At 39.5% G+C, this 57,671-nt stretch carries 53 protein-coding genes; 46 read left to right on the top strand and 7 right to left on the bottom strand.

Annotated features, from left to right (window positions below):
* The first annotated feature begins 80 nt into the window (after nucleotides 1-80).
* The 4 genes from PBAT_RS22210 to PBAT_RS22195 all read left to right on the top strand — a co-directional run bounded on the left by PBAT_RS22210 (nucleotide 81) and on the right by PBAT_RS22195 (nucleotide 2,317).
* Nucleotides 81-284, top strand: coding sequence for a DUF896 domain-containing protein (locus PBAT_RS22210; protein WP_068652896.1), 204 nt, complete (start codon nucleotides 81-83; stop codon nucleotides 282-284).
* Nucleotides 285-311: 27 nt separating this feature from the next.
* A complete protein-coding gene (locus PBAT_RS22205; RefSeq protein WP_068652859.1) occupies nucleotides 312-851 on the top strand; it encodes a hypothetical protein in 540 nt (179 codons plus the stop codon).
* A 24-nt stretch (nucleotides 852-875) separates the two neighbouring features.
* A complete protein-coding gene (locus PBAT_RS22200) occupies nucleotides 876-1,670 on the top strand; it encodes an HAD family hydrolase (protein WP_068652858.1) in 795 nt (264 codons plus the stop codon).
* 227 nt (nucleotides 1,671-1,897) lie between these two features.
* Nucleotides 1,898-2,317: a FixH family protein gene (locus PBAT_RS22195; RefSeq protein ID WP_068652857.1), complete on the top strand. Its 420-nt coding sequence runs from the start codon at nucleotides 1,898-1,900 to the stop codon at nucleotides 2,315-2,317.
* 91 nt (nucleotides 2,318-2,408) lie between these two features.
* Here PBAT_RS22195 and PBAT_RS22190 read toward each other — a convergent pair whose 3' ends face one another.
* Nucleotides 2,409-2,951 carry a cupin domain-containing protein gene (locus PBAT_RS22190; RefSeq protein WP_068652856.1) on the bottom strand — a complete coding sequence of 181 codons (543 nt, stop codon included), beginning with the start codon at nucleotides 2,949-2,951 and terminating at the stop codon, nucleotides 2,409-2,411.
* A 224-nt stretch (nucleotides 2,952-3,175) separates the two neighbouring features.
* On the opposite strand from PBAT_RS22190, the gene metH reads away from it, so the two are divergent.
* The 27 genes from metH to PBAT_RS22055 all read left to right on the top strand — a co-directional run bounded on the left by metH (nucleotide 3,176) and on the right by PBAT_RS22055 (nucleotide 34,460).
* Nucleotides 3,176-6,568: a methionine synthase gene (gene metH, locus PBAT_RS22185; RefSeq protein ID WP_420848819.1), complete on the top strand. Its 3,393-nt coding sequence runs from the start codon at nucleotides 3,176-3,178 to the stop codon at nucleotides 6,566-6,568.
* Between the two features lie 107 nt (nucleotides 6,569-6,675).
* Nucleotides 6,676-7,605, top strand: a complete 930-nt coding sequence (gene rnz / locus PBAT_RS22180) for a ribonuclease Z (protein WP_068652854.1) — start codon at nucleotides 6,676-6,678, stop codon at nucleotides 7,603-7,605.
* Between the two features lie 371 nt (nucleotides 7,606-7,976).
* Nucleotides 7,977-8,765: a TIGR01457 family HAD-type hydrolase gene (locus PBAT_RS22175; RefSeq protein WP_068652853.1), complete on the top strand. Its 789-nt coding sequence runs from the start codon at nucleotides 7,977-7,979 to the stop codon at nucleotides 8,763-8,765.
* A 19-nt stretch (nucleotides 8,766-8,784) separates the two neighbouring features.
* Nucleotides 8,785-9,651 carry an Fpg/Nei family DNA glycosylase gene (locus PBAT_RS22170; RefSeq protein WP_338060051.1) on the top strand — a complete coding sequence of 289 codons (867 nt, stop codon included), beginning with the start codon at nucleotides 8,785-8,787 and terminating at the stop codon, nucleotides 9,649-9,651.
* A complete protein-coding gene (locus tag PBAT_RS22165) occupies nucleotides 9,641-10,495 on the top strand; it encodes a deoxyribonuclease IV (RefSeq protein WP_068652851.1) in 855 nt (284 codons plus the stop codon). The genes PBAT_RS22170 and PBAT_RS22165 overlap by 11 nt, the downstream gene beginning before the upstream one ends.
* 50 nt (nucleotides 10,496-10,545) lie before the next feature.
* Nucleotides 10,546-10,893, top strand: coding sequence for a cyclic-phosphate processing receiver domain-containing protein (locus PBAT_RS22160; protein ID WP_068652850.1), 348 nt, complete (start codon nucleotides 10,546-10,548; stop codon nucleotides 10,891-10,893).
* Nucleotides 10,890-11,207 (top strand): thioredoxin family protein, encoded by a 318-nt coding sequence (locus PBAT_RS22155; protein ID WP_068652849.1) that lies wholly within the window; start codon nucleotides 10,890-10,892, stop codon nucleotides 11,205-11,207. Before PBAT_RS22160 ends, PBAT_RS22155 begins: the two co-directional genes overlap by 4 nt.
* Nucleotides 11,208-11,981 carry an ABC transporter ATP-binding protein gene (locus PBAT_RS22150; protein ID WP_068652848.1) on the top strand — a complete coding sequence of 258 codons (774 nt, stop codon included), beginning with the start codon at nucleotides 11,208-11,210 and terminating at the stop codon, nucleotides 11,979-11,981.
* A 6-nt stretch (nucleotides 11,982-11,987) separates the two neighbouring features.
* Entirely contained in the window at nucleotides 11,988-13,058 is a 1,071-nt protein-coding gene (locus tag PBAT_RS22145) for an SAM-dependent methyltransferase (RefSeq protein ID WP_246168261.1), read from the top strand.
* A gap of 30 nt (nucleotides 13,059-13,088) precedes the next feature.
* On the top strand, nucleotides 13,089-13,556 hold the full coding sequence (locus PBAT_RS22140) for a DinB family protein (RefSeq protein WP_068652847.1): 468 nt from the start codon (nucleotides 13,089-13,091) through the stop codon (nucleotides 13,554-13,556).
* A gap of 156 nt (nucleotides 13,557-13,712) precedes the next feature.
* A complete protein-coding gene (locus PBAT_RS22135) occupies nucleotides 13,713-15,194 on the top strand; it encodes a serine/threonine-protein kinase (RefSeq protein ID WP_188016958.1) in 1,482 nt (493 codons plus the stop codon).
* A 30-nt stretch (nucleotides 15,195-15,224) separates the two neighbouring features.
* The gene (locus tag PBAT_RS22130; RefSeq protein WP_068652845.1) at nucleotides 15,225-15,941 is read left to right on the top strand and encodes a hypothetical protein; all 717 of its coding nucleotides are present in this window, start codon (nucleotides 15,225-15,227) and stop codon (nucleotides 15,939-15,941) included.
* Nucleotides 15,938-16,786 carry a CpaE/TadZ family protein gene (locus PBAT_RS22125; RefSeq protein WP_068652844.1) on the top strand — a complete coding sequence of 283 codons (849 nt, stop codon included), beginning with the start codon at nucleotides 15,938-15,940 and terminating at the stop codon, nucleotides 16,784-16,786. Before PBAT_RS22130 ends, PBAT_RS22125 begins: the two co-directional genes overlap by 4 nt.
* Before the next feature lie 143 nt (nucleotides 16,787-16,929).
* Nucleotides 16,930-17,967: an SAF domain-containing protein gene (locus PBAT_RS22120; protein WP_157091347.1), complete on the top strand. Its 1,038-nt coding sequence runs from the start codon at nucleotides 16,930-16,932 to the stop codon at nucleotides 17,965-17,967.
* 16 nt (nucleotides 17,968-17,983) lie between these two features.
* A complete protein-coding gene (locus PBAT_RS22115; protein ID WP_068652842.1) occupies nucleotides 17,984-18,700 on the top strand; it encodes a hypothetical protein in 717 nt (238 codons plus the stop codon).
* A complete protein-coding gene (locus PBAT_RS22110; protein ID WP_068652841.1) occupies nucleotides 18,688-19,521 on the top strand; it encodes a hypothetical protein in 834 nt (277 codons plus the stop codon). The genes PBAT_RS22115 and PBAT_RS22110 overlap by 13 nt, the downstream gene beginning before the upstream one ends.
* A gap of 2 nt (nucleotides 19,522-19,523) precedes the next feature.
* Nucleotides 19,524-21,413, top strand: coding sequence for a P-loop NTPase family protein (locus PBAT_RS22105; RefSeq protein WP_068652840.1), 1,890 nt, complete (start codon nucleotides 19,524-19,526; stop codon nucleotides 21,411-21,413).
* Nucleotides 21,414-21,418: 5 nt separating this feature from the next.
* Nucleotides 21,419-23,506, top strand: a complete 2,088-nt coding sequence (locus PBAT_RS22100; RefSeq protein ID WP_068652839.1) for a hypothetical protein — start codon at nucleotides 21,419-21,421, stop codon at nucleotides 23,504-23,506.
* Nucleotides 23,507-23,553: 47 nt separating this feature from the next.
* A complete protein-coding gene (locus tag PBAT_RS22095) occupies nucleotides 23,554-24,036 on the top strand; it encodes an ABC transporter permease (RefSeq protein WP_068652838.1) in 483 nt (160 codons plus the stop codon).
* Between the two features lie 62 nt (nucleotides 24,037-24,098).
* The gene (locus tag PBAT_RS22090) at nucleotides 24,099-24,494 is read left to right on the top strand and encodes a hypothetical protein (RefSeq protein ID WP_068652837.1); all 396 of its coding nucleotides are present in this window, start codon (nucleotides 24,099-24,101) and stop codon (nucleotides 24,492-24,494) included.
* Nucleotides 24,495-24,509: 15 nt separating this feature from the next.
* The gene (locus PBAT_RS22085; protein WP_068652836.1) at nucleotides 24,510-25,061 is read left to right on the top strand and encodes a hypothetical protein; all 552 of its coding nucleotides are present in this window, start codon (nucleotides 24,510-24,512) and stop codon (nucleotides 25,059-25,061) included.
* The gene (locus tag PBAT_RS22080) at nucleotides 25,045-26,037 is read left to right on the top strand and encodes a hypothetical protein (RefSeq protein ID WP_068652835.1); all 993 of its coding nucleotides are present in this window, start codon (nucleotides 25,045-25,047) and stop codon (nucleotides 26,035-26,037) included. Before PBAT_RS22085 ends, PBAT_RS22080 begins: the two co-directional genes overlap by 17 nt.
* Before the next feature lie 71 nt (nucleotides 26,038-26,108).
* Complete coding sequence (locus PBAT_RS22075; protein WP_068652834.1) at nucleotides 26,109-27,374, top strand: S-layer homology domain-containing protein; 1,266 nt, start codon at nucleotides 26,109-26,111, stop codon at nucleotides 27,372-27,374.
* 50 nt (nucleotides 27,375-27,424) lie between these two features.
* Nucleotides 27,425-30,808, top strand: a complete 3,384-nt coding sequence (locus PBAT_RS22070; RefSeq protein WP_248912454.1) for a DUF5704 domain-containing protein — start codon at nucleotides 27,425-27,427, stop codon at nucleotides 30,806-30,808.
* Between the two features lie 211 nt (nucleotides 30,809-31,019).
* Complete coding sequence (locus tag PBAT_RS22065) at nucleotides 31,020-32,579, top strand: ABC-F family ATP-binding cassette domain-containing protein (RefSeq protein WP_068652833.1); 1,560 nt, start codon at nucleotides 31,020-31,022, stop codon at nucleotides 32,577-32,579.
* A gap of 20 nt (nucleotides 32,580-32,599) precedes the next feature.
* Nucleotides 32,600-33,661 (top strand): MoeB/ThiF family adenylyltransferase, encoded by a 1,062-nt coding sequence (locus tag PBAT_RS22060; RefSeq protein ID WP_068652832.1) that lies wholly within the window; start codon nucleotides 32,600-32,602, stop codon nucleotides 33,659-33,661.
* A gap of 112 nt (nucleotides 33,662-33,773) precedes the next feature.
* Nucleotides 33,774-34,460, top strand: coding sequence for a response regulator transcription factor (locus PBAT_RS22055; RefSeq protein WP_068652831.1), 687 nt, complete (start codon nucleotides 33,774-33,776; stop codon nucleotides 34,458-34,460).
* Nucleotides 34,461-34,538: 78 nt separating this feature from the next.
* Here PBAT_RS22055 and PBAT_RS22050 read toward each other — a convergent pair whose 3' ends face one another.
* Nucleotides 34,539-35,048 carry a C40 family peptidase gene (locus tag PBAT_RS22050; protein ID WP_068652830.1) on the bottom strand — a complete coding sequence of 170 codons (510 nt, stop codon included), beginning with the start codon at nucleotides 35,046-35,048 and terminating at the stop codon, nucleotides 34,539-34,541.
* A 268-nt stretch (nucleotides 35,049-35,316) separates the two neighbouring features.
* A complete protein-coding gene (locus PBAT_RS22045) occupies nucleotides 35,317-35,958 on the bottom strand; it encodes a thiamine diphosphokinase (protein WP_068652829.1) in 642 nt (213 codons plus the stop codon).
* A gap of 171 nt (nucleotides 35,959-36,129) precedes the next feature.
* Between PBAT_RS22045 and PBAT_RS22040 the strand changes: the two genes are divergently transcribed.
* Both PBAT_RS22040 and PBAT_RS22035 read left to right on the top strand, forming a co-directional pair.
* Nucleotides 36,130-36,756, top strand: a complete 627-nt coding sequence (locus PBAT_RS22040; protein WP_068652893.1) for a trimeric intracellular cation channel family protein — start codon at nucleotides 36,130-36,132, stop codon at nucleotides 36,754-36,756.
* Nucleotides 36,757-36,800: 44 nt separating this feature from the next.
* Entirely contained in the window at nucleotides 36,801-37,265 is a 465-nt protein-coding gene (locus tag PBAT_RS22035; RefSeq protein WP_068652828.1) for a low molecular weight protein-tyrosine-phosphatase, read from the top strand.
* A 137-nt stretch (nucleotides 37,266-37,402) separates the two neighbouring features.
* Here the strand turns inward: PBAT_RS22035 and PBAT_RS22030 are convergent, their stop codons facing one another.
* Nucleotides 37,403-38,134: an alpha/beta hydrolase gene (locus PBAT_RS22030; protein ID WP_068652827.1), complete on the bottom strand. Its 732-nt coding sequence runs from the start codon at nucleotides 38,132-38,134 to the stop codon at nucleotides 37,403-37,405.
* Nucleotides 38,135-38,390: 256 nt separating this feature from the next.
* Between PBAT_RS22030 and pdhA the strand changes: the two genes are divergently transcribed.
* The 7 genes from pdhA to PBAT_RS21995 all read left to right on the top strand — a co-directional run bounded on the left by pdhA (nucleotide 38,391) and on the right by PBAT_RS21995 (nucleotide 47,207).
* A complete protein-coding gene (gene pdhA, locus PBAT_RS22025) occupies nucleotides 38,391-39,458 on the top strand; it encodes a pyruvate dehydrogenase (acetyl-transferring) E1 component subunit alpha (RefSeq protein WP_068585574.1) in 1,068 nt (355 codons plus the stop codon).
* A gap of 62 nt (nucleotides 39,459-39,520) precedes the next feature.
* Nucleotides 39,521-40,498, top strand: a complete 978-nt coding sequence (locus PBAT_RS22020; protein ID WP_068585571.1) for an alpha-ketoacid dehydrogenase subunit beta — start codon at nucleotides 39,521-39,523, stop codon at nucleotides 40,496-40,498.
* 33 nt (nucleotides 40,499-40,531) lie between these two features.
* A complete protein-coding gene (locus tag PBAT_RS22015; RefSeq protein WP_068652826.1) occupies nucleotides 40,532-41,854 on the top strand; it encodes a dihydrolipoamide acetyltransferase family protein in 1,323 nt (440 codons plus the stop codon).
* 2 nt (nucleotides 41,855-41,856) lie between these two features.
* Nucleotides 41,857-43,278, top strand: a complete 1,422-nt coding sequence (lpdA, locus tag PBAT_RS22010) for a dihydrolipoyl dehydrogenase (RefSeq protein WP_068652825.1) — start codon at nucleotides 41,857-41,859, stop codon at nucleotides 43,276-43,278.
* A gap of 948 nt (nucleotides 43,279-44,226) precedes the next feature.
* Nucleotides 44,227-45,021 carry a thymidylate synthase gene (gene thyA / locus PBAT_RS22005; RefSeq protein WP_068652824.1) on the top strand — a complete coding sequence of 265 codons (795 nt, stop codon included), beginning with the start codon at nucleotides 44,227-44,229 and terminating at the stop codon, nucleotides 45,019-45,021.
* A gap of 25 nt (nucleotides 45,022-45,046) precedes the next feature.
* Entirely contained in the window at nucleotides 45,047-45,538 is a 492-nt protein-coding gene (locus PBAT_RS22000) for a dihydrofolate reductase (RefSeq protein WP_068652823.1), read from the top strand.
* A 181-nt stretch (nucleotides 45,539-45,719) separates the two neighbouring features.
* Complete coding sequence (locus PBAT_RS21995; protein ID WP_068652822.1) at nucleotides 45,720-47,207, top strand: glutamate synthase subunit beta; 1,488 nt, start codon at nucleotides 45,720-45,722, stop codon at nucleotides 47,205-47,207.
* 161 nt (nucleotides 47,208-47,368) lie between these two features.
* Here the strand turns inward: PBAT_RS21995 and PBAT_RS21990 are convergent, their stop codons facing one another.
* Nucleotides 47,369-47,635 (bottom strand): AbrB/MazE/SpoVT family DNA-binding domain-containing protein, encoded by a 267-nt coding sequence (locus tag PBAT_RS21990; protein WP_068585555.1) that lies wholly within the window; start codon nucleotides 47,633-47,635, stop codon nucleotides 47,369-47,371.
* 428 nt (nucleotides 47,636-48,063) lie between these two features.
* Between PBAT_RS21990 and PBAT_RS21985 the strand changes: the two genes are divergently transcribed.
* A complete protein-coding gene (locus PBAT_RS21985) occupies nucleotides 48,064-50,361 on the top strand; it encodes a type IA DNA topoisomerase (protein WP_068652821.1) in 2,298 nt (765 codons plus the stop codon).
* Nucleotides 50,362-50,423: 62 nt separating this feature from the next.
* On the opposite strand, the gene PBAT_RS21980 is transcribed toward PBAT_RS21985, so the two are convergent.
* The gene (locus tag PBAT_RS21980) at nucleotides 50,424-51,185 is read right to left on the bottom strand and encodes an HAD family hydrolase (RefSeq protein WP_149466353.1); all 762 of its coding nucleotides are present in this window, start codon (nucleotides 51,183-51,185) and stop codon (nucleotides 50,424-50,426) included.
* A gap of 13 nt (nucleotides 51,186-51,198) precedes the next feature.
* A complete protein-coding gene (locus tag PBAT_RS21975) occupies nucleotides 51,199-52,119 on the bottom strand; it encodes a helix-turn-helix domain-containing protein (RefSeq protein ID WP_068652892.1) in 921 nt (306 codons plus the stop codon).
* 120 nt (nucleotides 52,120-52,239) lie between these two features.
* On the opposite strand from PBAT_RS21975, the gene PBAT_RS21970 reads away from it, so the two are divergent.
* From PBAT_RS21970 to PBAT_RS21950, 5 genes are all read left to right on the top strand, one after another.
* Nucleotides 52,240-53,412 carry an MFS transporter gene (locus PBAT_RS21970; protein WP_068652891.1) on the top strand — a complete coding sequence of 391 codons (1,173 nt, stop codon included), beginning with the start codon at nucleotides 52,240-52,242 and terminating at the stop codon, nucleotides 53,410-53,412.
* Nucleotides 53,413-53,486: 74 nt separating this feature from the next.
* The gene (locus PBAT_RS21965) at nucleotides 53,487-54,212 is read left to right on the top strand and encodes a phosphonate ABC transporter ATP-binding protein (protein WP_068652819.1); all 726 of its coding nucleotides are present in this window, start codon (nucleotides 53,487-53,489) and stop codon (nucleotides 54,210-54,212) included.
* Between the two features lie 36 nt (nucleotides 54,213-54,248).
* Nucleotides 54,249-55,553, top strand: coding sequence for a hypothetical protein (locus PBAT_RS21960; RefSeq protein WP_246168259.1), 1,305 nt, complete (start codon nucleotides 54,249-54,251; stop codon nucleotides 55,551-55,553).
* The gene (locus tag PBAT_RS21955) at nucleotides 55,546-56,244 is read left to right on the top strand and encodes a response regulator transcription factor (protein WP_068652818.1); all 699 of its coding nucleotides are present in this window, start codon (nucleotides 55,546-55,548) and stop codon (nucleotides 56,242-56,244) included. Before PBAT_RS21960 ends, PBAT_RS21955 begins: the two co-directional genes overlap by 8 nt.
* The gene (locus tag PBAT_RS21950; RefSeq protein ID WP_068652817.1) at nucleotides 56,241-57,638 is read left to right on the top strand and encodes a sensor histidine kinase; all 1,398 of its coding nucleotides are present in this window, start codon (nucleotides 56,241-56,243) and stop codon (nucleotides 57,636-57,638) included. Before PBAT_RS21955 ends, PBAT_RS21950 begins: the two co-directional genes overlap by 4 nt.
* The last annotated feature ends 33 nt before the right edge of the window (nucleotides 57,639-57,671 follow it).

Below are 57,671 nucleotides of genomic sequence, written 5' to 3'. Positions count from 1 at the left end.
GCTTGGTGAGGAGGAATCCTTGACAAGCTCTTTTTATCATGGCAAAGTTAGTACTGTTAGTCATGATTGGAGGAAAGTTTATGGATATAGACAACGTGATATTACGCATTAACGAACTTGCCCAAAAGAAGAAAACAGTAGGTTTAAATGAAGATGAATTGCAAGAACGTGCGAGTCTTCGTGAACACTACCTTAAGAACATTCGTAGCAATTTCAAGCAACAGTTGGATTCGATAGAGTTCACAGATGAAGAACCGAGTTCTGATCAAGAAAGCAATAAGTAAACCTACATTATAAAGGGGGACAACGGCATGGCTCGTTCGTGGGAGAGAATGGTTCAGAAAAATAAAAACCAGCTCAATAAGCAACGTAAGAAACAAGGTAAATCAAGCATTTCCAGTATGTCAAATGTTGGATCTGTGGTAAGTGGAGATACATTTAAAGGTCGTAAAATAGCTCTTCCTGTTGTGTTAGTCTTGTTAGCGTGTTTATATGGATTCCTTGGTATTGCTTCAAGCAATGTTCCTGGCAATGAGAGCTTAAATACACCAACGATGACATGGTTTATCATGGGAGCATACATCTTACTTGGGGTTATTATTTATTTGAGACGTCCCTACTTACTAGTAGGTAAAGATACTTTACAGACGACAAGGTTAAATAGAGTGCGTGATGTGTCAGCTTCAAAAGTTACAAACATTAAAGTTGCTAAAGGCTCTGTTGTGATCGAGCAGAGTGGTAAGGGTGGTAACTGGGTATTTACGCGTCTTATTAACCGCTATGATATTCAGGCTATGGGAATGCGTTTGGAAGAATTTGCTAAAGCAAACAATATACCTTTCGAAAAGTAATGGGTGAGGGAGAGAATTAGAGAGATGTCGATAAATGCTGTTATGTTTGATTTAGATGACACCCTATTATGGGATGATCGTAGTGTCGAGGAATCTTTTGAAGCAACTTGTAAGAGAGCTGCCGAAGTTACTGGAATAGATTCTATTCAATTAGAAGCTGCCGTTAGAAGTGAAGCTAGAACCTTATATGAGTCATATGAGACCTATCCTTTCACTACTATGATTGGCATTAACCCATTTGAAGGACTTTGGGGGAACTTTACTGCAGGGGAACAATCTGAATTTCGTCAGCTAGAACAGATTGTTCCTTTATATCGTAAAGAATCTTGGAGACTGGGCCTTTTGAAAATGGGTATTGATGACGCTCAGTTGGGTGCGGAACTTGCTGATCAATTCGGTACGGAAAGACGTTCACGTCCACATGTATATGAGGAAACTTTTAAAGTACTTGAAGAGTTACGTGGTAAGGTGAAGTTACTATTACTAACGAATGGATGTCCAGCATTACAGCAAGAGAAGTTGGATGGTGTTCCAGAATTAGCTCCGTATTTCGATGAAATTATCATTTCTGGTAAATTCGGTAAAGGTAAACCGGACGTTTCTATTTTTAATCATGCACTTTCTAAATTAGGTGTTACTAACGATCAAGCGCTCATGGTTGGTGATAAATTAACGACGGATATCCGTGGGGGTCTTGCTGCAGGAATTCAGACAGTATGGATAAATAGAACCAACAAACCTGCGGACCCTGAAATTGTTCCTAACTTCGAAATAGAGCATCTATCACAACTTCACAAGATCATTGCTCAATTCTCTTAATAATTATTTCACCATACATACGATTTGTACTATTCGTTTGTATAACTAGCCTTTTTCTCTGTTTCGATAGAGTGAGAGGTTTTTTGTTGATATGATAAATGTCACAATATTGTGTATAAATCAATCGTTCTTATGGAGTTTGAGCTTTATAATAGTATTGATAAGTAGAACGAGTACATAATGGCATGATTTGATAGTCAAAAAGTGATTAGAAGGTGGTTGATTTCATGAGAAGAATGATCGCGGGTACAAGTTTATTGTTGATCCTTTTATCAGGTGTTGTAGGGTGTAATAGCGCAAGTAAAGACCATGCAGGGATGGATATGGTAAACGATGGTTCATTATCTCCGGTTATCGTAGAATTAAGTATTCAACCCGACCCAGTGAGAGTGAAAGAGAATGTGAAGATTGAAGTTCTGGTGACACAGAATAACAAGGAAGTGACGGATGCAGACAAAGTGAGCATTGAAATCGTACCTTCAGCCGCCAACGGGAAACATGTAGAGCTACCTGCAAAGCATGTGGGGGATGGGATATATGTTCTGGAGACAAGCTTCGATCAAGCGGATAAATATAGTGTTACTTCTCATGTAACAGTTGGGGCTATGCATACGATGCCAAAGAAAGAAATAACCGTTACGGATTGAGCAGACCTAACATAACATCAAAAAAAAGACAACCTCACTTTTCCATAAGGGAAAAAGGATGGGGTTGTCTTTTAAAATATGAAATATATGATTATGCTTTTTTAAAGTCAGGATCATTGACAGGTGATGACACCCAGCCATTCTCTTCGATAAACAGGCGGACAGCGATAATCTGACGGTTATCCATTAATGTAAAGAAATGATTCGTATTCTCGGGTACAGAGATAACATCTCCAGCGGATAATTCAACATCGAAATAGCCAACATCCCCTGAACCTTTGATAACGAAGATTCCTTTACCAGACACAATGGCACGAATTTCATCTTCGGTATGGGTATGGACTTCTTCAAATTTGTTTAGAAGTTCACTTAGATTCGGAGTTGAATCGGAAAGTGTGATGACATCCCATATTTTATATCCACGACGTGCAGCCAAATCTTGTATTTCCGTATCATAAATCTTAAGGATCGTACTTTTCTGTTCATCCGTTAAAATGAAATTGTTTTGTAATTCTTCTAGTAACTTAGCCGGTTCCCAACTTTCATAAACAACATCTTGACTCTCCAAGAAAGTACGGACGTTTTCTTCTCCGGTGATGCGTTCGTTCGTGTTTCTAATAACAATTTCAGCCATTTGTAACCCTTCTTTCCCACTTGGTTTAATTAGAATTATAATACAGGATTATTTCTTTGTCGATGGTTGATTTAGCGAAATGCTACTCCTATCAAGAGAAATTGCACCGAAGTTGCTTCTCTATTGTAACGTATTCTGTTAAAATAATATTTAACGTTTTGCAGGGGGGATATAAGTTGAATATACAGAGCCTAGAAGAATCATTAAAAGAACGAATATTCATCATGGATGGTGCTATGGGGACAATGATTCAGCAAGAGGATCTTTCGCCAGCAGATTTTGGTGGAGAAGAGTTGGATGGTTGTAATGAAATGTTAGTTCTGACCCGTCCAGATGTGATTGAACGGATCCATGAAGAATATCTGGCTGCAGGTGCAGATATGATTGAGACCAATACATTCGGTGCAACTTCAGTTGTACTTGCTGATTATGATATACCTGAAATGGCTCGGGAAATCAACTTAAAAGCTGCTGAAATTGCACGCCGAGCTGCAGATAAATATAGTACGGATAGTAAACCTCGTTATGTTGTTGGTGCAATGGGACCTACGACGAAGACCTTGTCTGTGACAGGTGGGGTTACCTTTAAAGAATTAATTGTATCTTATGAGGAACAAGCCCTTGCTTTGATCGAGGGTGGTGTCGACATGTTGTTGTTAGAGACAAGTCAAGACACGTTGAATGTGAAGGCAGGAAGTATTGGTATTCGTCAAGCTTTTGAAACAAGCGGTGTGACATTACCGATCATGATCTCCGGTACAATAGAACCGATGGGTACAACCTTAGCTGGGCAGAACATTGAGTCCTTCTATTTATCCCTAGAACATCTTAATCCAATCTCAATCGGACTTAACTGCGCTACTGGACCTGAGTTTATGCGAGATCATATTCGATCTCTTGCTGCAATGGCCAAAACAGCTGTAAGTTGTTATCCAAATGCTGGACTACCGGATGAGAACGGGCATTATCATGAGTCACCGGAATCACTTGCTTTTAAGATCGCTGACTTTGCTTCAAATGGCTGGTTGAATATTGCAGGAGGATGCTGTGGAACGACACCAGAGCATATCCGAGTAATGGCAGAGACGTTATCTAAATACGAAGCTCGTCGTGTGTACGGGGAACATCCTCCAGCAATCTCAGGTATTGATGCAGTCTTCGTTGAAGAGGATAATCGCCCAATCATGATCGGAGAGCGTACGAACATTTCGGGTTCTCGGAAATTCAAACGCCTAATTAAGGAAGAGAAATTTGATGAGGCTTCTGAAATTGCACGTTCTCAAGTTAAGGGTGGAGCTCAAATTATAGATATTAACCTTCAGGACACGGATATTGATGAGGAATTCGCTGTGAATCATTTCCTTCCAATGGTAGCTAAGAAGATCAAAGCGCCGTTGATGATTGATTCTACATATGATCATATTATCGAATTAGGTCTTCAGTATTCGCAAGGGAAAGCAATAATTAACTCTATTAACCTTGAAGATGGTGAATCAAAGTTCGAATCCGTTGTTCCTCTGATACATCGATATGGAGCAGCAGTCGTGTGTATCTTGATTGATGAGCGTGGACAAGCGGTCACACGTGAAGCTAAGCTCGAAGTGGCGACGCGTTCGTATGATCTTCTTGTGAATAAGTATGGTTTACATCCATCGGATATCATATTTGACCCAAATATGTTCCCAGTAGGTTCTGGTGATCCACAGTATATCGGTTCGGCTGTTGAGACGATTGAAGGGATTAAGTTAATTAAGGAGAAATTCCCTCAGGCTAAAACCATTCTTGGGCTAAGTAATATCTCCTTTGGTTTACCTGATGCGGGCCGTGAAGTATTAAATTCAGTATATTTGTACGAATGTACAAAAGCTGGGCTAGATTATGCTATCGTGAATACGGAAAAGCTAGAAAGATACGCTTCGATATCGCAAGAAGAACGTCGCCTTGCAGAAGATCTTATTTATCATACAAATGATAAGACGCTTGCTGATTTTGTAGCAGCTTTCAGAGAAAAGAAAATCGTTAAAAAGGAAGAGATCTCTAATCTTACATTAGAAGAACGTCTTGCTTCTTATGTTGTAGAAGGAACGAAAGAAGGACTACTTCCTGATTTGGAAGAAGGATTAAAGAAATACTCTGCGCTAGAATTGATTAATGGCGCTCTAATGACTGGCATGGCGGAAGTAGGTAGACTTTTCAACAATAATGAACTTATTGTAGCTGAAGTATTGCAAAGTGCTGAAGTCATGAAAGCATCCGTCACGTATCTTGAGGATTTCATGGAGAAGGATGAGAGCAGCGTAAAAGGAAAGGTCATTTTAGCGACAGTAAAAGGTGATGTTCATGATATTGGAAAGAACTTAGTCGAGATTATTCTTTCTAATAATGGTTACCAGATCATAAACTTGGGTATAAAAGTACCACCTGATAAGATTATAGAAGCTTATCGAAATGAGAAAGCCGATATTATCGGGTTATCAGGATTACTTGTGAAATCGGCTCAGCAAATGATTGTTACGGCCCAGGATTTAAAGATTGCAGACATTGATGTTCCAATTATGGTAGGTGGAGCTGCACTTACTCGTAAGTTTACCAAAACACGTATTAAACCCGAGTATGATGGTATGGTCGTCTATGCGAAGGATGCTATGGATGGTCTAGATATTGCAAACAAACTAATGGACCCAGAGCTACGAGAAGTGATGATAGCAGATATGCTTGTTGAACAAGAGGCCATCTTAGCTGCTAGCCTTGAGACCGTTCCATTACCAGTGTTAACTCGTGCAGTAAAGTCTACGATTGCAACGGACAATCCTGTGCTTATTCCACCAGATACAGAACGTCACGTTCTTCGTAATTATCCTATTTCTCATATTATTCCTTATGTGAATATGCAGATGTTATTGGGTCACCATCTTGGGTTGCGTGGATCGGTGGAAACATTATTAGCTGAAGGAAATGCGAAAGCAGTGGAACTGAAGGCGAGTGTTGATACTATATTAGATGAGGCAAGAGAGAATGCAATTATTCAGGCTCATGCGATATATCGCTTCTTCCCAGCGCAATCTCAAGGTAACGATATTATTATCTACGATCCAGAAGATCATTCGAAAGTGTTACACACGTTCAATTTCCCTCGTCAGAGAGTTGAGCCGCATCTTTGTCTATCGGATTTCTTGAAATCTGTAGAGAGTGGAATCATGGATTATGTAGGATTCCTTATCGTTACGGCAGGACACGGTGTTCAACAACTGTCTACAACTTGGAAGGGTAACGGAGACTATCTTCGTTCGCATGTATTGCAGGCAGTTGCATTAGAGACAGCGGAAGGATTAGCTGAACGTATCCATCATATGATGCGGGATTCGTGGGGCTTCCCAGATCCAGCGGATATGACAATGAAGAAACGTCATGGTGCTCGTTATCAAGGAATCAGAGTATCGTTTGGTTATCCAGCTTGTCCAGATTTAGAAGATCAAGGACCGTTATTTAAGCTTTTACAACCGGAAGACGTTGGCATTGAGTTAACGGAAGGCTTCATGATGGAACCAGAGGCTTCTGTATCCGCGATGGTATTTAGCCATCCACAAGCCCAATATTTCAATGTTGAGAAAGCATAAAGCAACGTTATATATGAAGTAAATACCACTTGGACATATCAGCATAAGATCCTCCGATATTTCGGGGGATCTTATGCTTGGTTGTTGAAAGGAGAAAGTATAGAAGCATGGAATTATTGTTTCTTGGTACGAATGCAGGTGTTCCAACGCTGCAACGAAATGTGACCTCTATCGCACTGCGTTTATTCGAAGAAAGACGCAGCTTCTGGTTATTTGACTGTGGTGAGGCTACCCAACATCAGATCCTTCGTTCACCATTAAAGCTCAGTAAACTGGAGAAAATATTTATAACACATTTACATGGAGATCATCTATTTGGTCTTCCTGGATTACTTGCTAGTCGTAATAATCAAGGTGGGACTTCGCCCTTAACGGTATATGGACCTCATGGGATTAAAGAATTCTTAGACACGACCATGAAACTAAGTCAATCACGTGTGGACTATGTATTAGAGGTAGTGGAGCATGAGGGTGGAATTATTTTTGAAGATAAGGGATTTGTTGTTGAATCTAGATTATTGGAGCATCGAATAGACAGCTATGGTTATCGTGTGACGGAAAAGGATCGTACAGGGAGTCTGAATCAGACACTCCTAGAATCGCATGGGATCAGACCAGGTCCAATGTATGGTAAGCTTAAGTCTGGTGAGAGTATTGAATTAGAGAATGGGACAGTGTTACGACCAGAAGATGTGTTGGGACAGCCGAAGAAGGGAAGAATTGTAACCATTCTAGGAGATACCCGCCCGTGTCCTGCTGTTGTAATCTTAGCACAAGGTGCAGATATGCTTATTCATGAAGCTACATTTCTCCATGAGATGGTAGAGACTGCTCACGAGTATTATCATAGTACAGCAGTTCAAGCCGCTAACGCTGCTAAAGAGGCAGAAGCGAAACAATTGGTTTTGACGCATTTCAGTTCAAGATATAAGGACATGGAACAACTTGGACAGCTTCTTGAAGAAGCTAAAGAGATTTTCCCGAATACCATGTTAGCAGAAGAATTTCACATTCTTCCAATTGAACGTATACAATGAGATAATTGATGTGTATTACATTGGAAATAACCATCAATTATTTTCCGGGCAAGCGCATGTTTAGACACAGGGTTCCATAAAAATGCTAGGGATTTCAGTTATAGTTCGATAATATATGACGAATGATGAGTGGAAATGATGCGATATGAGGTGTTATATGCCTTAGGTGTCACAAAATAATGATTTGTTAAGTATCGTTAGTATTATTTATTGAAACATTTCCCACTATCTGAAGTGATAGTGGAAGGTGTAACATTTCGGAGTATATGGGTTCAATAGAGCATTATGTAACATAATTAATGCTTCACATCATTAATTTAATGGATAGTTACAAATTAATGGGTCTTACATTGAAAGGATGTTTCTTAGAAATGAAGAAGTCTAAAGGTCTATTAATTGATCTAGATGGTACGTTGTATCATGGGAAACATATGATTTCAGGAGCAGACACACTTATAAATACGTTGAAAGAATTGCATATTCCGTATTTATTCGTAACTAATAACTCATCTCGAACAGCAGAAGATGTAGCAGATGTATTAAATGGTATGGGCATTAAAGCTGCTCCTCGCGATGTTTGTACATCTTCACAAGCAGCGGCAAAGTATATTGCTAGCGAATCACCAGGAGCAAGAGTGGCAGTCCTAGGTGAACATGGGCTACGTCATGCGTTATCAGAAGCTGGGTTACAAGAAGTAGATCATGCTCCACAATATGTGGTGCAAGGGATTGACCGAACTTTTACATATCATTCATTATCTGCAGCGATTGGTTGGATTTGTGAAGGTGCACAATTCATTCTAACTAACCCTGATTTACTTCTTCCTTCTGATGATGGACAAATACCAGGTGCAGGTACAATCGCTGCTGCAATCGAAGCAGGATCTGGCGTGAAACCTATTGTCATTGGAAAACCTTCCAGTCATTTAATGACCTATGCAACGGATAAATTAGGTATGGAGGCAACAGACGTGATTGTCATTGGTGACAATATGCGTACTGATATTGCTGCTGGTGCTGCAGCTGGTTGTGAAACGGTCCTAGTTCTTACTGGAATCACTACAGAAAATAACTTGCAACAGCATATCCAGTCTACTGGCGTGGAACCAGATGTTATTTGCAAGGACTTACATGAGCTTCTTAATTTCCTAACGGCTTAAAATAAATGTAAGCTATTCAATGAATGGCGTCATAATTATACACATGAAAGATGAAAGGGTTGAAGAACACATGCCTGAAATGCCCGAAATGGAAAATTACAGACGAATCATTTCTGATCAGATCTTGGATGTTCCCATCACGAATGTTATCGTAAATAGGGAGAAGTCCATTAATATCGAGCAGGATATTTTCATCTCTGAATTATTGAATACAAGGGTTATTTTTATAGAACGTCGTGGTAAATATTTGAACTTTCATTTAAACAACGGACGTAGATTGTTAGTGCATCTTATGCTTGGTGGTCTCTTATATGTTGGTAAGAAAGAGGATCTTCCTCAGCGGAATACGCAAGTAGAAATTACATTTGGAGGAACGACGCTTTACTTTATGGGTCTTCGGTTAGGCTACGTTCATCTATTGTCTGCCAAGGAAGTAGAACAAGTACTGGGTCAACTTGGTCCGGAAGTGACGGATCGAAGAATGAATAGTGAGCGGTTCCTAAATATTGTGAATGGTCGTCGTGGTGCTTTGAAAACGTTACTTGTGAATCAACATGTCATTGCCGGAATTGGGAATCGTTACGCTGATGAGATTGCCTTTGAAGCGGGATTATTACCAACGGCTAAGATTCAGGATCTAGGGCTAGAAGCTATCGAGCGATTATACAATAGTATGAAATCAGTTCTAAGAAAAGCTGTCGATGCTGGTGGTTATATTGATACACCCGTGATGAAAGATGATTCTCATACAGGTGGCTATAAATTAGCATTTAAAGTATATGACCGTGAAGGTGAAGTTTGCTCTCAATGTGGTGGTATTGTAGTTAAAACGGAGTTGAATAGTAAAAAATCGTTCTATTGCCCTACATGTCAGCATGATCGATAACCTGAAGATCGGGAGTCATATCAGTATTCGAGGTGGCTATGCTAAAGCAGCACGTCGCGCGATTGATATGGGGGCTCGATCTTTTCAATATTTCCCTAAGAACCCACGTAGTTTGCATATTAAAGACTTTGATGGTAAAGACGCAGAAAGATGCAAGATCTTATGCGTAGAGGCCGGAATTGTAAGTATTGCGCATACGCCTTATCCAGTCAATCTAGCTGTAGATCAGAGCCAAGAACAGTCATTGTACGATCTAACAGTGAGGTCAATACAGAATGATCTATGTATTGCAGAAGCCTGTGGTTCACTGGGGGTGGTGGTTCATTTTGGTCACTATAAAGGAAAAGACCCGTTACAAGGTTATAAAAATATATTAAAATGTCTTAATGAGGTACTCTCTTCGTGGGAAGGACAGACAAAGATATTAATTGAGAATCAAGCGGGACATGGCCACAGTATGGGCACTACGCTTGAGGAAATGGTTAATATACGTAAGTTATCCCATTATCCTGATAAAATTGGCTTCTGTTTCGATACATGTCATGCATTTACGGCAGGATTATGGGATACTTCTCATACGGATTCGTTATTCGAAAAAGGTGAGGTATTGGATTATTGGAGTAATCTCATAGCTGTTCATCTTAACGATTCCCGCTTTCCTTACGGTTCTGGGCAAGATCGCCATGCACGCGTGGGAGAAGGTTTCATTGGGGAGAAGCCTATTCAAAAGCTATTGAAGTACAAAGGTATTGTGAATGCGGCAATTGTGATGGAGACGGAAGTAGGGAACGATGGAACACATCATGAGGACATCTCCAAAGTTCTCCGCTGGACTTCGCCATAAAGAGAACATGTAGAGAGAGAGAGTGTCAAACCATAGAAGGGATGATGACTATGATTCATTTGTACTTAGATGATTACCGTCGGTGTCCTACAGGATTTGCCTTAGCTCGTAATGGTGAGGAATGTTTGATGATGCTTCGTGAAAGTGACGTTGATATCTTATCACTTGATTACGAACTTGGATTCGATAGTGACATGTGTGGTAGAGATGTAGTGATGGCTATCATTAGAGAAGGATTATATCCACGCGAGGTTTATCTACATACGTCAAGTATGTCAGGAAAGCAGGAGATGTACCAGTTGTTGTATGAGCATAAACCTGCGGATATGATTCTCCACAACGGGCCAATGAGTGATGAGATGTTACATCGTATTGCGAAGGCTGCTGATGTATCATGAGGCTTCTGAATGAGTTAGAATTACGCTCTGAAATGGATCATAAGGGTAAACCTATGGCTGTATTTCTGTACACACCACTATGTGGAACCTGTAAAGTTGCTCGACGGATGTTGGAAGTGGCGGAACATTTACTTCCCTCAGAAATACTGTCTGTGGCTGATGTTAATATGATGCCTGAAATAGCTCAAGAGTACCAGATTAAAAGTGTACCTGCTCTGCTGCTTATGGATGCAGATCGCAGCTATCCAGCAAGGATTCGCTATCGTATGGGTTCTGTGGAAGAGTTATTAGAAGCGATAAGGAGTGTGACATGAATGATATCGATGCAAAATATTACGCTACAAAGAGAGAATGATATTATACTGAATGATGTATCTCTTGAGATTAAAAGTGGTGAGAACTGGGCTATCCTAGGTAGGAACGGTTCTGGAAAGACAACATTGTTAGAAATGATGACAGGATATCTGTTTCCTAGTCGTGGTCGAGTTGAAGTAATGGGCAATGTGTATGGGCAGTGTGATATTCGTGAAATTCGCAAAAGTATTGGATATATCAGTCCTTCCTTATTAGATAGATTTGCTATGACGGATCCCGTGTGGGAAGTTGTAGCTACGGGTGCGTATGCGTATTTGCGTTTCTATGAGACTATTCCTTCTGAAGTGAAAGAGGATGCATATCGTCTACTTGAAGAAATGAATATGGCTCGATTAGCGGAACATACATTAGGTACCTTATCTCAAGGGGAACGTAAAAAAGTGTTGCTTGCTCGTTGTTTAATGGGGAATCCTAAGCTTCTCATCATGGACGAGCCTTGTGCTGGTCTTGATCTGTTTGAACGTGAAAAAATGCTAATTGAAGTAGATCGTTTGCGACAACGCGATATAACGGTCGTCTATGTTACTCATCATGTGGAAGAAATCGTTCCACTTTTTACCCATGTTGCTCTTATTAAAGATGGTCGCTTAGCTGGTGCAGGACCGAAAGAACAAGTTCTAAATAAAGATATGATTATGCGTACCTATGACATTCCAGTTGAACTGGAATGGGACGGCGGACGTCCCTGGATCAAGGTAACTTCTGGAGGTTAATCCAACTTGGATGATAACAATGTAAATATAAATGAAGAGGTAGAACAACAAGAGCAACGTCAGTCACGGTTTATAGTTACAGCAAATCATGGATTTGCTCCTTTCGCACAAGAGGAACTACGTCGCTTATTCGGTAGTGTCAAAAGTACCGTACTTATCTCGGGCGAAGTATTTTTGGTGAGCGTTGCATATACATGGAATGAAGTCGCAAGCATGATAGCGAATCAAGCTCCTATTTTCGTACGTCATATTCAGCCCGTGGATATCGAGATTGGTGCTGATCAATTAGATGTTGGTGTAAGTGAATTGAAGGCTTATTTACTTCGTCAAGAAGAACTACAAGGTGCATGTGTTTCACTTCAAGTTCGTAAATCAGAACATAGTTTGAGTGAGCAGAGTGCAGGTGCACTTAGGGAACGTTTACTCGTAGAATTGGAAGGATTACACTCGGAGTTCACGGTGCAAGATGCTAAATGGACGCTGTCTGTATTTGTTTCATCGGATCATATTTATGCTGGTGTATCGCGTCCTCAAGATAACATCTCTGACTGGAATGGTGGAGCTGTTCGTTTTCAAAAAGAACAAGGGCAGATTTCTCGCGCCAAATTCAAATTGCTAGAGGCAGAGAGATCCTTCGGTATTGATTTCTCAGCATTTCGTCATGCACTTGATATTGGGGCAGCACCTGGAGGTTGGACATCATTCTTACTTGAGCGTGGCATACACGTGACGGCGGTTGATCCAGCGAAGATGCACGAGTCATTAGTGAATAACTCGCAATTAAAGATTATGCGAAAGAATGCCTCAGAAGTGAAGTTCCGTGACAATCAATTTGATCTGTTAGTATGTGATATGAGTTGGAGCCCGAAACAAATGGTTAAGCTCGTTAAAGATCTACTCTATTGTCTATCCCCAGGGGGCACAGCCATTGTTACCGTGAAGCTAATGCATAAGAAGCCAATGGCGTTAATCAAGGAAGTGATTGCTTCATTCGAAGAGGATCAGATGCAATTACAATATGCTAAACAGCTATTTCATAATCGCGATGAAATAACACTTCATATGATTAAATATTAATGGATTGAATTACATGAGGGGGTTTATCTTTTGCAACAATATATAGTTTCGTTTATTGCTGACGCGGAAGTGTTTGCGCAATTCGTACGTAGTATTCCGGTTGAAGAATTAAATTATAAACCTACGTTTACGTCATGGAGTATAAAAGAAATTATCGTCCATGTGGTTGATACTGAAATGATATTACAACACAGGATTAAAGCAATTCTGGCAGAAGATAACCCCGTCATACAAGCTTTCGACCAGAACCTATGGACAAGTGAATTACAATATTCTTTAAGGGATATTGAAGATCAAGTTGCGTTGTTTGTGTTGTTGAGGAAAGTATTCGCTCCAACACTTCAGAGTATTCGTGATGTAGATGGAGAACGAGCGGGAACACATTCCACCGATGGAACTATACTACTTAAAGATATTATTAAAAAGATGTCAACGCATCTGCAAGGGCATATTGGACAAATCGAGAGGAATCGTGCTACATTTGCACTTCGAAAATAATCCTTTACAAGTATCTTTGAAATGATTTATAATAATACCAAAATTAACCAATAGAAACAAACAGGGAAAGTATCCCGAAGAGTTCGAAGAATACGGTTTAGACCGGTTCTTTACTTTTCAGGGTACTTTCTTTTTTTTGTGTGAAATGGAGGTTGAATGATGAATCGACGCTTCTTACTTCTAAAAGGAACGATTATTGGGGGAAGGTACTTGATCCAACATGTTATTGGATCTGGAGGTATGAGCCATGTTTATTTGGCTGATGATCTGAAGTTACCTGGAAAGCAGTGGGCATTGAAACAGTGTTTTTCTTTTCCACAGCAATTTACTAACATCGAGGATGAAGCTGAATTATTGATAACTTTGAGTCATCCAAGACTTCCGAGGATTGTGGATTTTTTCCCACCGGATGTCAAAGGAAATGCCTACTTGGTCATGGACTATATCCAAGGTGTGACACTGGAGAAATATTTGAGTAGTAGAAGTGGAATAGTGAAGAATGATTTCATAATACAGCTAGCCGAACAAGTACTTGATGTACTTGATTATCTTCACAGACATGACCCTCCCATTGTATTTCGTGACCTCAAGCCATCAAATATTATGCTGACGTCACAATTAGATTTACGACTAATTGATTTTGGAATCGCTCGAAATTTTAAGCAAGAACAGAATCAGGATACAGTAAAGCTTGGGACAGTCGGGTTTGCAGCTCCAGAACAGTATGGTAGTGGTCAAAGTGATGCAAGATCTGACTTGTATGGATTAGGGGCATTGCTCTTATTTCTCGCAACAGGTGGGTTAGCTAGCGAATGGTCAGAGGGAGTTGATTCTGTCGTTCGTAATGATTTCCCAAAAGGAATGATACCGATAATTCGTAAATGTTTACACCAATCCCCTGCAGATCGTTATCAATCGGCAAATGAAGTTATGGTTGCGTTGATGAATCATAGACAAGGATCTCTTAGTCATTCATCTCTAAGTACAGTAACTGGGCATATTGGGAATCGGGTGATTGCAGTTATGGGCGTGAGTTCAGGTGCGGGGACTACGCATACAGCGATTTGCACAGCTCATTATTTGGCTAGAAATTTCAGAAAAGTGGCCATCGTTGAGATGAATATGGAAGCGAAAGCATTTAGTAGAATTCAGCAAATCGTCGAAGGGGAGAATGATTTAGTTCAACAACGTGATCGACGTTTCTCCGTAGAAGGCGTTGATTATTATCGACAGACGGCAAGAGCCAATGTGATTGAATTGCTTGGAGGTAGCTACGATTGTGTTGTTATGGATTTGGGATCATACCAGGAGAATGATCGACTGGAAGAGTTTCTGCGTGCGGATGTACCGATTCTTGTGGGTTGGGGTTCGGAGTGGCGGATGCAGGAAATGGTGGATGTTATCAATAGTCTAACGAGACATCCTCAGAATAAATGGGTGTATTGTCTTCCGCTTGCGCCTTCGGATGCTATACATCGTCTTCGTAAACAACTCAATATAGCTAAAGTTTATAGTGTACCCATGCATACCGATCCTTTCGATCAATGTGAAGAGATGGATAAATTAATGGGTCAACTATTTCAAGGAATTGTCCCGGAAATGGTGAAGCGGAGAAGATTTCGATTCGGAATTAGATAGCTTAATGAGCAGAAAGGGGAACTCAATCTATTGAAAATATGGATGTTTGCCGGTATGTGCGATAAAAGTGATATTTTATTCTACCTGTGCAAGCTTCTATCAACTGCCAATAAGAAAGTACTTTTAGTGGATGGTACAGACACGCATAAATATCAACGATACATGGGACAGTTGGAACGACCATTAGCAGCAATCACTAAATTTATGAAATTTGATGTGGCTAGTGGGTTTACTTCACAAATGGAGTTGGAGAACCATTTACGAAATGACGGGGCAGGGCTAGACAGTTATGACATTGTTATTTACGACATTGAGAACGTAATATTCTGTTCAACGGATACATGGAATGTAGCTGCAGCGTGCACTTGGAATATGAACTATGGTATTTGGTCATTTCAAAAAGGCTCAGAATGGATGAATGAATGGATATTACATGATCCCTTATTGACCGATCTTCTTTTTCAGAGAATCTATTTACGAACAGTAGACTGTTTATTGGATCATATCTTTATGGATAGTTGTAGGGATAGATGGCCAGTACAGTTAACAAATGAGTACATCGTTATTCCTTGGGATGAGGTAGATACCGGGTTAAAGCTTGCAACTGAACATTTAAGACATTTGCGAATGAAACCTCTATCAAGACGTTACAAAAGAGTGATTTGTAGATTAATAGAACAGTTAACGCCATTAGATCATAGACAAATTAAGCAAGCACTACTACAAGTTGAGAGGGGAAACATATGAGCACAGTTGCATTTTGGAGTCCATTACTAGGAGGGAGCGGAAGTACGGTTCATGCTGCTTCTGTCGCATCTATGATTGGAATGGAATATCGAGTACGTATGTTACTGGGACATGGTGGGGCAGCAGGGGAAAGAGTAGAGGAAGCATTTCAGACAGGAAAGGTAGCGTTAGATCATTCGTTCATATCTATGAGTGATTGCGGTATGGATGCTTTGGAGCGATTATGCCTGAATAGACGTCTTAATAAAGAAAATATCCGTGATTATACGGTACCCTTGCTCCCTGAAAGGCTCGACTTTATTACTGGTAATGCCAAAAAAGAGGGTACGCTTCCTGGGTACAGACCTACGTTACTACCATCGATCCTCTCATGTGCAAATGAATATTATGAGCTCGTACTTATGGATGCAGGATGTGGGTATGAAGATTTGGATTCTAAGGGGGATGGTGCTCTTCTTAATAACGCAGATCTTGTTGTCGTGAGTCTAACACAGAATATTCAAGCTATAGAAGCATTTTTCTCAGGTGGACAACTACCTGCCGCACTTCAACATAAGCCTTACATCATTGTTGTTGGTAGATACGATCATCATTCCCACTGCACGCTACAAAATATGAAGCGTAGATTCGGATTCAAAGGGTCCATACATGGTATTCCGTATTCAACAGACTTATTAGATGCATGGAATATGAAAGCTTTATTACCGTTTATACATAGAAGTCGGCACTTGAATAGTCAACACTCTGCAGCTCCATTCTATGAAAGTATTCGGTCAGTAGCTAGGGAGATTATGGAGCAGCTTAACTTGAGTAATTCGGTTAAAAAAATAGAGAAGGGCGCTTAAATGACGAGCAGGAAACTAATTCCAAGCGCCTATTCTATAAGGTAATGAACTACGTTAGAAGTTTAAGGGAGTGAGAAACATTGTCAAAGATTAGACAGAAAACAAAAAACTTGATTCTTGCAAGTCTATCTGGAGCTCTCATTATGGGGACATTATCAGCAGGTGGGATTACATATTTAATTAAACAACAAGCCAAAGAAGAGAAAACAATCCGATTGGCTTATCAGTCACAAATTGATGAGGCAGAAAAACGCTTTAAAGATCAAAATGCTGCAAAAAAAAGAGTGATAGTCACTTCAAAGGAAATGAAGGCGGGTGAAAGTTTAACGGAGACGGATTTAAAGGTGATAGAACTACCTGAAAAAGATGTTCCAGACAATATGAACGATGGTATAGAAGATTTTATAGGAAAAGTCCTAAAGATAGATGCTAGCATTAATACGCCATTAATTAATTCTATGCTTTTTGAGGAAGGAGTTACTCCACAAGATCTAAGAATTCAAGAGTATAATGTGCTTCAGCTACCAACCCAACTTAAAAAGGGACAATTTGTGGATGTTCGAATCATGTTTCCAACGGGACAAGACTACACAATCTTATCGAAGAAAAAAGTAAAGGATCTACTTGGTACTACGGTATGGCATGAAGTCAATGAATTCGAAATTTTAGCCATGCAAAGTGCGATTGTGGATGCTTATATCCATGGTGCCAAACTGTATGAAATAACCTATGTTGATCCGTTTATGCAGGATAAATCCATTCCGAACTATCCAATAAATCTTAATGTCATCGATCTAATACAATTAGACCCAAATATTCTCGAAAAAGCTAAAATTTCAATGGATACTTGGGGAAGAACAAGAATAGAAAAGGCGATGTCAGAGATGGATGGGCTAGATATCACAAAAGTTCAAAATGGTAGTATGATGCTGCAACAACAGGTATTAAATGATCAAACGGTACAACAACAAAAGAATCAAGGAATAACGAATGATCAATATATACCACAAACAGATCCTGATATCAGCGGAAGCACTTCAGACACTAGTCCACAAAATGGAGCAACAATGGAACAATTATCGACTACAAATCACTCTATACCACAAGAATCCATTGTTCAACCTGTTCATGCTAGAGAGAAAGAAAACGAAGTGTTTGAACAGCCATTAGTTAATCCATAGAGAAGGGGGGATAGCATTGAATAATACATTGTTTTTTGGGTCGTGTGATATAAGTGATTTGCTTCAGTATACGTGCAAAATATTATCGACGACGGGTAACCGAGTACTGCTTGTTGACAATACATTAGAACAGTTTATCTATTATGGTTCCCAAATCCATCATGGTGAATTGAAGCTAACTGAGAACGATGGATTTGAAATAACAAATGGATTCCTTAAGCTATCAGATCTTGAGGGATTTCTCACAACGAATGAAAAATATGATCAAGTAATAATTCATTGTAATGACCCACAATTCCTATCCAAATCAGATTTACATAAGTTCAATAAAAAGTATGTAGCAGTAAACAATGAACGTATTGTCCTTGAAAAGACAGTTAAGTTCTTGAATGAACTCTTTAGTAGCAAGGGAATAGATGATGGACCCATCCAACTAACAAAACTAGTTGTGAATCAGGTTTCATGCGATATAGCTGAAGACTATTTAGAATCTGTTCTGGGTAAATTCCCCATCGCATGGGCTGACGAATCTTTCGAAATGATGTTTGACGAAAATGACTTCGTTTCAAAAATTAACAATCAGCATAGTGGGCAGAGCGATATTAATCACTTGTCACGACTATTCAAAAAAACGCTAATAAAGTTGTCTGAGGACATATCAGGTTTAGATAATAAAGAAATAAAGTCAGCTTTTAAACAAGCAAAAAGGAGGAAGATCGTATGGGGCAAATAGCTTTTTGGTCACCGGTTGGAGGGCAGGCTGGAAGTACAGCTAATATCAGTGCAGTTGCAACTGTTATTTCAATGGAATATATGACCAAAACATTAATGAGTCATACACACTGGGATAAACCAACATTGGAATCTACATTTATAAGAAACAAAGATATCGGTGAAGGCGAGATGAATTATGCTACTGCGGGTATGGATGCATTGGAACGATTAGTACGAAGTCAGAAATTAACACCAGAATTAGTTCGTGATTTCACAACTCCGATTCTAGCAAACCGTCTCGATCTAATGACAGGAACGACTAAATCAGATACTGAACTTTTTGGATCTATCTCAGAAGTCGTAAATAGTATTTTCGATGCAGCGAAGCAATTTTATGACGTATCGCTTATCGATGTGAACAATGGATTTGACAATTCATTTACAAATACCGTTATATACAACTCAGATTTGATCGTTGTGAATTTGAATCAAAACCAATCTGTATTAGAACAATTCTTTAATGGATGTGAATGCAATGGATTGTTGAAGGATAAGGAATACGTGATCGTCTTAGGACAATATGATCGAAATTCTAAATATAACATAGGGCATATCAAGAGAACATTTAAATGTGATAACCCGATGTATACGATACCTCACAATACAGGATATATGGATGCTATTAATGATAGATCAGTCTTAGAATTCTTTCTCAAAAATAAAAACATTCGACCCGTGAATGTTAATTATCATTTTATGAATGACGTTAGAAAATGTGCAAAGGGAATTCTTGATGCTTCAGGAATAGATACAAAGATTTATAGCGAACGGGGGGCTTAAGTATGTTGCCGAGTCAGTGGATCAATACATCCCTGATAGTCGTAATGGTCTTCGTGATCGGAGTTATCATGTTCTTTAAACTTACCGAGAAGAGAGAATCGCGTAAACACCCTCATGAACTGGATAAGAAATTTACGATTCCAGCATTGGTTGAGTTCGTAAAAAGAGCACTAAATGAAATAACAACACCTAACGTGGATATATTGGGTCTCTTGTCTGAAGAAGAATACAATCGACACATAAGTCAAAGATTACAACTGAAAAAGGCGTTAAAAGGTTCTACTTTTGGTGACCGAAATGATAAAAACTATGTCAAAAGCACAATTTTTGATCTTCTTTATAAAAACTATGGATTAAACAGTGAGAATATCAATCAGGTTATTCCATTCAATAACTCTGAACAATTAACATCCCAAGATAAATTTGAAATCATCATACATAAATACAAGAAGAACTTTGGTATGGATGCATTATCAAAAATGATTGATAACAACAATCTCGCTGAATTAAAAGAAATGATCGATGATAGTCAATCGGAATCTTATATCATAACGGTCGCTGAAATGGATGAAGTTTATAACAAGGAACAGAAGAGCTTATCCTTCGAAGATATGCTAAACATTGTTGTACAAAGAATTTATCAAGAATTTAAGGGGTTCAGCGTGATAGATGATATCCGTGATATGCGCATAGATGGTGTGTCGGGTGGGGTATCTGGTATACCTATCGATCAGATTGATCCAGACAATGATCTGATGATGAGTTCAAGTCAAGCTAAGATGAAGTCCATACCTTTAGGTCACGACAGTGTTTGGATATTTTATAAAGGTAAGACCATTCATTTAGCCTTTCTCTCTTTCAATACCGAAGCTGAGTTAAAGAGAGTCTGCCAAAATATCTATCGGTATAACAATCCTGGACAATTGTCAGATGCAAATGGCTTTAAAGTCAACGATATGAAAGATGGTTCTCGTGTTGTCGTGGTAAGACCCAGTTTTTCAGAATCTTGGGCTTTTTTTGTTAGAAAATTTGATACGGGATCTGCTCATCTAGAAGAATTGATATCGGAGAAAGACACGAACCGTGTTTTAGTCATGACACTCCTAATCTATTTGATAAAGGGTTGTAGAATTATCGGACTTACGGGTGCACAAGGTACTGGGAAAACGACACTTTTAATGGCATTAGTCAGATACATTCATGCATCCTATACGATTCGAGTACAAGAAATGACGTTTGAATTACGTTTGAGGAAAATATATCACAATCGAAACATCTTATCCTTCCGTGAAACGGATACGATTACAGGCCAAGCGGGACTTGATCTTCAGAAAAAGACAGATGGTGTAGTTAACCTACTTGGTGAAATTGCTACTGACGTTGTAGCGGCTTGGATGATCCAAATGGCCCAAGTTGCAAGCTTATTCACATTGTTTACACATCATGCTAAGACGACTAAAAGTCTAATAGAATCCATTAGAAACTCGTTGCTGAAGACTGGAATGTTTACAAATGAAAAAATTGCGGAACAGCAGGTCATTAGTATATTGAATTTCGATGTTCATATGAAGAAGGATCAGGATGGCAAGAGATATATCGAGAGAGTTACTGAGATTGTCCCTCTTGATCTTAATGTTGATTACCCAACTGACTATCGCGATGTTTCTGATCCACAAGCGAAGATGGAATTATTTATGAACACAACGACTGAATATTTCAGAAGACAAACGGACCGGAAATTATACGAGGTTCAGAATATCATCGAATATCAGGATGGTGGATATGTGGCAGTGAATCGTATTTCTAGTCGAAATCAGGAAGAAATGCTGGAATTCATGTCACCACGGGAAAGGCAAGAGTTTATCGAGTTCACAGAAAATCACTGGAGGTGAATGAGATGGATTTAAGAACAATAGGAATTGCTGTCCTTTTGGGTTCCATATCTTTAACTATCTTCTTTTACATCTGGCTGAAACTGTTAACTAGAAGGGCCGAAAGAGACGGTACACAAGAGGTTATACGTTCATACGAATTATTAGCGGGTACCAATCAGCAGAAATGGAAGAGAAGATTTTCTCAATTCTTTCAAGATTCCTATGTATTTCTCCTAAGGGTTCCTGTCATTCGGGGGTATGTTCTTAGAATAAGAAAAAGACTACAAGCTATTCATGCTTATGATGAGCATATGATGCGACGTGAGACTATTAAAATTGTTTTTTCTTCGATTAGTATTGTGTGCTCCGTCGTTCTTATTTTTATATTTGTAAATCAAGATTTTACGTTCATATTTATGGTTCTGCTTGCAGCGTTGGTTGTGAATGGAATGTTGATTGATACATTTGTATATCGCGTTGAGGACCGTTTGCTTATTCAACTTGCTTGTTTGTTAAAAGATGTACGCCACAATTATCATCAGCACGGGATGATCGAAGAATCGATATATGATTCTGCCGAGACTTCATCTAATGAAGCTGCACTTCATGCCAGAAAAATACATGAAGTCCTAACATCCAATAACCCAGAAGAGAAGCTTGAATTATATTATGAATCTGCTCCCAATCGTTATCTAAAAGGTTTTGCTGGAATGTCTTACTTAGTGCAAGAGTTTGGAGACAAGATCGTTAAAGAAGGTTCGTTATATTTAAATAATTTAAACAAGCTCACCGAAGAGATTAATTTGGAAATATTAAAACGCAGGAAATTAAACTATCTCTTTAAGGGGTTAACAGCCATTGCGGTAATCCCAATTCTATTTACACTACCGATAGAAAGTTGGGCAAGTAATCAGTTTCCTTTAATGGCAGCATTTTATTCAAGTAAGATGGGGTTTTTAACTAAATTAATTATTTTTGGAGTGGTTCTTGGCTCGTATGTACTTCTCAAAAAAATGCAAGATCAACAGGAGGGGACATATGTTACAAAGGTTAGAAAAAATCCTTGGGAAAAGCGAATTTTTAAAATTCCAGGAGTAGCGTGGCTCGTTGATCGTCTAACTCCACCACGTAGGACAAGTGAACACTTTAAGATAAGTAGATTATTAAAAGAGGCAAATGCAGCTTTTTCAATCGAATGGCACTATCTTCATAAGTTTTTATTATGTTTTATTTTATCTATTGGGATGTTGATTGCCTTCTCAACGATGCACTATATTACGATACACAATGTGATGACAGCTCCTACGAATAACACCAACTTGTTTGGGAAAATGTCTGCTGAAGAATTGCAGAATGCAAATCAGCTAACGGATTTTGACACGCTCATCATGAAGCAAGTGAAAGGTGTGAAAACTGAGCTACTGCAAGACAATGTCGTGACGTTGGTCAAACAAGATGAAACAGTATCTTTTAACGAAACGTTACTTAACGCTACAACTATTCGGATACTTTCAAAAATACAAAAAGTTAACTCTGAATACCTGAAATGGTGGGAATTTCTGATTAGCATCATGTTAGGGTGGGTTGGATATCAAATGCCATACTGGTTGTTGCTATTCCAGAAGAAAATGCGTGCTATGGATATGCAGAATGAAACAGATCAATTTCTTACGATCGTTGCAATGCTTTGTGAAATAGATCGTATGTCAGTCGAAGTCATTCTTGAATGGATGGAGAGATTCTCTAATATTTTTAAAGACCCATTGCATAAGTGTGTCCAGAATTTTGAAAGTGGAGCAGAAGAGGCTCTGGAACAGGTCAAACTAGATGCACCTTTTACACCACTTGTTCGAATAATTGAGAGACTTCAATTATCAATTGCTAGAATCCCAATTAAGCAAGCATTTGACGATCTTGAAACAGAACGAAAGTTCTATTTTGAGCAAAGAAAGCAATCTTATGAAGAAATGATTGAAGCGAAAGCAGGATGGGGAAAAATGATAGGTTTTGCACCCATGTATGCCGTTATTTTTCTGTATTTAGTTATTCCATTAATTTATATGAGTTTCACACAAATTGGCGTGTACTACGAACAAATCAACAAACTTTAAATTCGGTAATAAAAAAATTACCCATATACATTAGGAGGAGAAATGAAATGAATAATGCATCCACAGCTTTAAAAGTATCGGCAGGTATCTTTTTAACGATCGCACTGATCACAATTGTAGTCGTACTGTTTATCTCAGCTCAGGAGGCAACCAAATCAGCTCAAAACAATTTCGCAGATATCCAAACGGAAATGTCGCAAGCATCTTTCACTGTATATGACAATACGACGGTATCCGGTAGCCAAGTTCTAAATGCTCTGCGAAAGTTCCAAGACAAAGGACAATTCGGTGTTGAAGTTAAAACAGGAAAGAATACAACGGGTTCTTGGTATTTCAAAAATATTAACACGGTTGTACCCGCAGGAACTTCTGGCTACGGATCTGTGACTAATGTAGTACCAGGGGGCACTATCGCTTATGCCAGTAATGAATCTGAAATGGATTATGTAAATCCATCAGGTAAGTTTGAAGCAAATGTTATTAAAGACAACAGTAATGTCATTCGAGGGATTACCTTTAAACAGAAATAATTGAACTCTTCAATACATAAGGAGATGTGTTATTCGCGTCTCCTTTCTGACAAGAAAAGAAGGTGACTGTTATTGCAATTGAAAACAATAGTTCTGAAGCCATAGGTCTTAGCTTAGCTGTCTCTATGTTTGTTGTTTCTCTGACACTATCAGTATATCTGTTTTCAACGACAGGAGATACGATACAGCGAACCTACGAAATGAATACGCGATCTGACAATAATATATATTCAACGCTCAAGGTACCTTCGGATTACGTTGTAAGCGGAGCAGAAGTAAGACAGACTCTTTACACAATGATAGAAATTGGAGTGGATATTGAAGTGAACGGAGTGATGTATTCGAAGTCGTTAGATCCAAGGACACTGAATGTTTCTTCTATTGATCTTTCTAAGAAATATATACCTACATATGTAAGAGACTATAAAGGTGCACTAAGCATGTTACGTTTTAACTAAAGGGGATGATAAGTTTTGCCGAATTCGGTTGCAACAGTGTTCGCTGTGATCATTGCAATTGTCCTTATCTTAATATTTCCTGTCTCAAGTGCACTGAACAAACAAGATGATATATCCGAAGTGGTAGTTCTAAATGCTGTATCTCATTTCGTAGATTCTGTTCGAGATAAAGGATACATAACACCTACCATGTACAAGGGGTTCGTAGATCAAATGGCTTTAACAGGGAATACCTATGATATTCAGATGGTACATCGACACAAAAGATATGATCCTATTTACAATAATGATGGTATTTTTCAAGATGGATACCATGTCAATTATGAGGAATTTTTTAATGCTCAAATAAACGGAAAAATTTTTCCGAGAAATTCAAGTGAAACCGTAGATTCACCCAACAGAATTTATAAATTTGCAGTGGGTGACTTTTTCGATGTTACTGTTAAAAATACAAACCGAACGATGGGGACATTGATGAATGACTTCCTTACTGGAGGAATAAACAACCCTAATGCAACAATTGTAATTCCGTATGGAGGCATGGTCCTCAATGAAGACTATAACTAAACTAGCCATTTTTTCTGTTATGATCCTTTTACCTTACTTTGTTTTCAATAATATTAATCTTGAAGTCCAACGAGAAACGCTTATTACAGAAATTAGATATAACAAGGCAATAGATACAGCGACACAAGATGCTGCCAAAGCGCTCTTAACTAATAGTAGTCAAAGAGATGAAACGCAATATGAAAGACTAAAAAAGGTCAAAATCAATAGAGAGGAAGCAGTACAAACCTTTCTACAAACGATGTATTTGAATTTTGGTGTTTATAATGATCCAGATGGACAAGGTGTTCTTAAAACCTACATTCCAGCGTTAGTTATTGTTGGATATGATGGATACTATATGTATTCATGGGATGAATATACGAATGCGGCGGGTGAGATGGAACTCAAACATGTATGGAGTCCTAAAAAACCATACGCTTATGCTGATAATAATGGTAACACATTTGCTTTTACCCTCGATGAATATGTAACGGTTAACAAAAATGGTGATCAACAGTGGTTGGAAGGGTTTCGAGGTGAAATAACATCAGAAGCATCCATCCCCTTATTACATGATTCCAAGACATTTGATCAAGTGCGGAGGACTTCAATTGTTCATGCCATTCAGCAAGACCTGCAATTTCAAATCAATAAATATAATAATTACTCGAAGCGTTACGGCGTAGCATATACCTTTACATTACCACTCATTAGCCAAGAGGAATGGAACAATACGATCAATGATGTTGGTATTTTGGCATTCGTACAGGGAATTCCAATGGGACAGAAGTATTATAACAACTACGCTTTGGGAGGAAGTCGAATCGTGAAGAAACCAATATATAACGGGATGATTGCGAATGGACACAAATACTATTATTCTCGAAATGCCTGCGTGTCATCCTTTACAACGGAGGAGGTGTTCACAACTGAAAGAGACGCAGCAGCTAATGGATATATTCCTTTGGACTGTACAGTAGGAAATAGGAATTAAATCTTAATAATTGTACAATTAAATGTGGAAAAAGATTACAATTAAGTTAATTACTAAAGGGGGTACGAAAGATGAAAAAGAAAACATTTATTGCAGTATTGGTAACAACCATAGCATTAGCGAGTCAATTCAGTACGTGGGACAAGCCGGCAGTTGCGAATGCGGAATTGTCGGAAGATATGAATAAGGGTGTAAGTACCATGATTAGTAGTGTTAAACTAACCGATATTACGACACATTGGGCAAAAGGAGCAATCGACAAAGCCGTAGAACGTGGGTTTGCGAAAGGATATCCGGATGGCACTTTTAAGCCGAATTCCAATGTAACGCGAGCGGAGTTCATTAAGATGACGGTAGAAGCATTGAAAATATCTGTTGATTCGACGACTACAGGTGGTACTTGGTATGACGCCTATGTAAATGCAGCTAAGAACGCAAATCTATATGTTGAGTCTGATTTTAATTCAGGTAACCTAAATTCTCAGATGACGAGAAAAGAGATGGCAAGACTGTCTGCAAGAGCAATAGGGGAAAAGACGACAGATGATACGAAATGGATGTATTTAGCTACGAAGAAGGGATTAATTTCGGGACTTGGAGCGGGTAAGCTTGGAGAATCTGACAATACGACTCGAGCCCAGTCCGTTACGATCATTGATCGCATATTAACAGTGAATGCAGGTGGATCGCTTCCAGTAGATAAGTATGCAGTAGCAAGTGCAGAAGTGGTATGGCATGGTACAAATATATTTACTGTGATGCCTGAAGTATTTACTTCTAATGATCCAACTAAAAAAGATCAAGATGCTGAACTTTGGAAGAAAGAAAACATGATTATTAATTCAAAAGATGGCGAATATTCCGGAGAAATAGAATATGTTATCGCGATTGATTTAGCAGATCCTAATGATCCTAACCTGAAATTGGTTCCACCAATCTCTAGTTTGAAATGGCAAAATAATATTAGTTCGAGTTCATTAACAGAAGGAATTCCAGTTTCTAAGTGGAGAGATAGTTATTTAATTTATTATAAATCAAGAGTAGTCTTTAGCAAAAACTCTGAGCATTATGCTCCTATTTCTATAAGAAATAACGTTCCCTTATCTATTTCGGGTACTGATGGTGATGTTTATGCATATTTAGAGGGAGCATTAAATAAAATCGCCCCGGTATTTAAGGATAAACCTATGGATCAAACAATCTTTTTATTCCCTAAAAAGGGATGGACTCAAAATCGGCCGCTTACTATTGCGATTAATACACCAGGGTACTCAAATACCTTTTATAAAACACAACAATTATTAACCATTTCAGGTCCGTTTATTAAATCATATTAAAGGTGGTGTGAATTTTGAAAGATAGAATGAAACTCATACCACTTATTTCAATGTTTTCACTATTATTTTCGTTACTAATTTCATTATTTCCTATATATGCAGATGTAGCAGCTGAGAGTCTCTTCAAAACGGATAAAATTGAATATGCTCCTGCTGAATCCTCTTTGAAGAGAGACTATCAGTCGGTCTTCTATAAGGAGAAAAATATTAGCACAAAACCTTTTAATATAGATGCTGGTGCAGGAAAAATCATTACTAAAATCTTGTTGTACAAAGGTGGCAAAGAATTTAAAGAGATTAAAGTGAATGCTAGGAAGTATATCGAATCTTTAGAAATTAGCGGCGAAGGCATCGCAGTCAAGTCTATTGGAAATATGCCTTATGGAAGTTGGATTGCTTGGTCAAGAAGTATAGCTGGTAAGCATTGGATTCCCGGAACGAGTGTGCAGAAATGGGGTATTGAAGGAGAAGCAACAACAGGCAGTGAAGTTTTTGATGGGATCACAAAAGACAAATGGCCAGGGAAGAAAGTTTGGATAGAAGTTGATTACGATCGAAATCAGCAGTACAAAAGTGTTGGAGCAGTTGACTATGGTGCATTTGAAACCACGTATATTGACGACGATGAAGAAACAACTCTAAAGGAAGCGAATAAGTTACAAGTTGGGGTAAATGTAATCAAAGATATGGATAAAGATATTACATCAATAGATGGACCGATCGGTAAAACTGACATATCTACTGCTATCATTGGCTTTTCTGTACCTAATTTAAATAAAGGTAGTATTAGATTTACTCAAATCTATGATCACGAAGGAACAAGAGTTCCATTAGGCGGTAACGGCTCTGCTGCAATGATGTATTATTTCGCTACCTATACATTTGATATCAAATCATTTACCTATCGTTATCCAAATGAATATGAAGTGTACACGAAGGATGACGATGGCACTCTTCCAGAGGAGCCTAACCCTCCTGTTGAAGGAGGAGGAACTGGCGGATGCACAGTCGCCAGCATTGGTTCCCCATCTCAGGGTTCTACTCCCCAAGCGTCGGTCATGGACCCATCTGCTACGGGGGCAATCAAAGCAGATGATGGGAGTAATAGCCCTTATAACTTCGATGTAGGTAAAGGAATACCTACGTCAGATAATTTATACGCTAATACGCTAGCTTTTAACTATCTGTACCAACATACATTTGGACAGATGAATGGAAAAGTCAATTATGAATGTAACGTCGATGTTGATTATGTTCTGAAGTGGAAAGAAAAACAGCCTCCGACAACAGGACCTGATGGCAAACCCGTTATAGTAGCTGACAAAGATATGTCCGAGACTGAGTCGAAAACATATTCTTTCACATTCACCAAAGATTATACATACTGGGAAATCAAAAATTTAGAACTGTACGGTATTGACAAATCTGTCATGAGGAACTATGCCTTACCCGGAGGGGAGGTAATTCTTAACCCTTCAGGATACACGCCTCCAACAATGGCATCATCACATAGTGATACAGTTGAAGATCATGTTAAACCCCAAGAGGGCGCATCAATAACGTATACACCACCGGCGGTAGTGGGAGGAACTACTAAGCCTTCTCCCCCGGATGATACGAGTCGACTGAAGGGTATGGCTGAAACTGGAACGAAAGATCCGCTTGTCAAGAACGACAAAGTTGATTTTAATGGTCAAAAAATTATGGATGATTCAGAAGTGAGTAAGACAGGACCCACGCCAACAAAGATTCCAAATCCTACGACGATAGGTAATACTGTTTTATATCAAAATGCTCTTTTGATCTCTAGTGCATTACTGAACAAGCTGAATACTACGAGCACCGGAACAATCTACTATACATTGCTTCCTCAAAATATTGGAGGAGGTTCCGATAAACAGTATCCGATTAATGCCATCAATACAGTGACTGTACATACACCCACCGTGATCTATGCGAACGCTTCGGATGATGCAGCTCATAATCAAAAGACAGTTCCAAATTATAGCCGTAGGGCATTTATACTAGACCGTAATTTCAAAGTCTATATGCCTACTACTGGTCAACACCGCAATATTTCAGGTTATGGTGACAGGGACTATGCAAAATATATTAAGGCTAAGCAAGTTCGCTTTGAATTTGATGTCTATACTGCGGATAAATCCATATTTTATCCCAAGGATACTTGGATTACCATCCCTGTATCAGAGTTTGAGAAGACATTTTTCTTACCTGTCTGGGTTAATGAGGGAGATTATATTGTTTATTTCAGATCCTTTGCTGAAAATGCTCCTGCATCCGGATTCACAACCGAATCGGAAGCAAACCTTAACTTAGATAACCATGTTGCAACTGATACCGTGCCTGTAGAAGTTATTGGTAGATTATATGACTTTCGTATTACGGATATTGCTGATCCTAATTGGGAAACGGTATTTCGGACAGCAAAAGGTAGTAGTCCTTCAAATGGTACCTCATATTCAGTAGGGACAAAAGGAATTGATGGAGCGGCTAACGGAAAAATTGCACCGTATGTACTACCAATCCTTAGAGGAAGTCATCCTGTTGCAAGTTTCAAGTCGATGACTGTTAAAACAGGTTATCACTTCAAATTCGATCTAAAGACGAAAGGAAACATGTTCGAGGATAAGGATGCTATTCGAGTGACACCGACTTTTTACTTCCAAGATAACCAAGCATCTACACCTGCTAAACGTGTTGAAGTTGACCTTTACTACCATTCGGACACTAAAAAGTTCGTAAAGATCGGTTCTTCATCTGCTGTGGAACGCCGAAATATAATCCTGAATCAGCGCTTACGTAATGTACCTGTTACAGATATTTTGAATACTGCGGGATCGCTTTACGATATGAAGACAGGGTGGACCATGACACGGCCACAGTACTTAACGGCATATCAAAAAAGGTCAACGGAACAAACCTATGTAGGAGGGTATGATATTCAATTGCTTCCTTCACCTTTACGTACGTTCATTAACACATTTGATAGGCCGGTAAATGCAAGTGCCAGTCCAGCTAGAACGAATGCATCGATTCAACAATGGTACGGTGAATATAGCTTGCCAGCTGCCGTCTATGTCGTTGCTAAAGGTACAGATTTAGCTGTATATGGAAAAACAAATAAACTCGATGAAAAGTCACCGATCTTTTTACGTAATGGTTATATTTCACTCAACTTTAATCTTGAAACGATTCGAAATGCCGATTTGAACAAACCGCATCTGCAATATATCAAAGGCCCGCTCAATAACCAATGGTGGAACATGGAAGGCTATGACGGTTCTGATGACGCGCGCGACCGAATGATTACGGATCCGTATGGTGTTCAATACCTTCTTAAAGATGGCGATGTCGTATTCTATGATGCTAACAAGTCATCGTATGATGATTACGCTCCTAACGGGACGCACTAGTTAGCCAGCTGATTATTGTTTCAGTTATTTCCGTGTATTCCCTTTGGCCCTGTATTCTATATGAATATGGGGTCTTTACATTTCTTAATTTTAAAAATAAAGACAGTTCAACTTACAGCGAGCATCCTATTTATGTTACAATATAATCTTGATGATATTTTTAATGTAAATAAAAGTGATTTTTATAATAGATAGGGGTTAAAGAGTAAAGATGAGTTTATTAACAGTAGAAGGTCTCTCCCATAATTTCGGGGGACGTACGTTGTTTAGAGATGTTACTTTTCGTTTGTTAGAAGGGGAACGTGTAGGTTTTGTTGGAGCCAATGGGGTTGGTAAATCCACATTGATGAATATTCTTACGGGTACACTCCTTAAGGATGAAGGGAAAGTAGAATGGACGCCACGCGTTCGTTTTGGTTATTTGGATCAGCATACGAAGTTAACACCTGGCAAAACGATTCGTGATGTTCTCAAGGATGCTTTCTTGCCGCTTCTGGTACTTGAGCAGGAAATGAATGAGATTACGAACAAGATGGGTGAAGCAACACCAGAAGAATTAGAAATTCTCCTAGAGCAAATGGGTGACATTCAAGAGCAGTTAGATATTGGGGATTTCTATTTACTTGACGTTAAAGTAGAAGAAATGAGCCAAGGTCTAGGTCTTACTGCTATTGGTTTGGATCGGGATGTAGCATCATTAAGTGGTGGACAGCGGACGAAGGTATTACTTGCGAAGTTGTTACTTGAGAAGCCGAACGTGCTACTACTGGATGAGCCTACGAACTATTTGGATGTAGAGCATATTGAATGGCTGACACAGTATTTAAAGAACTACCCTCATGCCTTTATGTTGATCTCACATGACACGGATTTCATGAATCAAATCGTAAATATCATTTATCATTTGGAATTCTCCAAATTAACAAGATACACGGCCAATTATGAGAAATTCCTTGAAATGGCTGATATGACGAAGAATCAGCATGTTGATGCTTACGAAAGACAACAAGAGATGATTAAGAAACAGGAAGATTTCATCGCTCGTAATAAAGCGCGAGCTTCTTCGTCCAAACAAGCAAAGAGTCGTGAGAAACAATTGGATCGATTGGATCGCATTGAGAAACCAGAAGAAGCTTCTAAGCCGACATTCAAATTCAAAGAATCTAGAGCAAGTTCTAAGACTGTATTCGAAGGAATTGATTTCGAAATTGGTTATAGTTTCCCTCTACTTCCTAAGATGAATATGGTAATCGAACGTGGAGATAAGATCGCTATCGTTGGTTGTAATGGTGTAGGTAAGTCTACATTGCTCAAAACCATTCTCGGTAAAATACCTACACTAAGCGGTAGAACATACCTAGGGGAATATCTGCAACCAGCATACTTCGAGCAAGAATCGGTTGCTAGCAGAATCACGCCTCTTGAGGATGTATGGGATGAATTTTCATCACTCACTCAAAGTGAAGTGCGTTCGCATTTAGCACGTGTGGGTCTTAAAAATGATCATATTACACGTCCTTTAAGTATGTTGAGTGGTGGAGAGCAAGCTAAAGTTCGGATATGTAAGTTAATGATGCGTGAAGCGAACTGGATTCTATTCGATGAGCCTACGAACCATTTAGATATCATTGCTAAAGCTGAATTGCAGCGGGCGCTTAAGGAATTTAAAGGAACGGTCGTTCTAGTCTGCCATGAACCGGAATTCTATGAAGGCTGGGTAACGAAAGAATGGAATGTAGAAGCGTGGGCTTCCAAGACGAAGACTGTATAATGTTGAAAGGGTGAAATAACATGTCCAATGATGTGAGCCAACAGGAATCACCATCAGATGCCTTGCATCGCTATTCACGACAAGAGCGATTTACACCATTAGGTACGGATGGTCAGAAGAAACTTGGACAAAGCCATGTTCTTATAGTAGGTTGTGGTGCATTGGGTACATCTATTGCTGAAACTTTAGTGCGAGCAGGGGTGGGACATGTTACATTAGCTGATCGGGATTATGTTGAATGGAGTAATCTTCAGAGACAACAGCTATTCAGTGAACAAGATGCGGCTCAGCGTCTTCCTAAGGCAGTGGCTGCTAAGCGTCGGTTAGAAGACATCAACTCGTTAGTTACAATAGATATTCATGTTATGGATGTTCGAGTGGAAGAGTTAGAGTCACTAATTACGGATGTCGATCTGATTATGGATGGCACAGATAATTTCGATACACGCCTACTGATTAATGATATTTCTCAGAAACATAATATTCCTTGGATTTACGGTGGTTGTGTCGGGAGTTACGGAATTACGTATACGATATTACCAGGTGAAACACCATGTCTGAATTGTCTCTTAGGGGCCGTTCCTCTAGGTGGAGATACATGTGATACCTCTGGAATTATTCCGCAAGCGGTACAGATGGTAACTGCCAATCAGACAACGGAAGCACTAAAGCTTCTTAGTGGTCACCCAGAAGCACTGCGGCGTAAGTTATTATCCTTTGATCTGTGGCGAAATGAATATGTCTCGATTGGGGTCGATACTGCGAAGAAAAGTGACTGTCTTTCTTGCGGTGATCATGCCACATATCCGTATTTATCAGCAGCTAACTTAGAAAAGGTTGATGTACTTTGCGGACGTGATACCGTTCAGATTCGTCCTAGTCAGCGTCAATCTGTGAATATTGAACAGTTAGCTGGTCGCCTGTCGAATCTTCAAGAAGGTAATGTAGAAAGTAATCCGTTTCTAGTATCGTACAGTATCGGTTCACACCGTTTAGTTATTTTCCCCGATGGAAGAGCATTGATTCATGGTACGAAAGACATTGCGGAAGCTAGAACGTTGTATCATCGCTATTTTGGATAATTCAATTCAAATCAATCCATTCCTAATCATTAGGAATGGATTTTTTTTGCTTGGTGCAAGCTATGGTATAGAAGAATATTTCCGATAAAGTTTATAGAAATTGGTGGAGCCTGTGAATGAGATTATTATGTATGTGGCATACGACGGTGAATCCGCTGTTCCCATTATTGCGGCAATTAGTGAAGCGAAATATGAAGTGATTAAGGTCGGTAACAATGGAGAGGCACAAGAATATGCGGAAATTCATAATATAGATATGCTAATTTTAGACCAAGCAAGTGGCGGGATGGACTATACCCTGATAAGTGAGTTGTATTCAGGGAGAAAGTCTTTTGTGACTATGGTCCTGTCCGATCAGATGAAGACTGAAGATATCATAAATGGGTTCAATGAAGGGGCTAATGAATATATAACGAAGCCTGTTCAAATTGAAATCGTATTGATTCGGATTCATAATTTGTTTAATCTAGTATCGAAAGAAGGACACGATAAGAGGCTCCCTATCACCATTGGAGAACTAACTATTGATCTCAAAAGTCGAAGAGTCATGCGTAATTCACAGGATATTCAATTAACGCGTAAAGAATACGATTTGTTATTGTATTTAGCACGACATGTCAATGAAGTATGCAGCAGAGAAGAGATTCTACAGCAAGTGTGGAACTATGATTTCATATTAGGAACGAACGTGGTTGATGTATATATACGTCATTTGAGAGTTAAATTGGACAAGGGGTTCCATCACAAAATGATCCAAACTTCACGAGGTGTAGGATATATTTTAGAAGAGCCTAGATAAGAAAGTCTACGTTCGCACAAAAAAACTGACAGTCGTTAGACTGTCAGTTTGATATATATAAAGTATGATTGATTGAGATTAAAGGACCCGACGTGCTTTTACATATGTTTTCTTCCAGTTACCTTTGTTAAGGTCTGAGATGATAACACCAGGTTTTCCGTACGTATGAAGGATTTTCCCGTTACCGATATACGTAGCTACATGAGTAATATTCTTTCCAGTCGATCTACTTCCTGTGGAGAAGAATACGAGGTCTCCTTTTTTGAGATTAGCTTTAGAAACAGCAACACCCATTTTGGATTGTGCTACAGATGTACGTGGTAATGTAACACCATATTTACCATAGATTCGTTTCATAAGTGATGAACAGTCGAAATTTCTAGTCGTGGTTGTAGCAGCACCGAATTTATATGGCGTTCCCATAAAAGTTTTTCCGTAGTTTATGATTTTTGTTGCTTTGGATGTGGTGGCAGTAGCGGTTGTTGCTGCTTCAGCAACTGGGCTAGCGACGGTAATTGCAGCCGTTAAAGCAAGAGATGAGCATATTCCTATTACTGCAAATCTATGAGTCCATGTATGTTTAGTCATGTTGTAGTACCTCCGATAGTTTCTGTTTTAATAGTGTCTAGTTGTGCTCGAAACCAAGTATAACAGTTTTGTAACAACCTAATATTTGGACATCTACTAGAAAAGACTGATACACCAGTCGCTAGAGTTGCTTTATTAAAATTTGATTAAAAGTTACAAATAATTAATTAATTGGTTTGTGTAGACATAGAAAACGCCAAGAATCTATGCTGTCATAGCGTTCTTGGCGTTTTCTATTGAATCATATTAATTACAAAATTGTATTAATTTAATCTTTGCTTTGGATCACGAGTAACAACCCACTTTCGATAGAGACGGAACCCTTTTCACCTGTAAGGCGATTACTAATCCCTAGAGATTGTCCTAATTTTAAAGTTGCATTCTCTAGCGGATACTCAAATCCTTCTATAGTAATACCCGTCACTTCAGCAGTCATCGGTAGGAGTGAAACATAAGTGTACCCCAAATTGGTGACTTCAAGTGAAGAGCCAGTCATCGAAATGTAATTGTTCTTGTCGAGTATCGTGAGTGATGTGTGGTGTTGCAGTGCTCTATTTAGCATCTGAATGTTAGCTAACGTATGATCAAGACGAGTACCTGTTCCACCAATTAATAGAATATGCGTAGGACGTTGTTTAAGAGCGATCTCAAAGGCTAGTTCAGTATCTGTAAGATTCTTATCTATCGCATCGCAGTCCATCATTTCACCACTAGATGAAGAAACAATTAATTTCTCCTCTTCCGAGATGGAATCGAAATCTCCAACGGATATATGAGGATGGACGTTATTATTGATTAAAAATAAGGCACCTTTATCGGCTCCTATAATGTAGTCATCTTTTTGGATTTGATCCAAGAACTCTGGATAAAGGCTACCACCTGAAAAAATGATTACGCGTTTATGTGTCATATGTATGTCCTCCAAGATCATTTTAATAGATAGATGGAAATAAAAACGAACCTTCCATACTTAATTGAAGATAAAAACAAGTATAAATGAGAATTCATTGTTGCACAATTCATATTGTCATGATTACAATGGTGACAGCATCATGATAGGAAAGAGGTCGCTCTAGTGGATATGCATATATTTGAGTGGTTTAGTATTATCGGAACGATTGCGTTTGCGATGTCAGGCGCTTTTGTTGCAATGGAAGAAGAGTATGATATCCTCGGAGTGATCGTCTTAGGACTTGTCACAGCATTTGGTGGAGGTATTATACGAAATGTATTAATTGGTGTTCCTGTGACGTCGTTATGGACTCAGGGATTACTGATTCGTCTAGCGCTTATTTCTGTCGTGATTGCTTTTATACTACCTCTGAAATGGATTAAGCACTGGAAGAAAACAGAAGCATTATTCGATGCTATTGGATTATCTGCCTTCGCGATACAAGGAGCAATCTATGCAACGGAAATGAATCACCCTTTAGGTGCGGTTCTCGTGGCCGCTGTTTTAACTGGGATCGGTGGGGGAATCATACGTGATATACTTGCGGGTCGAAAGCCACTTGTATTGCGTGATGAGATTTATGCCGTATGGGCGATGCTTGCAGGTCTGGCCATTGGACTGAATTGGTTACACAATTCATGGCAGTTACTTACATTGTTCGTATGTGTCGTTGTATTTAGAATGTTGTCTGTCTTCTATAAATGGAGACTGCCAAGACGTTCCATAAGCAATTCTACATCAAGTCTTAGCGGATAAGGTATCCGTATACTAACGCGTTTGTTTGGAAAGGATGAGCACAATTGATTAACGTACTATTTGTCTGTCTTGGAAACATATGTAGATCACCAATGGCTGAAGCCGTACTACGGGACAAGCTTAAGAAGCAAGGACTAGAGGATCAAATTACTGTGGATTCTGCTGGTACAGGAGATTGGCATATTGGTCATCCTCCGCATGAAGGAACTAAAAAATTATTAGATACGCATGATATTGGTTATGAAGGAATGGCAGCTCGACAAGTGATAAGTCAAGATTTCAGTGCTTTTGAGTACATAGTCTGTATGGATGAATCGAATCTGACGAACCTTCGTAAAATTGAGGGAGGAACAGAGGCGAGTATCATTCAGTTTATGGATTTATTGCCCAAAGAGAAATTACGCGAAGTTCCAGATCCTTATTTCACCGGAAACTTTGAAGAGGTATATAACTTGATGAACGCGGGTTGTGACGTACTACTGGATAAAATTGTGAAAGAAAAGCTATAATGATTACAAAAGGGCATGATTAACATGCCTTTTTGTAAGAATGTTTATGAAAGCGCAGTCATTTTGTGGAGAAAAATAAATCCTAACCTCCTGTCCCATAACATGAGTGAGTAGGATTTACTTTTGAACTCGCTATCTTATTCTTCAAAAAAATACAACAGTGCATCGGGTAATTCTTTTTGCCAGAACCCCCAAAGATGACGACCCTCTTTTTCTTCATAATGGACTTGTGCTCCACGTGTTTCTAGAAGGTTCTTCGTATCTCTATTTAGTTGGACGAAATCATATGTTCCTGTGTCAGTTGTGAATTCATTCTCTTGCAGACCAACAATCATGAAGATATTTAACCAAGAAAGGTCCGATTCAGAAGCAATGATTTGTTGTGAAGCTTCATAATAAGCGCCGGACAAGCTAAGAACTCGCGTAAACAAATGTGGATATTGTAGGGCAATATGAAGAGATACACTACCACCAAGGGAGTCACCAGCAATCAAAGTTTCGGATGTCTCGGTTCGGACGGGATATTTCTGCTGCACATAGGGGATAATTTCTTCAGCAAAACATTTCACGTATGCCTCAAATCTGTTACCAAATGGTGCATATTCTGCTGTACGGACGGCTGTATCGACTTCCACGCCAACAATAATAAAAGGTTCAGCACCTCCATCAAGAATGAGGCCATTGGCAATGGTAGCAATACGACCGAAATTGAAAAACTCTTCACCATCTTGGCAGTATACGACAGGGTAGCTAACAATTTCATTGTATCCAGGAGGTAAATAGATACGAAGATTACGAGTTTCTGAAAGGTATTTACTGTTTATTTCTTCTTTTATAATGGTCCGTTTTAAGTAACGAGAATCGGTCATCTGAGGTCACCTTTTCTTGGGTTGATTTTTTTGCAATGGGAGAAGCGATAAGCTAAGATATTATTGTGAAGTAATTCATTGCTGTGTTGTTTAATTGTTCTAACTGTTATACCAATTATTTTGGGCTGTTATACATACAAAATCAAAATAATTGATTTATAACGTATTTACCTTTGACTTAACGTATAGAACAGGTATATAATAATTCTATAACAGGCGCACATGATAATCAAATTTTTTTGTTGAGGTGAAGATGATGAGCAAGGTTCCTTATGAAGTGTATACAGAGGAAGTAGAAGCGCTTTCCGTTCTATCTCCAGATGGTGAAATCGTTAATGAAGCTATGATGCCGAAACTTACTGATGATCAATTGAAAGAAATTATGTACCGTATGGTGTTTACTCGTACTTGGGATGACCGTGCAGTTAACTTAGGTCGTCAAGGACGTCTTGGTTTTTATGCTCCTGTGTCTGGTCAAGAAGCAACGATGATCGGTAGCGAGTATGCTCTACAGAAAGAAGATTTTGTATGTCCTGGATATCGTGATATTCCGCAGCTAGTATGGCACGGACTTCCACTTTATCAAGCGTTCCTATATTCACGTGGTCACCAACATGGAGGTCAAATTCCAGAAGGTGTAAACGTATTGATGCCACAAATTATTATTGGTGCGCAAATTCTCCATGCAATGGGTATTGCAATGGGATTCAAACTTAAAAAACAAAAACAAGTAGCTATCACATATACAGGTGACGGTGGTTCGTCTGAAGGTGACTTCTATGAAGGTCTAAACTATGCAGGCGTATATAAACTTCCAGTCATTTTCTTTGTTCAAAACAATGGTTATGCAATCACTACTCCATTCTCCAAACAAACAGCGGCCCTATCTATTGCTCATAAAGCAGTAGCTGCGGGAATCAGAGGTATTAAAGTTGACGGTATGGACGTATTTGCTGTCATTAGTGCCGTACAAGAAGCTGCTGAACGTGGTCGCAATGGCGAAGGTGCAACATTGATCGAAGCTGTAACATATCGTTTCCGTCCGCATTCCTTGTCTGATGATGCTAGTAAATATCGGACGAAGGAAGAAGAAGTGGAATGGAGTGCGAAGGATCCTATTGCACGCCTTGCTAAGTATCTGGAGAAAAAAGGTCTTTGGACTGAAGAAGATACAGCACGTGTAAGAGAAGAAGCTAAGGCTGAAGTAAATGAACAGATCAAAAAAGCAGAAAAAACAGAAAAAATGACAGTATCCGGTTTGCTTGACAGTATGTTCGAGACTACACCGAAATATCTGGAAGAACAAAAAGCCGATTTCGAATAGAGATAATTTACAACATATAAATAACCAACGTGACTGCGAATGTTTAAGGAGGATATGAAGCAATGGCTCAAATGAATATGAAAGAAGCAATTCGTGATGCGATGCGCGTAGAACTTGAACGTGATCCGAACGTCTTGATCTTCGGAGAAGATGTAGGGAATGTAGGTGGTGTTTTCCGCGTAACAGAAGGTTTGCAAAAAGCTTTCGGAGAAGATCGTGTATTTGATACTCCACTAGCTGAATCCGCAATCGGTGGATTAGCTGTAGGACTTGGTATCCAAGGATTCCGTCCAATTGCTGAGATTCAATTTATTGGATTTATCTTTGAAGCGATGGATCAAATGTTGATTCAAGCAGCTCGTATGCGTTACCGTTCAGGTGGACGTTACCATTCTCCAATCGTGTTCCGTACACCATTTGGTGGTGGAGTTAAAGCGGCAGAGCTACACACAGATTCCTTGGAAGGTTTGATTGCTCAAACTCCGGGTATTAAAGTAGTAGTACCATCTAATCCTTACGATGCAAAAGGACTATTGATCTCTGCAATTCGCGACAACGATCCAGTATTCTTTATGGAGCATTTAAATCTTTATCATGCATTCCGTGCAGAAGTTCCAGAAGGTGAATACACCATTGAACTTGGTAAAGCTAATATCGTTCGTGAAGGTTCCGATGTAACCATCATTTCTTACGGAATGACTGTTCACACAGCTACGAAAGCAGCTGATGAATTGGAGAAATCAGGAATCAAAGCGGAAATTATTGACTTACGTACATTAAATCCACTTGATATAGATACGATTGTTACATCTATTAAGAAAACGAATCGTGCAATTGTTGTACAGGAAGCACAGAAGAGTGCTGGTATTGCAGCTGAAGTTATTGCTCAAATCAACGAAAAAGCTATTCTACACTTGGAAGCTCCAGTACTTCGTGTTGCGGGTCCAGACACTATTTATCCTTTTGCACAGATCGAAGATTCATGGCTCCCAACACCAGCACGTATTATCAAAGCTGTTAATACCGTGTTGGAATACTAACAGCTCGCAGTCATTAATAAGGAGGTAAAAACATTGGCTAAATTTGAATACCGTTTCCCAGAATTAGGCGAAGGTTTACATGAAGGCGAAATCATCAAGATGCATATCAAAGTAGGTGATAAAGTCACTGATGATTCTATCGTAATGGAAGTACAGAATGACAAAGCAGTGATTGAAGTTCCATGTCCAGTGGATGGTACAGTACTAGAAGTGCTAACCAAAGACGGACAAGTATGTCGCGTAGGTGACGTTGTAGCTGTTATTGATGCTGTAGGTGACGTTCCTGAGCAAGATGCTCCAACTGGAGATCATTCTAGTCAAGAAGCAGACGCAGCAAAAGGTAGCGCGGACACAACTTCTTCACCAGCTGGATCCAGTCCTGCTGATGCTAAAGAAGGCGGAGCAGCAACAACAGCTCCTGCAGCTCCTAACAAAGACGTACTTGCAACGCCTAGCGTGCGTAAATTCGCTCGTGAACAAGGTATTGATATCTCTACAGTAACGGGTACTGGTAATAACGGTAAAGTTACGAAGGAAGATGTTGAATCCTTTAAGAATGGTGGTCAAGCAACTTCATCAGCACCGGCAGCTGCAGCTTCAACTGAAGAAGCGCCTAAAGCGACTTCAGCAGCAACAACTTCGGTTAATGCTAGCGGTGAAGAAGAGCGCGTGCCATTCAAGGGTATCCGTAAAATGATCTCTAACGCGATGGTTAAATCGGCTTACACTGCTCCACACGTTACAATTATGGATGAAGTAGATGTAACTGATTTGGTGGACTTCCGTACACGTATGAAACCAATTGCTGAGAAAAAAGGAATTAAAGTTACTTATCTTCCATTTATCGTGAAAGCACTTGTTGCGGCTTGCCGTCAATTCCCTGCTCTTAACGCAATGATTGATGAAGAAAGCAACGAAATTGTATACAAGAAATACTACAATATCGGTATTGCTACAGATACAGACAATGGCTTGATCGTTCCAGTAATCAAAGATGCTGATCGTAAGAGCATCTGGATGGTTGCTGATTCAATCAAAGACCTAGCGGTTCGTGGACGCGATGGTAAATTGTCCCCTAACGAAATGAAGGGTAGTACAATTTCAATCTCTAACATCGGTTCTGCTGGTGGTATGTTCTTTACTCCAATCATCAACTTCCCTGAAGTTGCAATCTTGGGTACAGGTCGTATCTCTGAAAAAGCCGTAGTTAAGAATGGTGAAATTGTTATTGCACCAGTTATGGCATTGTCCTTAAGCTTTGACCACCGTATTATCGATGGCGCTACTGCACAAAACTTTATGAACTACATTAAAACACTGCTCAATAACCCTGAGCTATTAGTAATGGAGGTTTAATCATGGTAGTTGGAGACGCTTCTCTTGATATCGATACATTAGTCATTGGTGCAGGTCCTGGTGGTTATGTGGCAGCAATTCGTGCTGCTCAACTAGGTCAAAAAGTATTAATCGTGGATAAATCCGAAGTTGGTGGCGTATGCCTTAACCGCGGTTGTATTCCTTCCAAAGCTTTGATTGCTGCTGCTCATCATTATGAGTCTGCACAACATGGTGCTGCATTTGGGGTAAGTGCAGACAACGTGAAAGTGGATTTCGGTAAAACACAAGAATTCAAAAACAGTGTTGTTAAGAAATTGACTGGTGGCGTTGCTGGATTACTTAAAGGTAACAAAGTGGAAGTATTCAATGGTGAATGTATGTTCATCAATGAGAACGAAGCTCGTGTCTTCAATGATCACGAATCTCCACGTTACCGTTTCAAGAACTGTATTATCGCTACAGGTTCTCGTCCAATCGAACTTAAACCATTCCCATTCGGTGGTCGTATTATGTCTTCAACTGAAGCATTGGATCTTCCTGAAATTCCGAAGAGCCTAATTGTTATCGGTGGTGGATATATCGGTGCTGAACTTGGTCAAATGTTCTCGAAATTCGGAACAAAAGTAACAATCGTTGAAGGCTTGGAATCCGTACTTAACGGTTTCGATCCAGATATGACTAAACTTGTTGTTAAGAACATGACGAAAACAGGTATTGAAATCATCACTAATGCTAAAGCTGAAAGTGCTACACAAACAGATAAAGACGTTACTGTGAAATATTCTGTTGGTGGAGAGTCCAAAGAAGTAACTGCTGAGTACTTGCTTGTTACAGTTGGACGTCGTCCGAATACAGATGGTGAACTTGGTCTTGATCTTGTAGGTATCGAAATGGACGAACGTGGATTAGTTAAAGTTGACCATCAAGGTCGTACGAACTTCCCACACATCTTCGCTATTGGTGATATCGTAGCAGGTCCTGCTCTTGCTCATAAAGCTTCCTATGAAGCTAAAGTAGCTGCTGAAGCTATCTCTGGTCATGCATCTGTAATTGATTACAAGTGTATCCCAGCAGTTGCATTCACAGATCCTGAATGTGCAAGCGTTGGTTATACAGAGAAAGAAGCGAAGGATAAAGGCTATGAAGTTGTTGTAGCTAAATTCCCATTTGCCGGTAACGGTCGCGCATTGTCTCTAAATAGCCCTGACGGCTTCGTGAAGTTGATCTCTGAAAAAGGTACTGACCTTGTTCTAGGATGCCACATTGCAGGTCTTGAAGCTTCCAACTTGATTGCTGAACTTGGTTTGGCTATCGAAATGGGTGCAACACTTGAAGACATCGCTTTGACAATTCATGCTCACCCAACATTGGGTGAAATCGTGATGGAAGGTGCCGAGCTAGCTCTTGGTAACCCAATTCACATGATGGCTCCGCGTAAATAAGAAATCGTAACTTATATATAAAAAAGAGTGCTCCTAGCCATTGATAAAATGGTTAGGGGCACTTTTTTTGATGCTTTTTGGGTGGACGCTCCGAGAACGGACCTTTTCTCCAATCGCTGTGGTCTCCAAATTTCTGGATTGAAATCGCTGTAGCGGTTGAAATTCGAAGACCAAGGCGAGCGCTATCGCTTTTCCGAAATGTTCCGTCCTCTGCGCTACTTTGAACATAACAAGTTATATTAGATCATCCCAAAAACAAAGGAAGTACTCTTTTGGCGTAATGGAAGTACTCCTTAGCAGTATTTAAAAAAGCGATGTGTTTATATTTTCTAATAGTAGCAAACAACAACTTTCTGACAATGGATTTGGAAGAAGGGATTCTTCAGAGTAAACTCGTGTGCATGATTAATACAACTGTGAATTATCCGGGTGATTCAATACGTTCTATTTTGAAACATGGTGATTTTACAACCCGAAAAAGCTCAATAATAATGGTATCATTTTAGCCAATTTTTACCTGCTGCATTTTCCAGTGTAATAACGAATATCTCAATTTCCTATTGCTGTTCTGATGGAGAGTCTAAATCGAAATTAACTGTTGCAGAAAAAAGGATGGATATTCATCGAAGTAGCGAAGGTGACGGAATTGTCCTGATGAAGCGATAGCGTTTACCTACAAGCTTTTCTTAGGAAAGCTACTTCGGAAGCATATACATGAACTATGATTCCAACCGCTATAGGCGGTATACAATCAAGAAATCAAAGGGCAACAGCGATCGGAAGGACAATCCGTTATCGTAGAGACCTCCTACATGACTCTATAGATTAAAATTTATTGAAGTGTATATATTTATTTTAATGATAAATACATGTTACACTTAGAACACAAAGATTCGAATAGGCTTGTCACGTATAAGCGATATAAAATATAGTGAGGTGCTTTAATCAGTGAAGAATTATTTAGAATTGCTACAAGACATATTAGACAACGGTACACCTAAAGAAGATCGGACAGGCACAGGGACGGTATCCGTATTTGGACGTCAGCTTCGTTTTGATTTATCCAAAGGGTTCCCACTATTAACGACAAAGAGAGTTCATCTTAAATCTGTCATTCATGAACTGTTATGGTTCATAAGTGGTGACACAAATATAAAGTATTTGAAAGAAAATGGCGTCTCGATATGGGATGAATGGGCTGATGAGAACGGGGAATTGGGCCCTGTGTATGGCTCACAGTGGAGATCTTGGGAATCCCCAAGTGGAGAACGGATCGATCAAATCGCGAATGTGATTGAAGCGATTAAGAATAATCCTGATTCGCGTCGACATATTGTAAGTGCATGGAATGTAGCTGAAATTGACCAAATGAAACTTCCGCCATGCCATTTTGTATTTCAGTTCTATGTTGCAGGTGGCAAGCTGTCTTGTATGCTTACTATGCGTTCTGTAGATACATTTTTAGGCCTGCCGTTTAACATTGCGAGTTACGCGTTACTAACTCATATGGTGGCTCAGCAGTGCGGTCTAGAGGTGGATGAGTTTATTTGGTCCGGTGGCGATGTGCATATTTATTCAAATCACATGGAGCAAGTGCATACTCAACTACAGCGTGAACCTTATGATCTTCCAGAACTGGTTATTCATCGTAAACCTGATTCTATCTTTGATTATCGTTTTGAAGATTTCGAATTTGTTGATTATAAATATCATCCTGGGATTAAAGCTCCAGTGGCCATATAGAAAGAAAGAGAGAGAGGAGATACGAATGGGTATTACGATGATTTGGGCCATGGGCCGCAATGGTGTCATGGGAAAAGACAATGGAATGCCGTGGCGTTTACCACGTGATATGGCTTTCTTCAAAGAACAAACGATAGGTAAGCCTGTTGTAATGGGAAGGAAAACGTGGGAGTCTTTTGGTGGTAAACCATTAAAGGATCGCACGAATATTGTGATGACACGTGATTCAGAATATAAGTCACATGATGCTCAGATTATTCATAGTCTAGAAGAGGCGTTAGATTATGCAAATAATCAAGAGCTTATGATCATTGGCGGGGCACAGATTTATGAGAAATGGTTGCCATATGCGGACCGTCTGCTTGTGACAAGAATTGATGAAGACTTTGAAGGCGACACTGTGTTTCCAGATATAGACTGGACTTGTTGGACATTATCAGAGGAAATTCCAGGGGTGAGAGACGAGAAAAATCCGTATGATTATCGTTTCTATATCTATAACCGCAATAACTGTTAAACCCTTCCATGTCCTGTTACTTTAATGATAAATAGTACAAATAATAATGCGGATAATCCATTAATATAAATTCATGGGGATGCTAGAATAATATAAATTGTAGCGTATTTATTCATTCGCATATTTATGTACTTATATAAATAATTATGTTGAAGAGAGAACGGGATGGAGGAATAGGGTTATGTCTACGCCAACAGGCTTTATGGAATTTAGTCGTCAGCTTCCTATAGATCGTGATCCATCGGAGCGGATCAAAGATTGGGAAGAATTTCATAAACATATGTCTGAAGAAGAGCTTCGGACGCAAGGTGCTCGCTGTATGGATTGCGGAACGCCATATTGTCATACGGGGATTGATATGGCTGGAGGAACATCAGGTTGTCCTGTAAATAATCTAATTCCAGAATGGAATAATTTAATTTATCGTGGATTATGGAGAGAGGCACTGGATCGTTTACATAAAACGAACAATTTTCCTGAATTCACAGGTCGTGTCTGTCCAGCACCTTGTGAAGGTTCTTGTACCGTGGGCTTAATTGGTCAACCGGTAACGATTAAAACAATTGAGCAAGCGATTATTGATAAAGGTTTTGAAGAGGGCTGGGTTGTTCCTAAGCCTCCTGAGAGACGCACAGGTAAACGTGTAGCAGTGGTAGGTTCTGGTCCAGCAGGGCTTGCAGCAGCGGCTCAACTCAATAAGGCAGGGCATAACGTAACGGTCTATGAGCGTGCTGATCGTATCGGTGGGTTGTTGACCTACGGGATTCCGGCTATGAAGCTTGATAAAGGCGTTGTACAACGTCGCGTAGATATACTTGAAGCCGAAGGAATTGAATTTGTGACTAACGCGGAGATCGGTGGTAACATACCTGCGCAGCAATTAGTGGATGAATATGATGCTGTCGTTCTCTGCGGAGGTGCAACGAAACCTCGTGAGTTCAACATTGAAGGTTCAGATCTTGTGGGTGTCCATTATGCGATGACGTATTTGAATGGAACAATTAAGAGTTTTTTAGATTCAGGATTAGAAGATGGAAATTATATTTCTGCTAAAGATAAAGATGTCATTGTTATCGGTGGTGGGGATACAGGTTCTGACTGTGTGGCAACGTCACTCCGTCATGGCTGTAATAGTATTACGCAGTTCGGTACCCATGACAAGGCACCACTTGAGCGTGATTCATTAGGCAATCCGTGGCCTCAATTTCCAAATGTATATACATTAGATTATGCTCAAGAGGAAGCGAAAGCTATTTACGGGCAGGATCCGCGTGAGTTCTCTATTATGACAACGAAATTTGTAGGCGATGATTCGGGTCAATTACAAGAATTGCATACGGTGCAAATTCAGCGCTTGATTGATGATACGGGTCGTAAAGTGTATCAGCCTGTTCCTGGAACAGAACGTATATTTAAAGCACAAATGGCGTTAATCGCCATTGGATTTGATGGTCCTGAACAGACTTTGATACAGAAGTTAGGTCTTGAAACGGATCGTCGTTCGAATGTGAAAGCACATAAAGGTAGATATACGACCAATGTGGACAAAGTATTTGCAGCAGGAGATATGCGCCGTGGACAAAGCTTGGTAGTATGGGCTATTAATGAGGGACGCGAAGCCGCTCGTGAAGTGGATAAATACCTAATGGGTTCTACAGTACTCGTCTAAATATTTAATAATAACAAACAGTAGGCTAATGGGATGATCCTTAGTCTACTGTTTTCGTTTTAAGTATAGCTAGCCCAAAAAAAAGGGAGTCGCCCATAGGTCTAGATACATCAGACCTATGGGCGGCTCCCTTTTTATATATCATGATAAGCTGATTGGTATTATTTAGAGAAAGAAGTGTTATATATTGAAATCATTTCTTCCATAGCCGCTTTGCTAATCATTTTACCTTTGAAATAAATTAGATCCTCAGCGTTTCCAGTGAAGATACATGAAGGCTCATATTTTTTAAGTACGATACGGTCTCCATCTACAAATATTTCCAAACCATCTTTGATTTCAATCCCTAAAGTTCTACGTAATTCAATCGGCAATACAATACGACCCAATTCATCCACTTTTCTTACAATACCAGTTGCTTTTAACATTATTATTTCCTCCTAATGATTTATCGAATTATGATGACATAAGTATATATAAAACGACAAATTTTGCGGTAAACCACTTATTGAATTTTATTCCTATTTCTAGTTTGTTGTCAACCTTTATGTGCTAATAATAGTAATTTATCACGTATTTAGTGTTATTATTATGAATTTTCTGAATCGGTATAGACTCAATATAAGGTTATATGATTCGACAAAATTCGATAAACACCTCGATCCAAGGGTTTTGTAAAAAGGAAATCGATATTTACTGTTTTTGTTATTCTTAATGTAAAGATATCACTGGATACTAAAAAAGGGAGAATAAGCAATCGGAAACAACTTTTATTAGTTAACAAAACTTTTATATGATACGATAGAGTGCGTTGCATTGAGATGGTGATCATAATTCATTAAGGAGTGACAATCCATTGAAGACACTCATTATTGCGGAGAAACCTGATATGGGTCGAAATATAGCTGCTGCAATTGAACCTAAAGCAAAAAACCACCGATCCTATTTAGAAGGTGAGCAATATATTATTACGTGGGCAATCGGTCATTTAATTGGACTAGCAGAGCCGGACGCTTATCATGACAGATATAAGAAATGGAACATAAACGATCTTCCTATTATTCCTGATCCATTTATGCTGGTTCCTAACAAGAGGACGTTAGATCAGCTTAAGGTCATTGATGAATTGGCTAAACGAAGTAATTTACTCGTTAATTCATGCGATGCTGGACGTGAAGGACAACATATATTCTCACTTATTCAGCGGCATCTACAATTGAGTCAGCCTGTCAAAAGACTGTGGATTTCGGATTTGACCCCTGAAACGATACGAAAAGGTTTTGCTGAGTTAAAAGAAGGTTCTGAGTATGAGAACTTAACGAAAGCTGCTAGGGCACGTAGTGAAGCCGATTGGTTAATTGGTATGAATGGTTCGCGTGCTTTTACTACCAAACATAATGTGCTGCTATCTGTAGGTAGAGTACAGACTCCTGTACTTGCACTAATCTATGATCGACAGAAGCAGATCGAAGCCTTTGATTCCTTAAAGTTCTTTGAACTCGAAGGATATTTCACTCAGAACGACTACACATACAAGGGCATGTGGCAGGGTGATCGGATGACGGATCAAGCCAAGGTTGAAGCTCTAGCCACTAAAGTGAAGGGCAAGAATGGGCGAATTGCATCATATGATGTTAAGGACACCAAAGAGTATCCGAATAAATTGTATGATTTGACGCTGTTGCAACGTGAAGCGAATGCGAAGTACTCCTTTTCTGCGAAGAAAACATTGGATACGGCACAGGCACTTTATGAGAAACACAAGGTGATATCTTATCCTCGTACGAATTCTAACTATGTGACGGAGCAAAATATTCCCGAAATGCACAAAACGTTATCTGTTCTACAAGGTACATCATACGGGGACTTAGTAGCGGGAGCAGATCGGAGCATTGTTCATAAAGGAAATAAATCCATTTGTAATCCTACGAAAGTAGAGGATCACCATGCTATTCTTCCTACACATCGTAAGGCTGCAAATCTTAGTCCGGACGAACAGAAACTCTATGATTTGATCGTGCGGAGATTTCTATCACAATTCTATCCACCGGCTGAATATAAAGTACATACTGTTATGACCGAGGTGGAAGGTGAATCATTCAAAACAACTGTGAAAGAATTGCTCAGTCTAGGTTGGAAGGTCGTAACTGCCGATCAGAAGAAGGATCCAGTTAAGAAAACAAAAGGTAAAGATAAGGACGATGATGACGAAGAAGAGACGGAAGTCAACGAACCTTTCATGATTCAACCTAAAGATGGTGTGACTTGTACGGATGCGAGTGTCAAAGAAAAGGATACTCAACCTCCGAAGCACTATACCGAAGGGACGCTGCTTAAAGCGATGGAAAGTGCAGGTAAACAGATTGAGAATGAAGAGTTGCGTGATGCAATGAAAGATTCTGGACTGGGTACACCTGCAACACGTGCAGCTACCATTGAACGATTAAAAAGTGTTGGTTATGTAGATATGCAGGGTAAGAGAATTCAAATTACGCAAAAAGGACGTACCGTTATTGAATTAATTCGAGGTGCTGGCATAGAACTTCTTACTTCACCAGAGATGACAGGGCAATGGGAACGAAGATTGAATGAGATCTCACGAGGTACGGCATCCGATGAACAATTCATGGGGAATGTTAAGAAGTTCGCGACGATGATTGTAGATAAGGTTCGTGTACAATCTAGAGCATCGAAGACAATGTTTGAGAGCGAGGATTCCGCACGGAAACCTGCTACGAAGAAGCGTACATCCGCTCAATCTACTGGAACTACGCCGTCTGCCACAAGAAGTAGACAAGCCAGTTCTTCATCAAGCACGGTAAAGACAGCGGAATCAACGAAACCTACGCGAAATAAGGGGTCTGAGGAAAAAGGTTCGGCACCGACCATCATAGCGAAGTGTCCTCGACCTGGTTGTGGGGGAATGATCTTCATGGGACGTAAAGGATTTGGTTGTTCTCACTACAAAAAAGGCTGTAAATTTGTCATTTGGAAAGAGAACTTCGGACGTGTACTAACAGATACACAAGTGAAGTCATTGATTGAAAAGGGCAAGACGAGTAAGCTGAAACTTACACTGGAAGATGGAACACCAACGGATGCTCGTCTTGTCATTAAAAGTTTAGACACGGGTGAACTCACGATTGAACCATAATACAGTGAACAGTATAGGTTATATCCTCATCCATTACGCTTGAATTAAAAACAACGGATCCCTTAATTGAGGGTCCGTTGTTTATTTTCTTGCTCTATTTTGTGATCAATCATTTCTGGGACTTCCTCAATGGATGAAACAGTGTACAGAATATGGTCGGGAGATCTCTCAAGTTCAACAATGTTGTACTCCCATTCATTCGAAATCTGGATATGAATACTGGCAATTCCAGCAGTAAGTGCGGGAATGACGTCCGTTCGAAGGGAGTTTCCAATCATCCATGTAGACGAACGATCAAATAGACCACTTTGTAAAATTTGTTCTAAAGCATGCGTATTTTTATGCTCACGAATATAAATTCGCTCATCGAAATACATATTTAACTTCATTTGATCAATCTTCCGTTGTTGAATGGCAGTCTCGCCACCCGTATAGAGGTAAAGCTTATGACCATCACTCTTTAAGGACTCAAGAGTCTCAATCATACGTGGATAGGGTTCCACTTCGAGATCATAAACACTAAGTCCTAACTTCATCAACTGATCTTCCTCTTGAGGATTAATCAGACGAGGACACTTTTGACTGAAATACCTATAGGTATTAATGAGAGATGCAGGGAAGTTACCACTCTTAAATCCAACGTTGTGGACAGAGGCAATATCGATCTCAATTTGCTTTTGACGAATCTCCGTGGTTGTTAATTCATATTCAGCGAACCATTGTTGGATTATTGCATAAAATTCGTCCAAAATCAGTCCGAAATATTTGTTGCAATGAATGAGTGTATCATCCAGATCAAATAGAATTTGTTGACGTGTATTCACGTATGAATCACTCCTAAAGATGTATATACGATTCTAAGAATATCTGAAGTTCAGAAACACCATCGGGTCTAATACTGTATTTCTCAGTATCGTGATTCCCGAGATGGATGCGTAGAAATCCAGCTACTCGAAGGATTCTAAGGTGATGCCTTAGTGTCTCTACAGGTTGGTTTAAATCACGTTGCATATCGAAGAGTGACTTGGGTTGATCTCCGATGTAACGAAGTAAACGAAGTCGACTTAGATCAGAGAGAGCATGTGTCATGCGAGTGAGACACATTGGTGGTTCATCATTCTCATGATCTTCTGGTACATCAACCGGATATTGAATGAGAAGCATATTGGTATAGAAACAAAAAAGATTAATTGGACGATTATGAACGGTAGGGAATAGAATCACCGTTTCGATATCTGTCATATCATCCACAATGATACCAGCGGTGGCATATTCAATTAAATTTTCAGAATCCATCTTGGTTAAAAGCGTTCTTTTTTCCAAAGCATCTTCTTCAATAAGTGGTAATATATCGCCTTCAACTTCTTTGAAATAGTGGATATACCATAGTTTTAATAAGGGTACATAGTCATTCCGAATTCGTCTAGCATCATCTATGGACATCGTGGGAAGGTAAGGAGAGGATAGCTCGAACAAATGATCGTCATTACATAACGTCAAATATTCAAGAAAAGGCTCAACTTCATCTCCAGTCTGTCTAAGGATTGCCCATGCATATAACACATCAAAATCATCGAATGGCCAAGATGATGCGGGTGCTAATGCGTTGCGGACACTCACGGAGAGTTGGTTATTAACCGTGTGAAGCCATTGGGGTCCCATATCCATGTTGTCTGTCCATTTTTTTGAAGTGTATACCATAAAACTCGCCATAAGTTCGTAGATCGATGAAACATCGACTTTCACGTTATAGTTCATGTACCCATACCTTTCCGTCATTTCATAAAGCTTCTTATATTATGGCTTGTTCTGATAGGGCTTGTCCACTATAATGTGGAATAGTTTAAGGGGGAGAACAGGGTGTCAGCAAATACTAACATGACTAATCATACGCATCCAAAAGTAACACGTACACATTATCTCATACTCATCGCTGTAATCGTAGTGGCAGGGACAACGCAAGGGTTGTTGCTTCCTGTATTAGCCATTTTTTTAGACCAGATGGGTGTATCAGAAATGATGAATGGCTTGAATGCAGCCGCACTATATATCGGATCTTTTGCGATGACACTGGTAGCTGAAAGAGTATTAGGTGCTTTAGGATTTAAAAAGTTAATTGTCGGTGGGCTAGTGCTCGTACTTCTCACCTTGTTAATATTTCCATGGATACCGGATATCCGGCTATGGTTCGTACTCCGTCTCATTATTGGTATTGGAGATAGTGCATTACATTATGCCTCACAGCTGTGGGTAATTATGTCTTCTCCAGCCCAGAATAGAGGGAGAAACCTTTCGATATATGGGATGTCTTATGGTGTCGGGTTTAGCTTGGGGCCACTTGGAATTCAACTTCTTTCATTCGGAAAAGCAGTTCCGTTTATCGTCTTAAGTATATGTGTCCTCATTGTATTGATTGTCGTTCTAGTGAAACTTCCTAATGAACGGCCTGAGAAGGTTGCAGGATCTGCGAATGAGAAACATCGATTCCGTCGTAGCTATCGGATCGCTTGGTATGCTCTGATCCCGGCATTACTATACGGTTATATGGAGGCCAGTATGAACAGTAGTTTTCCACTGTATGGACTTAATATTGGATTTAGTGAAGGACAAATATCTGCATTACTTCCTGCAATCGGCATCGGTGGACTATTGCTTCAACTACCTTTAGGAATTATGAGTGATCGTTACGGAAGAAAAAGATGCTTGATGTGGTGCGGAATTGCTGGTGGGATCACTTTTGCATCCGTACCTCTTGCAGGTGATCACTTCTTCATAAATATTATATTAATGATGTTAGCGGGAGGATTAGTTGGTTCCTTCTTCTCCTTGGGTCTTGCTTATGCAGCGGATGTGTTGCCTCGTAATCTACTTCCAGCAGCAAATGTGGTAGCCTCGTTTCAGTTCAATATAGGTAGTATTGTCGGCCCTAGCTTGAGTGGTATATTCATGTTTTATCACTGGGAGGAAGGCATGTTTATGATGCTTGGACTCTCGTACTTGCTATTTGGATTAGCAGGTTTTTGGTTCTCTCCATCAAGAAGACTAGAATAGAACGTTTGTTCGCATGGAATTCTATCGTCTTTTCCAATACACTATAGGAAAGGACTTAGAGGAGCGTAATCATCATGATCAAAGTAGAACATCTAACTAAATTTATAGGAATCGATAAACAACCCATTCTTCATGATGTGAATTTTCAATTCCATAAGGGCGAAATGATTACTATCGTTGGTGGTAGTGGCAGTGGGAAGAGTACATTACTTCGCTGTTTAGCTCTACGTATGAAATGGGATGAGGGAACATTTAACGTTGATGGGGACGACATATTTAAAAACGGATTCAGTGGTAAAATAAAAATAAGAAGAGAATGGGCATACTTGGAGCAAAACCCTCAGTTCAACCTCAAACGGACAGCACTTAAAAATGTTCTTATAGGTCAATCTAGTCAGACGCCTTGGTGGCGTATGCTTACAGGGATGGTTCGTTCAGATGATTACATGGGAGCTATGGATGTCATTGAGAGTCTTGGGCTACTAGAGAAAGCGCATTCCAAAACGAGTCAATTAAGTGGTGGAGAACGTCAACGTATCGCGATTGCCCGTGCCTTAGTTCATGGAGCCCAGGTTATTCTAGCAGATGAACCTGTTGTGGGTCTGGATCCCAAATCCATTGAAAGTGTACTAGAACTATTACGTGATTTATGTAAGGAAGAACGCGTGACTGTGTTGACGGTGCTTCCACTAGAACTTGCTGAGAGATATGGAACACGAATTATAGGACTCTCTAACGGAAAAATTGTGTTTGACGTTAAAGGACGCCGTCTTACGCATGCTGAGAAGAATATGATTTAAAATGAATAGCGTTAATTATAGAAAAGAGTGATATAGGTGTATAAATCAAGCTTCATCCGAGCATGTACTGCTTGTTTGGCCTTATTTATCCTTGGTGGTTGCAGCTTTATTAGTGATCCGGTGTCGCTTATGAAGAACCCTGAGATTTCAGCGGAGAATGAGACACTACGCACATTTATTACCTTACAGATACCTAAAGGTGCACCGCTGATCCGTGCTCGAGATAACGATAACACGAGTCTAATTCGTTTCGTTGATCTTAATAATGATGGCAAGAAGGAAGTTGTTGTATTCTATGAGACCCCTGACCAAGCGGTCCAACTCCATGGTTCTATTTTTGAAATTGAGGATGGGAAATGGGTACAGAAGGTAACTTTCGATGGAGAAGGTAAGGTACTGGAGTCATTGAAATTTAAAGACATTACGAATGATGGTAGTATCGATATCATTGCAGGATTCTCAAGAGGTGACGAGGAACTTCAGAGTGGATTAGTCGTATATACTTATCATGGAGGGGAACTAGAAAAAGAATTAGAGGTACCTTACAGCCATTTTGTTATGGATGATCTAAATGGTGACGGACTAAATGACCTTACGGTTGTTTCGTTAAAGCGCAATGAGTTGGCTAGAATGACGACATATCAATATGATGATGGTTTCATTGAACTTGATAAGCTTGAATTGGATAAAAGTGTTAACAATTATTACAATGTTGTCGCAGGAAATGTAGCGAAAGACAAGAAAGGTATTATTTTAGATGCTGCAAGTGGATCAAGCTCTGGGTATTGGTATTCAGAGATGATTGTGATGCTAGACAACAAGTTGACACCTGTCCTAAATGATGATCAAACATATAAGGATGTTCAGATTTATAGTGAAGATGTCAACGCTGATGGGATATATGAAATTGGTATACTGGAGACGCCCAAAGGATGGGAACACTTTAGCTTTGATGAGATCCCATGGTTCTACTCTTACTATCAGTGGGATGGTAAAGAGGGGATGACCTTTGTTAGGCAACAATACCATGATTATAAAAGCAGATTTTTCCTTAATTTCTTTCTTCCAGAATGGCATAACAACGTAACCATTGATACGAAATCGAACAAGGATGAGTACCTACGGTTTGTGATGATAGATACGAATAAAACAGTTGCGGAGATCAAATTCTTCTCACAACAAGAGTGGGATAAAGGTCATAACGGTTGGGATTTACTTGTTCGTGCGAGTGATAAAGTGATTGCTTATAAGAGTTACGACGTAAATCTTGAGTTGAATAAAAATAAAAAAGTGGAGTCGGATGTGGCTCCAATCGAGAGGAAAGGAAATAAGGATGAGTAAAGTATTGATATTGGAAGATGAGGAGTCTATTCGTAGCTTTATAGTCATTAATTTGAAGCGGAATGGGTTTGAAGTTGTAGAAGCTGCCGATGGTTACGAGGCTATTGAAAAATTAACAACGATACCTGATATTGATATTGCACTTTTAGATGTCATGGTTCCGGGTATTGATGGGTTTGAAGTATGCCGACGGATTAGAGAAACGAATGAACGGATCGGAATTATATTCTTAACAGCCAAAGTGCAAGAGCAGGATAAGGTATATGCATTGTCGGTAGGTGCTGACGATCATGTTAGTAAACCCTTTAGCCCAACAGAATTGATCGCTCGAATTCAATCGTTATTGAGACGTGTGAACGTTCATCGGGAAAGTTCTACGAAAGTAAGCTTTCACTCTGGGCCATTCTCGCTCGATCTCATTACGAAACAGTTTAAAAAGAATGCTATCTCCATTGAACTAACACCTACGGAGTTCTCACTTATTCAGTTTTTCCTTGAAAAAGAAACGACGCCTTTGAGTCGTGATGTCCTGTTGGATCACGTATGGGGTAGAGAGTATATGGGAGATCCTAAGATTGTAGATGTGAATATTCGTCGGTTACGTCAAAAAATTGAAGAGAATCCTTCAGAACCAGAATTCTTACAAACCGTATGGGGACATGGGTATAAGTGGAAGGGCACTGTGCAATGATTAAGAAGGGTATAAGCAGACAGATCGTTCTTCACTACTTTATCGTAGTGTTTACAGCGCTTCTTCTGGTGGAAGTCATTTTCTTATTAACGATAAGAACGTATTATTACGATAGTGTGTTTACCCACATATCGAAAAGTGCAGGAGAAGCAGAAAGGTATTACCAGAAGTTCCGTATATACGAGGAGGAGAATGTTAATTTATTGTCAGACATACTGGCGAACTTTAAATTGACGGGGACAGAACTCCAGGTTCTTGATACGAAGGGTAAAGTGTTAATTAATACGACGGAATTCCTTTCAGAAGCTTCAATTACTACAAGTGATGTCCCCCAAGCTATCTCAGGGAATACGGGTAGATGGGTAGGAAGACAACCTTCTACTAATGAGGATGTCATGGCGGTATCGAAATTAATACAATTTGGCGGGGGAGATACATACATTCTGCGCTATACGACCTCTCTAAAGACGATCAATGATAAACTATTCAATGTGACCTTACTTTCCATTTCCATAGGTGCTGCCGTATTGGCTGTTGTTCTTGCGTTCAGTATTGGGCTTGCGAATTCGATTGTTAAACCGTTGAATAATATCACGGCCGTATCTGCACAAATGGCTCAAGGGAAATATAAGGCAAGAGTGAAGGGCAATTATAAATATGAATTGGGTGAGCTAGCAAGCACGCTTAATCATATGGCTCAAGAAATCGTAAGGAGTAATCAGATCAAAGATGACTTCATCTCCTCGATTTCTCATGAACTTCGAACACCGCTCACAAGTATTAAGGGGTGGAGTGAGACGATTCACTCAGGTGGTTTCGATCCTGATGAGACGAAGATCGGAATGCAGATTATTTCCAAAGAGACTGAACGCCTCATTGGTTTAGTAGAAGAAATTCTGGATTTCTCCAAACTTCAACAAAATGAGATGAAACTGGTCATGGGTAATGTACCTCTCAAAGAACTCCTTAAGGAAATCATGTTGAATATGTGGACGAAAGCAGAGAAGAAGAATATTAAGTTAATATTAGAAACAGATGAGTATCCAATTGTGCTGGGGGATGCTAATCGCCTTAAGCAAGTATTCTTAAATCTTGTCGATAACGCTATCAAATTCTCTGAAGAGCATAGTGTCATCCAAATTGTGTTGAATTGTTATCCTGAACAAGTTGAAGTTGAAGTTCAAGATGTTGGATTAGGCATTAGTGAGGAGCATTTGAATAGAGTCAGAGACCGGTTCTTTCAAGTGAATCCTCTGAATGGTGGAACGGGTCTTGGCCTTGCGATATCACAGCAACTGGTTGAACAACATCAAGGAACAATGGTCATTGAGAGTGAGCTCGGTAAAGGAACTATTGTAACCGTGATGTTGCCTCTTTCTAATGAGAACTTATAAAAATGACAACAAGAGCGAATCCCAATAGGCATT

It is taken from the genome of Paenibacillus antarcticus (assembly GCF_001637225.1).
GTDB classification, from domain to species: domain Bacteria; phylum Bacillota; class Bacilli; order Paenibacillales; family Paenibacillaceae; genus Paenibacillus_AQ; species Paenibacillus_AQ antarcticus.
This window is presented reverse-complemented; position numbering and strand designations above follow the sequence as displayed.

Bases quoted from the DNA above. Each gene is read 5' to 3' on its own strand.
- PBAT_RS22210 (WP_068652896.1), top strand. From the start codon at position 81: ATGGATATAGACAACGTGATATTACGCATTAACGAACTTGCCCAAAAG.
- PBAT_RS22205 (WP_068652859.1), top strand. From the start codon at position 312: ATGGCTCGTTCGTGGGAGAGAATGGTTCAGAAAAATAAAAACCAGCTC.
- PBAT_RS22200 (WP_068652858.1), top strand. From the start codon at position 876: ATGTCGATAAATGCTGTTATGTTTGATTTAGATGACACCCTATTATGG.
- PBAT_RS22195 (WP_068652857.1), top strand. From the start codon at position 1,898: ATGAGAAGAATGATCGCGGGTACAAGTTTATTGTTGATCCTTTTATCA.
- PBAT_RS22190 (WP_068652856.1), bottom strand. From the start codon at position 2,951: ATGGCTGAAATTGTTATTAGAAACACGAACGAACGCATCACCGGAGAA.
- metH (WP_420848819.1), top strand. From the start codon at position 3,176: ATGGATGGTGCTATGGGGACAATGATTCAGCAAGAGGATCTTTCGCCA.
- rnz (WP_068652854.1), top strand. From the start codon at position 6,676: ATGGAATTATTGTTTCTTGGTACGAATGCAGGTGTTCCAACGCTGCAA.
- PBAT_RS22175 (WP_068652853.1), top strand. From the start codon at position 7,977: ATGAAGAAGTCTAAAGGTCTATTAATTGATCTAGATGGTACGTTGTAT.
- PBAT_RS22170 (WP_338060051.1), top strand. From the start codon at position 8,785: ATGAATGGCGTCATAATTATACACATGAAAGATGAAAGGGTTGAAGAA.
- PBAT_RS22165 (WP_068652851.1), top strand. From the start codon at position 9,641: ATGATCGATAACCTGAAGATCGGGAGTCATATCAGTATTCGAGGTGGC.
- PBAT_RS22160 (WP_068652850.1), top strand. From the start codon at position 10,546: ATGATTCATTTGTACTTAGATGATTACCGTCGGTGTCCTACAGGATTT.
- PBAT_RS22155 (WP_068652849.1), top strand. From the start codon at position 10,890: ATGAGGCTTCTGAATGAGTTAGAATTACGCTCTGAAATGGATCATAAG.
- PBAT_RS22150 (WP_068652848.1), top strand. From the start codon at position 11,208: ATGATATCGATGCAAAATATTACGCTACAAAGAGAGAATGATATTATA.
- PBAT_RS22135 (WP_188016958.1), top strand. From the start codon at position 13,713: ATGATGAATCGACGCTTCTTACTTCTAAAAGGAACGATTATTGGGGGA.
- PBAT_RS22125 (WP_068652844.1), top strand. From the start codon at position 15,938: ATGAGCACAGTTGCATTTTGGAGTCCATTACTAGGAGGGAGCGGAAGT.
- PBAT_RS22120 (WP_157091347.1), top strand. From the start codon at position 16,930: ATGGGGACATTATCAGCAGGTGGGATTACATATTTAATTAAACAACAA.
- PBAT_RS22110 (WP_068652841.1), top strand. From the start codon at position 18,688: ATGGGGCAAATAGCTTTTTGGTCACCGGTTGGAGGGCAGGCTGGAAGT.
- PBAT_RS22105 (WP_068652840.1), top strand. From the start codon at position 19,524: ATGTTGCCGAGTCAGTGGATCAATACATCCCTGATAGTCGTAATGGTC.
- PBAT_RS22100 (WP_068652839.1), top strand. From the start codon at position 21,419: ATGGATTTAAGAACAATAGGAATTGCTGTCCTTTTGGGTTCCATATCT.
- PBAT_RS22095 (WP_068652838.1), top strand. From the start codon at position 23,554: ATGAATAATGCATCCACAGCTTTAAAAGTATCGGCAGGTATCTTTTTA.
- PBAT_RS22080 (WP_068652835.1), top strand. From the start codon at position 25,045: ATGAAGACTATAACTAAACTAGCCATTTTTTCTGTTATGATCCTTTTA.
- PBAT_RS22075 (WP_068652834.1), top strand. From the start codon at position 26,109: ATGAAAAAGAAAACATTTATTGCAGTATTGGTAACAACCATAGCATTA.
- PBAT_RS22070 (WP_248912454.1), top strand. From the start codon at position 27,425: ATGTTTTCACTATTATTTTCGTTACTAATTTCATTATTTCCTATATAT.
- PBAT_RS22065 (WP_068652833.1), top strand. From the start codon at position 31,020: ATGAGTTTATTAACAGTAGAAGGTCTCTCCCATAATTTCGGGGGACGT.
- PBAT_RS22060 (WP_068652832.1), top strand. From the start codon at position 32,600: ATGTCCAATGATGTGAGCCAACAGGAATCACCATCAGATGCCTTGCAT.
- PBAT_RS22050 (WP_068652830.1), bottom strand. From the start codon at position 35,048: ATGACTAAACATACATGGACTCATAGATTTGCAGTAATAGGAATATGC.
- PBAT_RS22045 (WP_068652829.1), bottom strand. From the start codon at position 35,958: ATGACACATAAACGCGTAATCATTTTTTCAGGTGGTAGCCTTTATCCA.
- PBAT_RS22040 (WP_068652893.1), top strand. From the start codon at position 36,130: ATGCATATATTTGAGTGGTTTAGTATTATCGGAACGATTGCGTTTGCG.
- PBAT_RS22030 (WP_068652827.1), bottom strand. From the start codon at position 38,134: ATGACCGATTCTCGTTACTTAAAACGGACCATTATAAAAGAAGAAATA.
- pdhA (WP_068585574.1), top strand. From the start codon at position 38,391: ATGAGCAAGGTTCCTTATGAAGTGTATACAGAGGAAGTAGAAGCGCTT.
- PBAT_RS22020 (WP_068585571.1), top strand. From the start codon at position 39,521: ATGGCTCAAATGAATATGAAAGAAGCAATTCGTGATGCGATGCGCGTA.
- lpdA (WP_068652825.1), top strand. From the start codon at position 41,857: ATGGTAGTTGGAGACGCTTCTCTTGATATCGATACATTAGTCATTGGT.
- PBAT_RS22000 (WP_068652823.1), top strand. From the start codon at position 45,047: ATGGGTATTACGATGATTTGGGCCATGGGCCGCAATGGTGTCATGGGA.
- PBAT_RS21995 (WP_068652822.1), top strand. From the start codon at position 45,720: ATGTCTACGCCAACAGGCTTTATGGAATTTAGTCGTCAGCTTCCTATA.
- PBAT_RS21990 (WP_068585555.1), bottom strand. From the start codon at position 47,635: ATGTTAAAAGCAACTGGTATTGTAAGAAAAGTGGATGAATTGGGTCGT.
- PBAT_RS21975 (WP_068652892.1), bottom strand. From the start codon at position 52,119: ATGAACTATAACGTGAAAGTCGATGTTTCATCGATCTACGAACTTATG.
- PBAT_RS21970 (WP_068652891.1), top strand. From the start codon at position 52,240: ATGACTAATCATACGCATCCAAAAGTAACACGTACACATTATCTCATA.
- PBAT_RS21965 (WP_068652819.1), top strand. From the start codon at position 53,487: ATGATCAAAGTAGAACATCTAACTAAATTTATAGGAATCGATAAACAA.
- PBAT_RS21955 (WP_068652818.1), top strand. From the start codon at position 55,546: ATGAGTAAAGTATTGATATTGGAAGATGAGGAGTCTATTCGTAGCTTT.
- PBAT_RS21950 (WP_068652817.1), top strand. From the start codon at position 56,241: ATGATTAAGAAGGGTATAAGCAGACAGATCGTTCTTCACTACTTTATC.